The 56625-nt window shown below is 62.1% G+C and carries 52 protein-coding genes and 1 pseudogene (2 of these 53 running past the window's edge); 44 read left to right on the top strand and 9 right to left on the bottom strand.

Annotated elements, in window-relative coordinates:
* From ACQ4WP_RS17300 to tatC, 26 genes are all read left to right on the top strand, one after another.
* Nucleotides 1-2066: the 3' portion of a glutamate synthase-related protein gene (locus ACQ4WP_RS17300; RefSeq protein ID WP_436522724.1), read on the top strand. 2635 nt of this gene lie to the left of the window's left edge; only the last 2066 of its 4701 coding nucleotides appear in the window; the start codon falls outside the window, past its left edge; it ends in the stop codon at nt 2064-2066.
* A gap of 64 nt (nt 2067-2130) precedes the next feature.
* Nucleotides 2131-3594: a glutamate synthase subunit beta gene (locus ACQ4WP_RS17305; RefSeq protein WP_436522726.1), complete on the top strand. Its 1464-nt coding sequence runs from the start codon at nt 2131-2133 to the stop codon at nt 3592-3594.
* Nucleotides 3595-3852: 258 nt separating this feature from the next.
* Nucleotides 3853-4662, top strand: coding sequence for an ABC transporter ATP-binding protein (locus ACQ4WP_RS17310; RefSeq protein ID WP_353659523.1), 810 nt, complete (start codon nt 3853-3855; stop codon nt 4660-4662).
* On the top strand, nt 4659-5444 hold the full coding sequence (gene mlaE, locus ACQ4WP_RS17315) for a lipid asymmetry maintenance ABC transporter permease subunit MlaE (RefSeq protein WP_436522728.1): 786 nt from the start codon (nt 4659-4661) through the stop codon (nt 5442-5444). The genes ACQ4WP_RS17310 and mlaE overlap by 4 nt, the downstream gene beginning before the upstream one ends.
* A gap of 79 nt (nt 5445-5523) precedes the next feature.
* Nucleotides 5524-5994 (top strand): outer membrane lipid asymmetry maintenance protein MlaD, encoded by a 471-nt coding sequence (gene mlaD / locus ACQ4WP_RS17320; protein WP_070346035.1) that lies wholly within the window; start codon nt 5524-5526, stop codon nt 5992-5994.
* Nucleotides 5991-6872, top strand: coding sequence for an MlaA family lipoprotein (locus tag ACQ4WP_RS17325; RefSeq protein WP_436522731.1), 882 nt, complete (start codon nt 5991-5993; stop codon nt 6870-6872). Before mlaD ends, ACQ4WP_RS17325 begins: the two co-directional genes overlap by 4 nt.
* A gap of 72 nt (nt 6873-6944) precedes the next feature.
* Nucleotides 6945-7580, top strand: coding sequence for an MlaC/ttg2D family ABC transporter substrate-binding protein (locus ACQ4WP_RS17330; protein WP_436522733.1), 636 nt, complete (start codon nt 6945-6947; stop codon nt 7578-7580).
* A gap of 52 nt (nt 7581-7632) precedes the next feature.
* Entirely contained in the window at nt 7633-7980 is a 348-nt protein-coding gene (locus ACQ4WP_RS17335; RefSeq protein WP_436522735.1) for an STAS domain-containing protein, read from the top strand.
* 203 nt (nt 7981-8183) lie between these two features.
* Nucleotides 8184-9101, top strand: coding sequence for an ABC transporter ATP-binding protein (locus ACQ4WP_RS17340; RefSeq protein WP_436522737.1), 918 nt, complete (start codon nt 8184-8186; stop codon nt 9099-9101).
* Nucleotides 9098-9859, top strand: a complete 762-nt coding sequence (locus ACQ4WP_RS17345; RefSeq protein ID WP_070290316.1) for an ABC transporter permease — start codon at nt 9098-9100, stop codon at nt 9857-9859. Before ACQ4WP_RS17340 ends, ACQ4WP_RS17345 begins: the two co-directional genes overlap by 4 nt.
* A 73-nt stretch (nt 9860-9932) precedes the next feature.
* Entirely contained in the window at nt 9933-10169 is a 237-nt protein-coding gene (locus tag ACQ4WP_RS17350; RefSeq protein WP_010402134.1) for a BolA family protein, read from the top strand.
* A gap of 4 nt (nt 10170-10173) precedes the next feature.
* Nucleotides 10174-11424: a UDP-N-acetylglucosamine 1-carboxyvinyltransferase gene (gene murA / locus ACQ4WP_RS17355; protein ID WP_436522739.1), complete on the top strand. Its 1251-nt coding sequence runs from the start codon at nt 10174-10176 to the stop codon at nt 11422-11424.
* Nucleotides 11425-11438: 14 nt separating this feature from the next.
* A complete protein-coding gene (gene hisG, locus ACQ4WP_RS17360; RefSeq protein ID WP_436522741.1) occupies nt 11439-12113 on the top strand; it encodes an ATP phosphoribosyltransferase in 675 nt (224 codons plus the stop codon).
* 24 nt (nt 12114-12137) lie between these two features.
* Nucleotides 12138-13463 (top strand): histidinol dehydrogenase, encoded by a 1326-nt coding sequence (gene hisD / locus ACQ4WP_RS17365; RefSeq protein WP_436522742.1) that lies wholly within the window; start codon nt 12138-12140, stop codon nt 13461-13463.
* Nucleotides 13460-14380, top strand: a complete 921-nt coding sequence (locus ACQ4WP_RS17370) for a DNA-methyltransferase (RefSeq protein WP_436522744.1) — start codon at nt 13460-13462, stop codon at nt 14378-14380. The genes hisD and ACQ4WP_RS17370 overlap by 4 nt, the downstream gene beginning before the upstream one ends.
* 33 nt (nt 14381-14413) lie before the next feature.
* Nucleotides 14414-15508, top strand: a complete 1095-nt coding sequence (gene hisC, locus ACQ4WP_RS17375; RefSeq protein ID WP_436522746.1) for a histidinol-phosphate transaminase — start codon at nt 14414-14416, stop codon at nt 15506-15508.
* Between the two features lie 19 nt (nt 15509-15527).
* Complete coding sequence (gene hisB / locus ACQ4WP_RS17380; RefSeq protein ID WP_010402123.1) at nt 15528-16118, top strand: imidazoleglycerol-phosphate dehydratase HisB; 591 nt, start codon at nt 15528-15530, stop codon at nt 16116-16118.
* Nucleotides 16119-16153: 35 nt separating this feature from the next.
* Nucleotides 16154-16792, top strand: a complete 639-nt coding sequence (gene hisH / locus ACQ4WP_RS17385) for an imidazole glycerol phosphate synthase subunit HisH (protein WP_436522748.1) — start codon at nt 16154-16156, stop codon at nt 16790-16792.
* Between the two features lie 82 nt (nt 16793-16874).
* Entirely contained in the window at nt 16875-17648 is a 774-nt protein-coding gene (gene hisA / locus ACQ4WP_RS17390) for a 1-(5-phosphoribosyl)-5-[(5-phosphoribosylamino)methylideneamino]imidazole-4-carboxamide isomerase (RefSeq protein ID WP_141171104.1), read from the top strand.
* A 60-nt stretch (nt 17649-17708) separates the two neighbouring features.
* Nucleotides 17709-18470: an imidazole glycerol phosphate synthase subunit HisF gene (gene hisF / locus ACQ4WP_RS17395; protein ID WP_436522750.1), complete on the top strand. Its 762-nt coding sequence runs from the start codon at nt 17709-17711 to the stop codon at nt 18468-18470.
* 32 nt (nt 18471-18502) lie between these two features.
* Nucleotides 18503-18940 carry a phosphoribosyl-AMP cyclohydrolase gene (hisI, locus tag ACQ4WP_RS17400; RefSeq protein ID WP_436522752.1) on the top strand — a complete coding sequence of 146 codons (438 nt, stop codon included), beginning with the start codon at nt 18503-18505 and terminating at the stop codon, nt 18938-18940.
* On the top strand, nt 18937-19308 hold the full coding sequence (locus ACQ4WP_RS17405) for a phosphoribosyl-ATP diphosphatase (RefSeq protein WP_436522754.1): 372 nt from the start codon (nt 18937-18939) through the stop codon (nt 19306-19308). Before hisI ends, ACQ4WP_RS17405 begins: the two co-directional genes overlap by 4 nt.
* 16 nt (nt 19309-19324) lie before the next feature.
* Nucleotides 19325-19696: a histidine triad nucleotide-binding protein gene (locus tag ACQ4WP_RS17410; RefSeq protein ID WP_436522756.1), complete on the top strand. Its 372-nt coding sequence runs from the start codon at nt 19325-19327 to the stop codon at nt 19694-19696.
* Nucleotides 19697-19776: 80 nt separating this feature from the next.
* Nucleotides 19777-20013 (top strand): Sec-independent protein translocase subunit TatA, encoded by a 237-nt coding sequence (gene tatA / locus ACQ4WP_RS17415; RefSeq protein WP_034780931.1) that lies wholly within the window; start codon nt 19777-19779, stop codon nt 20011-20013.
* Between the two features lie 48 nt (nt 20014-20061).
* Entirely contained in the window at nt 20062-20595 is a 534-nt protein-coding gene (tatB, locus tag ACQ4WP_RS17420; RefSeq protein WP_436522758.1) for a Sec-independent protein translocase protein TatB, read from the top strand.
* On the top strand, nt 20592-21347 hold the full coding sequence (gene tatC, locus ACQ4WP_RS17425) for a twin-arginine translocase subunit TatC (protein WP_436511390.1): 756 nt from the start codon (nt 20592-20594) through the stop codon (nt 21345-21347). Before tatB ends, tatC begins: the two co-directional genes overlap by 4 nt.
* A 95-nt stretch (nt 21348-21442) precedes the next feature.
* Here the strand turns inward: tatC and ACQ4WP_RS17430 are convergent, their stop codons facing one another.
* The 5 genes from ACQ4WP_RS17430 to ACQ4WP_RS17450 all read right to left on the bottom strand — a co-directional run bounded on the left by ACQ4WP_RS17430 (nt 21443) and on the right by ACQ4WP_RS17450 (nt 30630).
* On the bottom strand, nt 21443-21757 hold the full coding sequence (locus ACQ4WP_RS17430) for a hypothetical protein (RefSeq protein WP_436522760.1): 315 nt from the start codon (nt 21755-21757) through the stop codon (nt 21443-21445).
* Between the two features lie 168 nt (nt 21758-21925).
* Nucleotides 21926-23767: a DUF885 domain-containing protein gene (locus ACQ4WP_RS17435; RefSeq protein WP_436522762.1), complete on the bottom strand. Its 1842-nt coding sequence runs from the start codon at nt 23765-23767 to the stop codon at nt 21926-21928.
* Nucleotides 23768-23953: 186 nt separating this feature from the next.
* The gene (locus ACQ4WP_RS17440; RefSeq protein ID WP_436522764.1) at nt 23954-24442 is read right to left on the bottom strand and encodes a hypothetical protein; all 489 of its coding nucleotides are present in this window, start codon (nt 24440-24442) and stop codon (nt 23954-23956) included.
* A gap of 54 nt (nt 24443-24496) precedes the next feature.
* Entirely contained in the window at nt 24497-28690 is a 4194-nt protein-coding gene (locus ACQ4WP_RS17445; RefSeq protein WP_436522766.1) for a DEAD/DEAH box helicase, read from the bottom strand.
* Nucleotides 28687-30630, bottom strand: coding sequence for a dipeptidyl-peptidase 5 (locus tag ACQ4WP_RS17450; RefSeq protein ID WP_436522768.1), 1944 nt, complete (start codon nt 30628-30630; stop codon nt 28687-28689). Before ACQ4WP_RS17450 ends, ACQ4WP_RS17445 begins: the two co-directional genes overlap by 4 nt.
* Nucleotides 30631-30828: 198 nt before the next feature.
* Between ACQ4WP_RS17450 and hemE the strand changes: the two genes are divergently transcribed.
* Nucleotides 30829-31914: a uroporphyrinogen decarboxylase gene (gene hemE, locus ACQ4WP_RS17455; RefSeq protein ID WP_436522770.1), complete on the top strand. Its 1086-nt coding sequence runs from the start codon at nt 30829-30831 to the stop codon at nt 31912-31914.
* 841 nt (nt 31915-32755) lie between these two features.
* Nucleotides 32756-34792, top strand: a complete 2037-nt coding sequence (locus tag ACQ4WP_RS17460; RefSeq protein WP_436522772.1) for a primosomal protein N' — start codon at nt 32756-32758, stop codon at nt 34790-34792.
* Here ACQ4WP_RS17460 and ACQ4WP_RS17465 read toward each other — a convergent pair whose 3' ends face one another.
* The gene (locus ACQ4WP_RS17465; protein WP_436522774.1) at nt 34793-35683 is read right to left on the bottom strand and encodes an ArgP/LysG family DNA-binding transcriptional regulator; all 891 of its coding nucleotides are present in this window, start codon (nt 35681-35683) and stop codon (nt 34793-34795) included. It lies immediately after the preceding gene.
* 129 nt (nt 35684-35812) lie between these two features.
* Here ACQ4WP_RS17465 and ACQ4WP_RS17470 point away from each other — a divergent pair, with 129 nt between their 5' ends.
* Entirely contained in the window at nt 35813-37261 is a 1449-nt protein-coding gene (locus ACQ4WP_RS17470) for a dihydrolipoyl dehydrogenase (protein WP_436522776.1), read from the top strand.
* 165 nt (nt 37262-37426) lie between these two features.
* On the top strand, nt 37427-38548 hold the full coding sequence (locus ACQ4WP_RS17475) for an HD-GYP domain-containing protein (RefSeq protein WP_436522778.1): 1122 nt from the start codon (nt 37427-37429) through the stop codon (nt 38546-38548).
* On the opposite strand, the gene ACQ4WP_RS17480 is transcribed toward ACQ4WP_RS17475, so the two are convergent.
* Nucleotides 38545-39030: an SRPBCC family protein gene (locus ACQ4WP_RS17480; RefSeq protein WP_436522780.1), complete on the bottom strand. Its 486-nt coding sequence runs from the start codon at nt 39028-39030 to the stop codon at nt 38545-38547. The two genes, ACQ4WP_RS17475 and ACQ4WP_RS17480, sit on opposite strands and share 4 nt — an antisense overlap.
* 210 nt (nt 39031-39240) lie before the next feature.
* Here ACQ4WP_RS17480 and ACQ4WP_RS17485 point away from each other — a divergent pair, with 210 nt between their 5' ends.
* Entirely contained in the window at nt 39241-41301 is a 2061-nt protein-coding gene (locus tag ACQ4WP_RS17485; RefSeq protein ID WP_436522782.1) for a UvrD-helicase domain-containing protein, read from the top strand.
* 7 nt (nt 41302-41308) lie between these two features.
* On the opposite strand, the gene ACQ4WP_RS17490 is transcribed toward ACQ4WP_RS17485, so the two are convergent.
* On the bottom strand, nt 41309-41665 hold the full coding sequence (locus ACQ4WP_RS17490; protein ID WP_436522784.1) for an addiction module antidote protein: 357 nt from the start codon (nt 41663-41665) through the stop codon (nt 41309-41311).
* Nucleotides 41662-42045 carry a type II toxin-antitoxin system RelE/ParE family toxin gene (locus tag ACQ4WP_RS17495; protein WP_436522786.1) on the bottom strand — a complete coding sequence of 128 codons (384 nt, stop codon included), beginning with the start codon at nt 42043-42045 and terminating at the stop codon, nt 41662-41664. Before ACQ4WP_RS17495 ends, ACQ4WP_RS17490 begins: the two co-directional genes overlap by 4 nt.
* A 161-nt stretch (nt 42046-42206) precedes the next feature.
* Between ACQ4WP_RS17495 and ACQ4WP_RS17500 the strand changes: the two genes are divergently transcribed.
* The 13 genes and pseudogenes from ACQ4WP_RS17500 to ACQ4WP_RS17560 all read left to right on the top strand — a co-directional run.
* On the top strand, nt 42207-42425 hold the full coding sequence (locus ACQ4WP_RS17500; RefSeq protein ID WP_034753936.1) for a SlyX family protein: 219 nt from the start codon (nt 42207-42209) through the stop codon (nt 42423-42425).
* 154 nt (nt 42426-42579) lie between these two features.
* Nucleotides 42580-44745 (top strand): M3 family metallopeptidase, encoded by a 2166-nt coding sequence (locus tag ACQ4WP_RS17505; RefSeq protein WP_436522788.1) that lies wholly within the window; start codon nt 42580-42582, stop codon nt 44743-44745.
* 225 nt (nt 44746-44970) lie between these two features.
* Entirely contained in the window at nt 44971-47115 is a 2145-nt protein-coding gene (locus tag ACQ4WP_RS17510; RefSeq protein ID WP_436522790.1) for a M3 family metallopeptidase, read from the top strand.
* Between the two features lie 109 nt (nt 47116-47224).
* On the top strand, nt 47225-47437 hold the full coding sequence (locus ACQ4WP_RS17515) for a VF530 family protein (RefSeq protein ID WP_071326083.1): 213 nt from the start codon (nt 47225-47227) through the stop codon (nt 47435-47437).
* Nucleotides 47438-47448: 11 nt separating this feature from the next.
* On the top strand, nt 47449-47727 hold the full coding sequence (locus ACQ4WP_RS17520) for a DUF4404 family protein (RefSeq protein WP_219887820.1): 279 nt from the start codon (nt 47449-47451) through the stop codon (nt 47725-47727).
* Nucleotides 47728-47953: 226 nt separating this feature from the next.
* Nucleotides 47954-50215, top strand: coding sequence for a YgiQ family radical SAM protein (locus ACQ4WP_RS17525; RefSeq protein ID WP_436522868.1), 2262 nt, complete (start codon nt 47954-47956; stop codon nt 50213-50215).
* A 277-nt stretch (nt 50216-50492) separates the two neighbouring features.
* A pseudogene (locus tag ACQ4WP_RS17530) lies at nt 50493-50636 on the top strand (double zinc ribbon domain-containing protein); the annotation flags it as partial.
* A gap of 60 nt (nt 50637-50696) precedes the next feature.
* Nucleotides 50697-51434, top strand: a complete 738-nt coding sequence (locus ACQ4WP_RS17535; protein WP_436522872.1) for a hypothetical protein — start codon at nt 50697-50699, stop codon at nt 51432-51434.
* 48 nt (nt 51435-51482) lie between these two features.
* Nucleotides 51483-52205 (top strand): hypothetical protein, encoded by a 723-nt coding sequence (locus tag ACQ4WP_RS17540; RefSeq protein WP_436522792.1) that lies wholly within the window; start codon nt 51483-51485, stop codon nt 52203-52205.
* Between the two features lie 65 nt (nt 52206-52270).
* The gene (locus tag ACQ4WP_RS17545) at nt 52271-53398 is read left to right on the top strand and encodes a hypothetical protein (protein WP_436522794.1); all 1128 of its coding nucleotides are present in this window, start codon (nt 52271-52273) and stop codon (nt 53396-53398) included.
* An 8-nt stretch (nt 53399-53406) separates the two neighbouring features.
* Nucleotides 53407-54513 (top strand): zinc-ribbon domain-containing protein, encoded by a 1107-nt coding sequence (locus ACQ4WP_RS17550; protein ID WP_436522796.1) that lies wholly within the window; start codon nt 53407-53409, stop codon nt 54511-54513.
* 162 nt (nt 54514-54675) lie between these two features.
* A complete protein-coding gene (locus tag ACQ4WP_RS17555; protein ID WP_436522798.1) occupies nt 54676-55557 on the top strand; it encodes an EamA family transporter in 882 nt (293 codons plus the stop codon).
* A 208-nt stretch (nt 55558-55765) separates the two neighbouring features.
* Nucleotides 55766-56625, top strand: partial view of a sugar ABC transporter substrate-binding protein gene (locus ACQ4WP_RS17560; protein WP_436522800.1) — the 5' portion only. It continues 100 nt past the right edge of the window; 860 of the gene's 960 nt are visible here — the first part of the coding sequence; its start codon is at nt 55766-55768; its stop codon lies beyond the right edge, outside the window.

The following is a 56625-nucleotide window of genomic DNA, read 5'->3' on the forward strand; positions in this document are numbered from 1 at the left end:
AACCGGCCAAGGAAATCGTCAAGCGTTTCGCCACGGGCGCCATGTCGCTCGGTTCGATCAGCACGGAAGCGCACGCGACCCTGGCCGTCGCCATGAACCGCATCGGCGGCAAGTCGAACACGGGTGAGGGCGGCGAAGATCCGAACCGCTACACGCAGGAATTGAAGGGCATCCCGATCCGCCAGGGCGACACCATGGCTTCCATCGTGGGCGCCGAGCAGATCGTCGTCGATATTCCGCTGCAGGAAGGCGATTCCATGCGTTCGCGCATCAAGCAGGTGGCGTCGGGACGTTTCGGCGTCACGGCTGCCTACCTGAACTCGGCCGACCAGATCCAGATCAAGATGGCGCAGGGCGCGAAACCGGGCGAAGGCGGCCAGTTGCCGGGCCATAAGGTGTCCGAATACATCGCCAGCCTGCGCTTTTCCGTGCCGGGCGTGGGCCTGATTTCGCCGCCGCCGCACCACGACATCTACTCGATCGAAGATCTGGCACAGCTGATCCATGACTTGAAGAACGCCAATCCGCGCGCCTCGATTTCCGTGAAACTGGTGTCGGAAGTGGGCATCGGCACGGTGGCCGCCGGCGTCACGAAGGCGAAAGCCGACCACGTGGTTGTCGCCGGCCACGATGGCGGCACGGGCGCCTCGCCCTTGTCGTCCGTGAAACATGCGGGCACGCCGTGGGAGCTGGGTCTGGCAGAAACCCAACAAACATTAGTCTTGAATGGCTTGCGCAGCCGTATCCGCGTGCAGGCCGACGGCCAGATGAAGACGGGCCGCGACGTGGTTATCGCCGCCTTGCTGGGTGCCGACGAGATCGGTTTCGCCACGGCGCCGCTGGTGGTCGAAGGCTGCATCATGATGCGCAAATGCCACTTGAATACGTGCCCGGTGGGCGTGGCAACGCAAGATCCGGTGCTGCGCGCCAAGTTCTCGGGCAAACCCGAGTATGTCGTCAATTACTTCTTTTTCGTTGCCGAGGAAGCCCGTCAATTGATGGCGCAGCTGGGTATCCGCACCTACGATGAACTGATCGGCCGGGTCGACTTGCTGGATAAATCGAAGGCGATTTCGCACTGGAAGGCGCAAGGCCTGGACTTCTCGGCCATCTTCTACAAGCCGGAAACGCCGGATGGCCAAGCCTGCCGCCACGTGGAGTTCCAGGACCATGCGCTGGAAAAGGCGCTGGACCACAAGCTGATCGCGCAAGCGCGCGCGGCGCTGGAAAAGGGCGAGCGCGTCTCCTTCATCTCGCCCGTGCGCAACCTGAACCGCACGGTAGGCACCATGCTGTCCGGCGAAGTGGCGAAGAAATATGGCCACGCCGGCTTGCCGGACGACACCATCCACATCCAGTTGCAAGGCACGGCGGGCCAGTCGGCCTGCGCCTTCCTGGCGCACGGCATCACGATCGACCTGGTGGGCGAGGGTAACGATTACGTGGGCAAGGGCTTGTCGGGCGGGCGCATCATCGTGCGGCCGAATACGGAATTCCGCGGCTGGGCCGTGGACAACATCATCATCGGCAACACGGTGCTGTACGGCGCCATCGCCGGCGAAGCCTTCTTCAATGGCGTGGCCGGTGAACGCTTTGCCGTGCGCAACTCGGGCGCCACCACGGTGGTCGAAGGCCTGGGCGACCATGGCTGCGAATACATGACGGGCGGCACGGTCGTGGTGTTGGGCAACACGGGACGCAACTTCGCGGCCGGCATGTCGGGCGGCATCGCCTATGTATACGACCCGGCCGGCGACTTTGCCAGCAAGTGCAACACGGCCATGGTCAGCCTGGACAAGGTCGTGTCCGCAGCGGAACAGCATCTCGACTGCGATGCCTGGCATACCCAGCACCGCGACGGCGTGCCGGAAGCCGACGAAGTCATCCTCAAGCGCCTGATCGAGCGTCACTTCAAGCACACGGGCAGCACCCGCGCCCGCGTCTTGCTCGACGACTGGGCCGCGGCGCGCGGCAAGTTCGTGAAAGTCTTCCCGAACGAATACAAGCGCGCGCTGATTGAGATGGCTGCCGATGCCGCCATGGAAGTACAAGCCGTCGCCGCCTGAGCCAGCCACTAAGATACGGGGGCGGCCCAGCCGCTCCCCGCCAGCAAATATAAAAGGAATAATCGTGGGTAAAATTACCGGCTTCATGGAATTCAAGCGCCAGGACGAACACTATCTGGAGCCTGCCGCGCGCCTGAAGAACTACAAGGAATTCGTCTTGCACCTGTCGGATGCGCAAGCCACCGTGCAGGGCGCGCGCTGCATGGATTGCGGCATTCCTTTCTGTACCACGGGTTGCCCCGTGAATAACATCATTCCCGACTGGAATGACCTGGTGTACCGCGGCGCCTACCGCGAAGCGCTCGACATCTTGCATTCGACCAACAACTTCCCGGAATTTACGGGCCGCATCTGCCCTGCACCGTGCGAATCGGCCTGCACCCTGGGTATCCACGAAGATCCGGTCGGCATCAAGTCGATCGAACATAAAATCATCGACATGGGCTGGGAGCACGGCTGGGTCACGCCGCAGCCGGCCCCTTTCAGCACGGGCAAGAAAGTGGCCATCGTCGGTTCCGGCCCTGCCGGCCTGGCGGCGGCGCAGCAGCTGGCGCGCGCCGGCCATGCCGTCACCGTGTTTGAAAAGAGCGACCGGGTCGGTGGTTTGTTGCGTTATGGCATCCCTGACTTCAAGATGGAAAAGTCGCACATCGACCTGCGCGTGAAACAGATGGAAGCCGAAGGCGTGGTCTTCCGCACCAGCGTGCTGGTCGGCAAGGATTTCCCTGCCCACGTCAACAACTGGGCCAAGGAAACCATTTTCCCGGAAGACCTGGAAAAAGAATTCGACGCCGTCATCATGGCCGGTGGCGCCGAGCAGCCGCGCGACTTGCCCGTGCCGGGCCGCGAGTTGAAAGGCGTGCACTTCGCCATGGATTTCCTGCCGCTGCAAAACAAGGTCAACGCGGGCGACAAGCTCAAGGACCAGATCAAGGCGACGGGCAAGCATGTGGTGGTGATCGGCGGCGGCGACACGGGGTCCGACTGCGTGGGCACCTCGAACCGCCATGGTGCCGCCTCGGTGGCCCAGTTCGAACTGATGGCGCAGCCGCCGGAACAGGAAAACAAGCCGCTCGTGTGGCCATACTGGCCGACCAAGCTGCGCACCTCGTCCTCGCACGAGGAAGGCTGCGAGCGCGACTGGGCAGTGGCCACCAAGCGTTTCGAAGGCAAGGGCGGCAAGGTGGAAAAGCTGATCGCCTGCCGCGTGGAATGGAAAGACGGCAAGATGAGCGAAGTGCCGAACTCGGAATTCGAAATGAAGGCCGACCTGGTCTTCCTGGCCATGGGTTTTGTTTCCCCTGTGCAACAAGTGCTGGAAGCGTTTGGCGTCGATACGGATGCACGCGGCAACGTCAAGGCCGGCACGGACGGCGCCGGCTGCTACCAGACCTCGGTGGCGAAGGTGTTTGCGGCCGGCGACATGCGCCGTGGCCAGTCGCTGGTGGTCTGGGCCATCCGCGAAGGGCGCCAATGCGCGCGCGCCGTCGATGAGTTCCTGATGGGGGCATCCCTGCTGCCACGCTAATTAACGAGCAATTGTTCGTTTTTTGCCAGGGCCACGGCGCGAATTGCGACGTGGCCTTTGTTATTTTACTTATCAAGTCAACATCTGCGAACGCCCTCGGACAGGGACGCGATGTGCCGGTCAAATTTCCACTACAATATCTGACTTTCGATTCATTAGTGTTGTATTCTTCCCCTTTACGGGGCTGTCTCTAGGGGTGTCTCAGCAGAGGTTGGCGTTTCTGCACTACAATACGCCATTAAAATAGTGAGCTTCGTCGTGCCAAATCTTGTTGAGATCCGTGATTTACACTTTGCCTATGGAGAACGTTCGATTTTATCGGGCCTTCAAATGGATTTCCCACGTGGAAAAGTTGTGGCCGTCATGGGTGGCTCCGGCAGTGGCAAGACGACCGTATTGCGCCTGATCGGCGGGCAGCTGCGTCCCAGTTCCGGCTCCGTGAATGTCGACGGCCAGATCGTGCATACGCTGGCGACCGACGAGTTATATCAAATGCGCCGCAAGATGGGCATGCTGTTCCAGCACGGTGCCCTGTTTACGGACTTGACGGCGTTCGAAAACGTGGCCTTCCCCCTGCGCGAACACACGGACCTGAATGAAGAGCTGATCCGCACCCTGGTGCTGATGAAGCTGCACGCCGTGGGACTGCGCAACGCGGCGCAATTGAAGCCGGCCGAGATTTCGGGCGGCATGGGCCGGCGCGTCGCGCTGGCGCGCGCCATCGCGCTCGACCCCGAACTGATCATGTACGACGAGCCATTCGCCGGCCTGGACCCGATTTCCATGGGCGTGACGGCGAATTTGATCCGCAATCTGAACGATGCGCTGGGTTCCACATCTATCCTGGTATCGCACGACGTGAAGGAGTGTTTCGCCATCGCTGATTATGTCTATTTTCTGTCATCGGGCAAGATTGTGGCGCACGGCACGCCGGCCGAGATGGCCGTGTCGACGCATCCGTACGTCAAGCAGTTCGTCAATGCCGAGGCCGATGGCCCCGTGCCGTTCCATTATCCGGGCAAGTCGCTGGCCGACGACCTGGGTCTGAACACGGGAGCGGGCCGATGATCGCGCGGTTCCTGGCGGCGATCGGAGCATGGTTGCGGCTGTCAGTACAAGACCTCGGCTTTGCCGTGCGTTCGTTTTTTATCATCATCGCCTCGTCGGGCGGCCTGTGGCGCCGTCCGGGCTTGGTAATCGAGCAACTGTTTTATCTCGGCAGCCGTTCGGTGGTGATCATCGCCGTCTCCGGCCTGTTTGTCGGCATGGTGCTGGGTTTGCAAGGCTATTACACACTGAGTACCTTTGGCGCGACGCAGTCGCTGGGGCAGTTGGTGGCGCTGTCCTTGATGCGTGAATTGGGTCCGGTCGTCACGGCGCTGCTGTTCGCGGGCCGCGCCGGCACCTCGCTGACGGCGGAAATCGGCCTGATGAAGGCGGGCGAGCAATTGTCGGCCATGGAAATGATGGCCGTCAACCCGATCCAGCGCGTGCTGGCGCCCCGTTTCTGGGCTGGCGTGATCGCCATGCCTATCCTGGGCGGCATCTTCACGGCCGTCGGCGTCATCGGCAGTTACCTGGTGGGCGTGGTGCTGATCGGCGTCGATGAAGGCTCGTTCTGGTCGCAGATGCAGGGCGGTGTGGATGTCTGGAAAGATATCGCCAATGGTACTTATGTCAAAAGCATGGTCTTCGGCATTGCGGTGACGTTCATCGCGCTGTTCCAGGGTTACCAGGCACAGCCGACGCCGGAAGACGTCTCCGGCGCCACCACGCGCACGGTGGTGATTTCGTCGTTGATGGTGTGGTGGCTCGATTTCATGATGACGGCGTTGATGTTTAGCAAGTAATTGCCGATCAGCGACAAACAGCGGGCCTGGGCAGGATGTTGCGCAGGCGGCAGCAAGTAAAAATTATTTAGGATTGTTTATGCAACGTAAATCTTTGGATGTCTGGGTCGGCTTGTTCGTCTTGCTGGGTGTGGCGGCATTGATGTTTTTGGCGCTCAAGGCCGGCAATATGAGCTCGCTGTCTTTCAGCAAGACGTATACCATTAGTGCAAAGTTCGACAATATTGGCGGCCTCAAGCCGCAGGCGCCCGTCAAGGGTGCTGGCGTGGTGGTGGGGCGCGTGGCGGAGATTCGCTTTGACGACAAGACTTACCAGGCGCTGGTGAAACTCGACATCGAAGATGGCTATAAATTTCCGAAAGACAGTTCGGCCAAGATTTTGACGGCCGGTTTGCTGGGTGAGCAATATATCGGCCTGGAAGCAGGCGGCGATTTGGCTAACCTGGCAGAGGGCGACAAGATCGCCCGTACTCAATCGGCCACAGTGCTGGAAGACCTGATCAATCAGTTCATCTACAGCAAGGCAGCGGAAGGAAAGGACAGCAAATGAGCGAGTCGACCAAGAAATCCCAAGGCAGTCTGGTACGTATCAGCCTGGCCCTGGCCATCGCCGCCAGCGTGAGCGCCTGCGCCACCGGCACCAATCCGCGCGACCCGCTGGAAGGGTACAACCGCGCCATGTTCAAATTCAACGACACTGTCGACCAGGTGGCGCTGAAACCCGTCGCCACGGCCTACAAGACGGTCACGCCGTCGTTCGTGCAAACGGGCGTGGGCAACTTCTTCGGCAACTTGTCCGATGTCTGGAGCGCCGTGAACAACTTGCTGCAAGGCAAGGGTGAAGCGGGCTTGCAAGACGTCGTGCGCGTCAGCATGAACTCGACTTTCGGACTCCTCGGCCTGATCGACATCGCTTCGCAGGCGGGCATTCCCAAGCATAACGAAGACTTTGGCCAGACCCTGGGCTGGTATGGCGTCCAGCCTGGTCCGTACGTGATGCTGCCGCTGCTGGGCCCGTCGACCGTGCGCGACACGGTGGCCCTGCCGCTCGATATCACGGGCGACCCATGGCGCTACAAGGACCCTGTCTCGGTGCGCAATATCGGCACGGTGACGCGCGTGGTCGACAAGCGCGCCGCGCTGCTCGACGCGACGAACCTGATGGAAGCGGCCGCGCTGGACCGCTATGAATTCATTCGCGACGGCTTCCTGCAGGCGCGCGAAAGCAAGGTTTTCGATGGCGATACGGATCGCCGCGACCGCAAAGTGCCAAAAAACCACACCAGCGATTATGAGCCGGAGTATGAGGCAAAACCGCCAGCGGACAGTGTAGCGCCTGCGGCCGCGGCCGCCGCCGTGCTGGCGCCCGCGGACCTCGTAACATCTGGTAGCAATACCGTTGCCTCCGAGGCCAGGCCCCAGGAGTAAACTCCGGTATAGAAACACCACGGCTGCGATCAACGCCAGCCGGTGCATAGCAACACCATGAAAGGTAGAACCATGAAATTGATGAAACAACTGCTGGCGATGGCGACCATCGCCTTTGCCACCGCCGCCCAGGCCGCCCCCGCTACGGAAGCGCCGGACGTATTGGTCAAGCGCATCAGCCAGGACGTGATCGACACGGCCAAGAACGACAAGGCCATCCAGGCTGGCGATATCAAGCGCGTCACCGAATTGGTGGAAAGCAAGGTCTTGCCGTACGTGGATTTCCAGCGCATGACGGCCCTGGCCGCCGGCCGCTTCTGGCGCGACGCTACGCCGGAGCAGCAAAAGCAGCTGTCCGCGGAATTTCGCACCTTGCTGATCTACACGTATTCGGGCGCCCTGTCGCAGATCAAGAACGAAACCGTGGAATTCAAGCCGATGCGCGCCGATCCTGGCGATACGGAAGTGGAAGTGCGCTCGCAGGTCAACGTGGCGCGCGGCGAACCCGTGCCCCTGAACTACCGCGTGGCGAAAACCCCATCCGGTTGGAAGATCTATGACATCAACGTGCTGGGCGCGTGGCTGGTGGAAACGTATAAAAGCAGCTTCGCCAGCGAGATCAGCAAGGGCGGCATCGATGGCCTGATCAAGACCTTGCAGGCAAAAAACAAGGCCCTGGCCAGCCGTCCCGCTGTCAAAGCTAAATAATCGGCTATCATATAGCTCCTGAACCAGCTCCAGACCAGCGCAGCCCGACGCCATGCCCGACTCTCTCGACACTTTGCAGTCCCTGACTTCCCTGACCGTGCACAATGCCACTGTGGCATTGGAGCAGGGTCTGGACGCCATCCGCTCGGGTCAGACCAAGTTCGACTTGCGCAACGTCAAGGCCGTCGATTCGGCCGCCGTTTCCGTCATGCTGACGTGGCAGCGCGCCGCGCAGGATGCCGGCGGCGTGCTGGAGCTGAAAAACCTGCCGAACAACCTGAAAAACCTCACCAAGCTGTATGGCGTCTGCTCGCTCGTCTCGAGCACTTTGAGCGCCGACGACTGCGGCAGCGCCGGCGGCCACGCCGAACGCAGCCCGCCCGACCTGCATCATCATTGATCCTGTCCCATTCCCCGCATCAGCAGTAGCTTTCAAGCCGGCAGGCCAGCAGCGCCGCCGGATTGATCTCCAAGTGTTCCACGAATTTTCCAACTATAATTGACTGTTGCGCCATCCTCGTCTGACGGGGGCGCCCTGCACCGGCCTGGATGTCCCCGGCAACTGGCGCATCACACCAGACGCATTACACTTGAAACAAGCACATGACCGCAATTCAAATCACGAATGTAGAAAAGAGCTATAAATCGCTCAAGGCGCTGGGCGGCGTCTCGCTGGCCATCGAGGAAGGCGAGTTTTTCGGCCTGCTCGGCCCCAATGGCGCCGGCAAGACCACCCTCATTTCCATCATCGCCGGCCTGATACGCCCCGACGCGGGCACCGTCAAGATCCACGGCCACGATGTGGTCAAGGACTTCCGCAACGCGCGCCGCAACCTGGGCGTGGTGCCGCAGGAGCTGGTGTTCGACCCGTTTTTCACCGTGCGCGAAACCCTGCGCCTGCAGTCCGGCTATTTCGGCCTGCCGAACAACGACAAGTGGATCGACGAGGTCATGGAAAACCTCGACCTGACCGGCAAGGCCGACACGAATATGCGCGCCCTGTCCGGCGGCATGAAGCGCCGCGTGCTCGTCGCCCAGGCGCTGGTGCACAAGCCGCCCGTCATCGTGCTCGATGAGCCGACCGCCGGCGTCGACGTGGAACTGCGCCAGACCCTGTGGAAGTTCATCTCGCGCCTGAACCGCGAAGGCGGCCACACGGTCGTGCTGACCACCCACTACCTGGAAGAGGCGCAAGCCATGTGCCAGCGCGTGGCCATGCTGAAAACCGGCAAGGTGGTGGCGCTCGATACCATGTCGGCCCTGATCCGCCGCATCGCCGGCTCGCAGCTGCAGGTGCACCTCAAACACGGCAGCCTGCCGGCCGACCTGCAGCACCTGGTGCTGCACCCGGAAGAACAGCAGGCGCCGAACAAGTTCAGCCTGCGCGTCAACGAATACAGCGAAGTCGAGAAAATCCTCGCCCGCCTGCGTGTAGCGGGCGTCGAGATCGACGAAATGCAATTGCAACAAGCCGACCTGGAAGACATCTTCTTGCAGATCATGGATAAAGGTACCGTATGATTTCGACAGGATTTCGCACCCTCGTCTACAAAGAGACGCTGCGCTTCTGGAAAGTGGCGACGCAAACCGTGGCCGCGCCCGTGCTCACGTCGATGCTGTACCTGCTGGTGTTCGGCCATGTGCTCGACGGCCGCGTGGAGCCGAGCCCCGGCGTCAGCTACACGGCCTTTTTGATTCCCGGCCTGGTGATGATGAGCGTGCTGCAAAACGCCTTTGCCAATTCCTCGTCCTCGCTGATCCAGTCCAAGATCACGGGCAACCTGGTGTTCGTGCTGCTGACGCCTTTGTCGCACTGGGAAATCTTCTCGGCGTATGTACTCGCTTCCGTCGCGCGCGGCCTGGCCGTGGGCTTTGGCGTGTTTGCCATCACTTGCTGGTTCGCCGACCTGTCGTTCGTCGCGCCCCTGTGGATCGTCATCTTTGCCTTCCTGGGCGCCGCCATGCTGGGCACCATGGGTCTGATCGCCGGCATCTGGGCCGAAAAATTCGACCAGCTGGCCGCCTTCCAGAACTTCCTGATCATGCCGGCCACCTTTTTGTCGGGCGTGTTCTATTCGATCCATTCGCTGCCGCCGTTCTGGCAGACGGTGTCGCACCTGAACCCCTTCTTCTACATGATCGACGGCTTCCGCTACGGCTTCTTCGGCGTGTCCGACGTCAGCCCCTGGCTCAGTCTTTCCATCGTCGCCGGCTTCCTCGTGATCCTGGCGCTGGCATCGATCCGCCTGCTGAAAAGCGGCTATCGTTTGCGTCACTAGTTGCGACACTAATTGCGGCGCCATTGATTGCGGCACATCACATCACTACATTATTCAATATCAAGGACTTATCGTGACCACCACTCCAGAACTGATCCACGGCTACCTGTCGGCCGGCCTCGAATGCACGCACCTCGAAGTGGAGGGCGACGGCCAGCACTTCCAGGCCGTGATCGTTTCGCCCGCGTTTGCCGGCAAACGTTTGATCGCCCGCCACCAGATCGTCTATGCGGCGCTGGGCGACCGCATGCGCGAGGAAATCCACGCGCTGTCGATGAAAACCCTGACACCTGAAGAATTCCAAGGATAAGCACATGGACAAGCTCCTCATCAACGGCGGCAACCGCCTGAACGGCGACATCGCCATCTCCGGCGCGAAAAACGCCGCCCTGCCCATCCTGTGCGCCGGCCTGCTGACCGCGGGCGACCTGGACCTGACGAACGTGCCGCACCTGCACGACGTCGCCACCATGTTGAAACTGCTGGGCCAGACTGGCCTGAAAGTGCAGCAGGACGGCGACCGCGTGGTCTTGAATGGCAGCGCCATCGACACCCTGGAAGCGCCGTATGAACTGGTGAAAACCATGCGCGCCTCGATCCTGGTGCTGGGCCCCATGCTGGCGCGCTTCGGCGAAGCCAAGGTCTCGCTGCCGGGCGGCTGCGCCATCGGTTCGCGCCCCGTCGACCAGCACATCAAGGGCCTGGAAGCGCTGGGTGCCGAGATCCGCATCGAAGCGGGCTACATCTACGCCAAGTGCGCCAAGCTGAAAGGCGCGCGCATCGTCACCGACATGATCACCGTCACCGGCACCGAAAACTTGCTGATGGCCGCGACCCTGGCCGAAGGCGAAACCATCCTGGAAAACGCCGCCTGCGAACCGGAAGTAACCGACCTGGCCCACCTGCTGGTGGCCATGGGCGCGAAGATCGACGGCATCGGCACCAGCCGCCTGGTGATCCAGGGCGTTGACGCCTTGCATGGCGCCTCCCACGCGGTGATACCCGACCGTATCGAAACGGGCACCTTCCTGTGCGCCGTGGCGGCCACCGGCGGCGATATCACCCTGCGCAACGTGCGCACCGACATTCTCGACGCGGCCCTCGACAAGCTGCGCGCCATGGGCCTGACGATGACCTTCGGTGCCGACTGGATCCGCGCCGAGATGTCGGCCCGTCCGAACCCCGTCAGCTTCCGCACCACGGAATATCCGGGCTTCCCGACCGACATGCAGGCGCAATTCATGGCCGTCAACACGATCGCCAATGGCGCCAGCCGCGTCACCGAGACGATTTTTGAAAACCGCTACATGCACGTGCAGGAAATGAATCGCCTGGGCGCCGATATCACCATCGAGGGCAACACGGCCATCATCGCCGGCGTCAAGCAGCTGCGCGGCGCGCCAGTGATGGCGACCGACCTGCGCGCCTCGGCGTCGCTGGTGATCGCCGCCCTGGCGGCCGACGGCGAAACGCTGATCGACCGCATCTATCACCTCGACCGCGGTTACGACCGCATGGAAGTGAAATTGTCGGCAGTCGGCGCGAACATCGTGCGCATCAAGTAAAAACAAGAAAAGGAATGAGCATGAACGGATCGAACAACGGTGACAGCTCCCAGCTGATCCTGGCGCTCTCGAAAGGCCGCATTTTTGAGGACACCATGCCGCTGCTGGAAGCGGCCGGCATCAAGGTACTGGAAAACCCGGAGACCTCGCGCAAGCTGATTTTGGCCACCAACGATCCGAACGTGCGCGTCATCATCGTGCGCGCCAGCGACGTGCCGACCTACGTGCAGTACGGCGCGGCCGATTTCGGCGTGGCGGGCAAGGATGTCTTGCTCGAACACGGCGGCGAAGGCCTGTATCAGCCAATCGACCTGAATATCGCCGCCTGCCGCATGTCGGTGGCGGTGCAGGCCGGCTTTGACTACGAAAAGGCCGTGCAGCAGGGCGCGCGCCTGCGCGTGGCCACCAAGTTCGTGCACACGGCGCGCGAGCATTTCGCCGCCAAGGGCGTGCACGTCGACCTGATCAAGCTGTATGGCTCGATGGAGCTGGCGCCCCTGGTCGGCCTGTCCGACGCCATCGTCGACCTGGTCAGCACGGGCAGCACTTTGCGCGCGAACAACCTCGTCGAAGTCGAGCACATCATGGAAATCTCGTCGCGCCTGGTGGTCAACCAGGCTGCGCTCAAGCTCAAGCGCGAGCGCTTGCAGCCGATTATCGAGGCGTTTGAACGCGCTTCGCAAGCCTAGACACTCAGTAGCAGAAAGCCGATTATGCCGATACAGATACGCAAGCTCGATTCAAGCCAGGATGGTTTCCAACAATCGCTCGACACGCTGCTGGCGTTCGAGGCGGGCACCGATGCAGCGATTGAAACGTCGGTTGCGAAAATCCTGGCCGATGTGAAAACGCGCGGCGACGCCGCGGTACTGGAATACACCAACCGTTTCGATCGCATCCCGCATGGCGGCGCGGCGGAAATGGCGGCCTTTGATATTTCGCAAGCCGAACTGCAGGCGGCCCTGAACGGCTTGCCGTCGGCGCAGCGCGAAGCGCTGCAGATCGCCGCGCAGCGCATCCGCGTCTTCCACGAACGCCAGCGCGAGGAATTGCGCGGTTTTACTTACACCGAGCCCGATGGCACGGTGCTGGGCCAGAAGATCACGCCGCTGGACCGGGTCGGCATCTATGTCCCGGGCGGCAAGGCAGCTTATCCGTCGTCCGTGCTGATGAACGCCATTCCCGCGCATGTGGCGGGCGTGGGCGAAATCATCATGGTGGTGCCGACGCCCGATGGCGTGAAAAACCAGATGGTGTTGGCCGCCGCGGCGATCGCCGGCGTGACGCGCGTGATCACCATCGGCGGCGCGCAAGCGGTCGGCGCGCTGGCCTACGGCACGCAGACGATTGCCGCCGTCGATAAAATCGTCGGCCCCGGCAACGCCTATGTAGCCGCCGCCAAGCGCCGCGTGTTCGGCATCGTCGGCATCGACATGATCGCGGGACCGTCCGAAATCCTGGTGTTGTGTGACGGCACGACGGACCCGGACTGGGTTGCGATGGACCTGTTTTCGCAGGCCGAGCACGACGAGCTGGCGCAAGCGATTCTGCTGTGCCCCGACGCCGGCTACATCGCGCAAGTCGAAGCGAGCATCGCCAAGCTGTTGCCGACGATGCCGCGCCAGGCCACCATCAGCACCTCGCTGCAGGACAGGGGCGCGCTGATCAAGGTGCGCAGCATGCAAGAAGCGTGTGAAATCGCCAATTCCATCGCCGCGGAACACCTGGAAATCTCGGCGGAAAACCCGCAGCAGTGGGTCGAGCAGATCCGCCACGCGGGCGCCATGTTCCTGGGCCGCTACTCGTCCGAATCGCTGGGCGACTATTGCTGCGGTCCCAATCACGTGCTGCCAACCTCGCGCACGGCGCGCTTTTCGTCGCCGCTGGGCGTGTACGACTTCCAGAAGCGCTCGTCCATCATTCACGTCAGTGAAGCGGGCGCGCAAACCCTGGGCCGTGTCGCCGCCACCCTGGCGTACGGCGAAGGCTTGCAAGCCCACGCGCGCAGCGCCGAACTGCGTTTGAAGCCGCAGCCATGACGAATATGGCGGAGCGGCCGGACTGGGTCAACCGGGTTTATTGCGAGGACGCGCTGGCGGGGCTGGCGCGCATTCCCGATGGCTCGGTGGACCTGATCCTGACGGATCCGCCGTACAACCTGGGCAAGGATTACGGCAATGCCTCGGACCAGCAGTCCGTGGCCGACTACCTGCGCTGGACGGAAGCGTGGATCGATGCGGCGCTGCCCAAGCTGAAAGCCAACGGCAGCCTGTATATCTTTCTCACCTGGCGCTATTCGCCGGAGATCTTCGTCATGCTGAAACAGCGCATGGCGATGATGAATGAAATCATCTGGGACCGCCGCGTGCCGTCCATGGGCGGCAGTGTGCGCAGCTTTTCATCGGTGCACGACACCATCGGCTTCTTCGTCAAGCGCAAGGATTACTACTTCGACCTTGACGCGGTGCGCATCGCCTACGACGCGGCCACCAAGAAAGCCCGTTCGCGCTCGATCTTCATCGGCGCCAAATGGCTGGAAGTGGGCTACAACCCGAAAGACTTGTGGAGCGTGTCGCGCCTGCACAAGGAACACCCGGAACGGGCCGACCACCCGACGCAAAAGCCGCTCGAAATCATCGAGCGCATGCTCAAGGCCTCTTGCCCGCCCGGCGGCGTGGTGCTCGACCTGTTCATGGGCAGCGGCACCACGGCGCTGGCGGCGAAGCGTTGCGGCCGCGATTTCGTCGGTTTCGAACTGAATCCCGACTACTGCGCCATCATCGAACAGCGCCTGGCGGCACTGGCGCAGGAACTGGCCGAACCGGCCGCTCCCGCATCGAAGGCCGCCAAGGCGGCCGTGAAGAAGCCGGCAACGGCGAAAAAGCCGCCCGCCGTGAAAAAAACGCCGGCCCGCAAGGCGCGCAGCGCCGCCGTGCCGGAAGACGTCGTCATTTAGTCTCCATTTAATTCCATCAGGAGTGTTTGCAGCATGTCTTTCCTCGATCAGTTAATCAGCAACACCGTGCGCTCCGATGTGCGGGCCGTCAAAAGCTACCAGGTAGCCGATGCCAGCGGTTACATCAAACTCGATGCGATGGAGAACCCGTATCCGCTGCCGCAGCAGCTGCGCGAGGAACTGGGCGCGCGCCTGGCCGGCGTGGCGCTGAACCGCTATCCGCCGTCCTACGCCAGCTTGCAGGCTGCCATCTGCGCCAAGCTCGGCGTGCCAGACGGTTACGACGTCATGCTGGGCAACGGCTCCGATGAACTCATTTCCATCCTGGCCATGGCTTGCGCCCACCAGGAGCCGGGCAAGCGCGCCGTGCTGCTGGCGCCCGTGCCCGCCTTCGTCATGTATGCGCGCTCGGCGCAGTTTGCCGGCATGGATTTCGTCGGCGTGCCGTTGAAGCCGGACTTCAGCCTGGATATGCCGGCCATGCTGGCGGCCATTGAACAGCACCGCCCGGCGCTGGTGTTCCTCGCGTATCCGAACAACCCGACGGGCAACCTGTTTGCCAGCGCCGACATCGAGCGCATCCTGGCCGCCTTGGGCGACACCGGCATCGCCGTCGTCGACGAAGCGTACGAGCCGTTCGCGAAGCACAGCTTCATGGGCCGCCTGCCTGAATTCGAAAACCTGGTGGTCATGCGCACCGTGTCGAAACTGGGCCTGGCCGGCATACGCCTCGGCTATATGTCGGCCGCGCCGGCCCTGCTGGCGCAATTTGAAAAAGTGCGTCCGCCGTACAATGTGAATGTGCTGACGCAGGCGGCGGCCGAATTCGCGCTCGAGCACCTCGACGTGTTGAATGCCCAGGCGGACCTGCTCAACAGCGCGCGCGACGACCTGGCGCTGCGCCTGGCGGCGCTGCCCGGCGTGACGGTGTTTCCCTCGAAGGCAAATTTTCTTCTGATTCGTGTGGCTGATGCCGACGATGTTTGCGCAAAACTGCTTGCCCGCAGGGTTTTAATTAAAAATATGAGTAAAATGCATGCTGCGCTGGTCAATTGCCTGCGCATCAGCGTCAGCACCCCGGAAGAGAATTCCCTTTTTTACGATGCCTTCAAGGCATCCCTCGTTTAGCCTATCGCCAGAGCCTCCCATGAACCGCACCGCAGAAATCACGCGCAACACCAATGAGACGCAAGTTCGCGTCGCCCTCAACCTGGACGGCACCGGCCAGCAAAAGCTGAACACCGGCGTGCCCTTCCTCGACCATATGCTGGACCAGATCGCCCGCCATGGCTTGATCGACCTGGATATCGAAGCGACGGGCGACGTGCATATCGACAACCACCATACGGTGGAAGACGTGGGCATCACCCTGGGCATGGCCGTGGCCAAGGCCATCGGCGACAAGAAGGGCATCCGCCGCTACGGCCATGCGTATGTGCCGCTGGACGAGGCGCTGTCGCGCGTGGTGCTCGATTTCTCGGGCCGCCCGGGCATCGAATACCACATCCCGTTTACGCGCGCCATGATCGCCGGCTTCGACGTCGATCTGACGCTGGAATTTTTCCGCGGCTTCGTCAACCATGCGGGCGTGACATTGCATATCGACAACTTGCGCGGCACGAACGCCCACCATCAGTGCGAAACCGTGTTCAAGGCCTTTGGCCGCGCGCTGCGCATGGCTGCCGAGCTCGACGAGCGCGCGGCCGGCATCATTCCATCGACCAAGGGCAGCCTGTAAGCGCCCGCGAACCACTGTAGATTCCGAGATCAAACATGAATAAAATTGTGGTGGTGGATTACGGCATGGGCAACCTGCGCTCGGTGGCGCAGGCCCTGCGTGCCGTGGCGCCGGACGCCGATGTGCGCATTTCCGGCGTAGCTGCCGACATCGACAGCGCCGACCGCATCGTCTTGCCGGGCCAGGGCGCCATGCCCGACTGCATGCGCAGCCTGCGCGAATCGGGCGTGCTCGAAGCGCTGCTGCGCGCCGCCGACAGCAAGCCCGTGCTGGGCGTGTGCATCGGCGAGCAAATGCTGTTCGACGGCAGCGAAGAGGGCGATGCGGCTGGTCTGGGCTTGCTGCCAGGCAAGGTCGTGCGCTTCAAGCTCGACGGCCAGGTGCAGGAAGACGGTTCGCGCTTCAAGGTGCCGCAAATGGGCTGGAACCAAGTGCGCCAAACGGCGTCCCATGCGATGTGGGATGGCATAGACGACAATGCGTATTTTTACTTTGTGCACAGCTATTTTGCTCAACCTCAAGAGGCGGCGCACACGGTGGGCGAGACTGTGTATGGCGCGCCGTTCGCGTGCGCCGTCGCGCGTGATAATATTTTCGCGACACAGTTTCACCCTGAAAAAAGTGCTGCCGCTGGCTTGCAGCTGTACAAGAACTTCGTTCACTGGCAACCCTGACATATCGTATTAATGTACCTTTTGACGTACCTTCGTGGCCTTTCCGGCTTCGCTTCTCACTCACTCTGATACCACACTGACCATGCTGCTTATTCCCGCCATCGACCTGAAAGACGGTCACTGCGTACGCCTGAAACAAGGCGATATGGAACTTGCCACCGTATTTTCCGAAGACCCGGCCGAAATGGCCCGCCATTGGCTGATGCAAGGCGCGCGCCGGCTGCACCTGGTCGACCTGAACGGGGCCTTTGCCGGCAAGCCGAAGAACGAAGGCGCCGTGAAAGCCATCCTGAAGGCCGTGCAGGATTTCGCCTTGGAAAACGACATTGAGGAAATCCCCGTGCAGTTGGGCGGCGGCATCCGCGACCTCGATACCATCGAGCGCTACCTCGACGCCGGTATCACCTACGTCATCATCGGCACGGCGGCCGTGAAAAGCCCCGGCTTCCTGCACGACGCCTGCGGCGCCTTCCCGGGCCACATCATCGTCGGCCTCGATGCCAAGGATGGCAAGGTGGCAACGGATGGCTGGAGCAAGATGTCGGGCCACGAAGTGATCGACCTGGCGAAGAAATTCGAAGCCTACGGCGTTGAATCCATCATTTATACGGACATCGGCCGCGACGGCATGATGGGCGGCATCAATATCGAAGCCACCGTCAAGCTGGCGCAAGCGGTCAAGATTCCCGTCATTGCCTCGGGCGGCCTGCACAATATCGGCGACGTGGAAGCGCTGTGCGCGGTCCAGGCCGAAGGCATCGAAGGCGTGATCTGCGGCCGTTCCATCTATGAAGGCACGATCGACCTGGCGCAGGCGCAAGAACGCGCCGACGAACTGACCGACGCCGCCGTTTAAGCCAGCCCGGCCTTGGGCGTGCGCGTGCATGCCCGGCCTGGCGACAATCTGGATACCATCATGCTTGCAAAACGTATCATCCCCTGCCTCGACGTGACCAATGGCCGCGTCGTCAAAGGCGTCAACTTCACGCAATTGCGCGACGCCGGCGACCCGGTGGAAATCGCGCGCCGTTATGACGAGCAGGGCGCCGATGAAATCACTTTCCTCGACATTACCGCGTCCAGCGACAACCGCGGCCTGATCTTCGACATCATCGAAGCGGTGGCGTCGCAAGTGTTCATTCCGCTGACCGTGGGCGGCGGCGTGCGCGTGGTGGAAGACGTGCGCCGGTTGCTCAACGCGGGCGCCGACAAGGTCAGCATCAACACCTCGGCCGTGACGAACCCGCAACTGGTGTTTGAGGCATCGCAAAAGCACGGCTCGCAATGCATCGTCGTCGCCATCGACGCCAAGCAGGTGTCGCCCGGCAAGTGGGAAGTGTTTACCCACGGCGGGCGCATTGCCACGGGCCTGGACGCGTTCGCATGGGCGCGTAAAATGGAAAGCCTGGGCGCCGGAGAAATCTTGCTGACCAGCATGGACCGCGATGGCACCAAAGTGGGCTTCGACCTGGGCCTGACGCGCGGCGTATCCGATGCCGTCAGCATTCCCGTCATCGCCTCGGGCGGCGTGGGCGGCTTGCAGGATTTGGTCGACGGCATCAAGGTGGGCCGTGCGGACGCCGTGCTGGCCGCCAGCATCTTCCATTATGGCCAGCACACGGTACAGGAAGCCAAGCGTTTCATGGCGCAGCAGGGCATTCCCATGCGCCTGGCGTAAAGATAAGCAGTAAATTAAGCAGGATACAGAACATGCAAAACGGAACCATCGTAGCAAGCAATGCCAAGTGGCTGAAAAAGGTCAAATGGGACGAGCACGGCCTGGTGCCCGTGATCGCGCAGGAAGCGGGCAGCAATGACGTGCTGATGTTTGCCTGGATGAACCGCGACGCGCTGGCGCGCACGGTGGAGCTGGGTGAAGCTGTGTACTGGAGCCGTTCGCGCAAGAAACTCTGGCACAAGGGCGAAGAGTCCGGCCACACGCAAAAGGTGCTGGAAATCCGCCTCGATTGCGACGAGGACGTGGTCTTGCTGAAAATCGAGCAAGCCGGCGGCATCGCCTGCCATACTGGCCGCCATTCGTGTTTCTTCCAGAAATTCGAAGGCGATGAAAAAACGGGTGAATGGCAGATCACCGACCCCGTCCTGAAAGACCCTGACACGATTTACGCGGAAAGCAAGACCAAATGAGTGAAACCTTGAAGCGCCTGGCCGCCGTGATCGAATCGCGCAAGCCGGCCAACGGCGGCGACCCCGCGACCTCCTATGTTGCGCGCCTGTTTGCCAAGGGCGATGACGCCATTTTGAAAAAAATCGGCGAAGAGGCCACGGAAACGGTGATGGCCGCCAAGGATGCGCGGCGCGACAACGACCCGTCGAAGGTCCTGTACGAATGCGCCGACCTGTGGTTTCACTCGCTGGTGCTGCTGGCGCAGTTCGACCTGACGCCGCAGCAGGTGCTCGACGAGCTGGCGCGCCGTGAAGGCTTGTCCGGCCTCGAAGAAAAGGCGGCGCGCAAGGATGAACTGCGCGACGCCGGCGAAACGGACAATCACTGACTTTATTGGAGCGTGCGTGGATAACTGTATTTTTTGCAAGATTTCTGCAAAACAAATTCCCTCGACCATCGTGTATGAAGACGACGACTTGCTGGCCTTCAAGGACATCAACCCGGCCGCCCCCGTGCATCTGCTGTTGATCCCGAAGCGCCACGTGGCCAGCCTGTCCGACTGCGATGACAGCCATACGGAACTACTGGGCAAGCTGCTGCGCCTGGCGCCGAAGCTCGCTGCCGAGTTCGGCTGCGCCGTCACGTATGAGGCCGATGGCACGCCTGTCGGCGGCTTCAAGACCATGATCAACAGCGGCCCGAACGGCGGTCAAGAGGTGTATCACCTGCACATGCATGTGTACGGCGGTCCCCGCCCCTGGCGCGGTCAGCACTGATTTCGCCGTACGCCGGGTTCGCGTGTATACTACCGGCATTGGTTGACGCTATTCGGGCACCGTCCCGCAAGGAGAATGTGATGGGTTCATTGAGTATTTGGCACTGGGTGATCGTTCTGGTGATTGTGATGCTGGTCTTCGGCACCAAGAAACTGGGCAATATCGGCGGTGATATCGGCAAAGCCGTCAAAGGCTTCAAGGATGGCGTCAAGGGCGAAGATGACGCTCCGGCAGCCAATACCCCTCCTGCTGCGCCATCGCAAGTGGCCGACAAAAGCACCATCGACGTCGAGACGAAAGAGAAAAGCAAGTTCTGATAGCGTGGCGGGGCGCTTGCCTCGTCCGGTAACAGCCCTTGTCCGCTTATGATCGATCTCGGTCTCTCTAAAATCGCCATCATCGGCGTGGTTGCGTTGATAGTCATCGGCCCTGAAAAGTTGCCGAGAGTAGCACGCATGGCCGGCACCCTGTATGGCCGCGCGCAACGCTACCTGAACCAGGTGAAATCCGAAGTCTCGCGCGAAATTGAACTGGAAGAGCTGAAAAACCTGCAGAAAGACGTGCAGGATGCGGCTCATTCGGTCAAGCAAAGCGTGGAGAAGTCCATGCATGGCGTGGAAAACTCGATCTCCGGCAACCTGGCCGAGGTGGAAAACGCCTGGCGCGGCGATTCCAGCTCGTATGATGGGCACCACGATGCCCATGAAGCCATGCTGCGCGCCACCAACGAAGACCTGGCCCGCAAGGCGCGCGAATTTCGCCGCAAGAAGCTGGTGCGCAATTCCGCCATCCCTGGCTGGTACAAGCAGCGCCATGGCGGCAAGCAGCACGTGCAGTCGGCAGCCGCCCGCGTGGCGCGCTTCCGTCCGCGCGCCAGTTCCTCCTCCTTTTACTCATGAGTAGCAAATCCCCGGTGGAAGAAACCTTTATCTCGCATCTGGTCGAGCTGCGCAACCGCCTGGTCAAGGCCTCGATCGGCATTGCCGTCGTCTGCGCCGTGCTGTTTTATTGGCCCGGCCCTTCGCATATCTACGATTTTATTGCCGCACCGATGATCGCCTCGCTGCCGGCCGGCTCGAAAATGATCGCCACCGGCGTGATTTCGCCGTTCCTGGTGCCGATGAAAGTGACCCTGGTGATCGCCTTCATCGTCGCCTTGCCCTGGGTGCTGTACCAGATGTGGGCCTTTATCGCGCCCGGCTTGTACACGCATGAAAAGCGTCTGATTGCGCCGCTGGTCATCTCCTCGTCCCTGCTGTTCATCGCCGGCGTGGCCTTCTGCTACTTCTTTGTGTTTGGCCGCGTGTTTCACTTCATCAGTGATTTCTCGCCATCCTCGATTGCCGTTACGCCCGATATCGAAAACTACCTCGATTTCGTCATGTCGATGTGCCTGGCCTTTGGCGCCACGTTCGAGGTGCCCGTGGTGGTGGTGATCCTCGTGCGCATGGGCTTGGTTACTATCGCGAAACTCAAGGAAGTGCGTCCCTACATCATCGTCGGCGCTTTCGTGATTGCCGCCATCGTCACGCCGCCGGACGTCGTCAGCCAGTTCTCGCTGGCCATTCCCATGTGCCTGCTGTTCGAACTGGGCCTGCTGGTGGCGCCCATCTTCGTCAAGGCCACCCAGGCGCCGGAAGAAGCGTCCTAGACGGCAAACGGACATGCAGGCAAAAGCCGCTGACTTCCTTCGGGAGCAGCGGCTTTTTCATTGCCGGATTAGTTGGTGGACCGTCGTTGCGTGTTTTACTGCAGCATCAGTTTGCTGAGGATGCCCAGGTTGAGCAGGATCAGGGTGCTCATCATCCAGTAGACATGCTTCATGTCCGCGCCATGGCGCAAGTCCATGCGTTCCAGGCGGGCATCGATTTTTTGCTCAACGAGCTTGATTTCCCCGAGCACGTTATGCTCTAGCACCGCCAGCTCGCCATGGACGACTACGGCCCTGCCCAGCACATCACCAAGGGCCGAGGCATGCGCTTCGGCTTGCGTGGTGGGAACGCCCGCTGACGCGAGACGTTTGGCGTAGTCAAGGGTATCGAACTGGATGGGCATATGCATGGACGCTCCTGATTACCAGCCTAGCAGAAAAATCGGCAATTGCCAGTGAGGAGAGCTGCGCCTGCCTTCACGCCAGCGTAGAACGTATCAGGCAGGGTAGTTTGCGGCGGCGCAAACGGATGCAAAAAGGGCGCCGCGGCGCCCTTTGCAAGGTGAGATGCGTACCGCTTAATTCATCAGTTCCTTGATGACTTTCACGGGCGCGCTGCCGTAGCTGAGGAATTGCTCATGGAAATCCTTCAGCACGAATTTGCTGCCCAGCGCTTGCTTGCGTTGTTCGCGCAAGTCCATGATCTCGCTGTAGCCGCTGAAATAGCTGGTCAGTTGCACCGAGCTCAGCTGCACGCGGCGCCATTTTTCCGTCGCTTCACGCTTGGTCTGAAAGGCCTGGCGCGTCAGCAGGTCGAGCGCCTGCTCTTGCGTCATGCCCAGCACGTGCACGCTGTAGTCGAGGATGGTGTTGGTGACGCTGCGCAAGTTCCACTTCGAGTACATCAGCCACATTTCCGGCGCGTTATTGCCATAGCCCGATTCAAGCATCATGCGCTCGCCATACACGGCCCAGCCTTCGATCATGGCGCCGTTGCCAAAGATGGACTTGACCAGCGACGGCGACTTGTTGGCGTACACCAGCTGCGTGTAATGGCCGGGAATGGCTTCGTGGATGTTCAGGATCTGCAAGATCCAGTGGTTGTATTCGCGCAAGCTGCTTTCCGCCTGTTCCGGCGTTTCGCCATCGAGCGGCGTCACGTTGTAATAGGTACGGTCCTGCGGACGGTAGGGGCCGGGCGCTTCGATGCTGGCGCCGGCCACGCCGCGCTGGTAGGCCGGGGTTTCACGCACGACCAGCGGTTTCTTCGGGTCCATCGTCAGCAGGTTGTGGCTGGTCACCCATTCCTGCAATTCCGGAATCTGGCGGCGAATTTCCGGCACGAAATCGGCGGCGGCCACATGCTTGCTGGACAGCTTGTCGATTACCATGCCGATCTTCGCCGTGCGATCCGCCGGCTTGGCCGTGGCGCCCATGGTTTTCACCCACAGCTCGTCGGACAGGCTATCCATGTGTTCGAGCAACTTTTCGCGCGCGGCCAGGGCTTTCTGGTACATCTGCTCGGCGCTCACGCTGGCCTGGATATCGTAGGCAAATTTCTGTTCGTACAAGTCCTTGCCGATGCGGAAGGAGCGTGCATTGCCGTTCTGCGCCAGCGCCACATCCTGCTCCGTCAGCCAGGCGGCATAGCCTTGCACGGCCGTGCGGGCCGCGGCGATGCGCGCGTTGTACAGCTGTTTTTCGAGCGGCGTCAGGATGGACGCCTGTGCCGTCTTGTTCAGGTCGTCAAGCACGCTGAGCACGCCAGCGCTCTGGGCGATGGCCAGCTGCGTGTGTTCGCGTGTGGGGTGATTGATACTGGCGCGCGCGGCCGCATAGTATTGCGGCACGGTGGCGATGCGCTTGAGCAAGGTGCGCAAGCGCTGCGGCTGCGCCGCGTACTCCGTGTTCAGGATGAAGTCGATGGAACCGGCTACGTTGTACTGGGCAGGGTTCCATTCGAATTCGCGGAAAGTGGTCAGATACCAGCGGTCCGATTGCAGTTTATTCGTCAGCAAGGCCAGGTCGGTACGTTGCTTGTCCGACATCTTGCCGGCATTCAGCTTGCCGAACTTGCCCAGCCATTCTTCGATGAAGGCCAGTTGCTTCTGGCGGCTGGCCGCGTCGGGGATGCTCAGGTTGGCGGCGCCATCGTACTTGCCGACGGAAATCGCGCTTTCCGGGTCCAGGCGCCACAGGGCCGTGAGGAATTGGCCGCTCAGGTTATTCATGGAACGGTCGCTGCTGTTCTCGCTGGCGACGGCGGCGAGCGTGGCTGCCGTGGCGGCGCTGACGACGGCCGCCTTCTTGGCGACGGTTTTTTTCTTGCTGCTGCTGGTACTGGCCTTGCCGTTCTTCTGCGGCTTCTTGGCGGCGCTGGCCGGTGTCAGGGTAAAGGCCATCATCAATGCGGCGAGCATAACTTTATTTCTTATCAGCATAGTTTATCTCTTGAATATTTTGCTGTTTGTTCTAATCAGAAAATAATAAACTGATAATATAAGTAACAAACAACTATTGAAAGGTTGGCTTTGCTTGCCAGGGCGGCCAAAGATTAGCATTAATTGCCGCGCTTGCGCAGTTTTTTGCGCCGGGCGCGCGCGGTGCTAGACGACGATGGCGCTGCCTTGCAGCATCTCTTGATGGCGTGCATTCAGGGCCGCCACGGCATCCTTGCCGCGCGCCATGCCAGTGGCGTGGATTTCGATGTCTTGCGTGTAGCGCTGGCTGACGCGCACCGTGTAGGACTGGAACAGCCAGCTCCAGAAATTGGTTTCATAGACGGCTTCATCCATGTCGCGCCATTTGACACCCGTGAGTTTCTTTTTCCACGGCAAGATGCCGGATGCCAGCCAGACGCCTGCCTCGTCGTAGTACAGCTGATAGCTGCGGATGGTCAGCAGGCGGTAGCCGACGATCAGGGCCGAGCCGATCAGCACCACGAAGGCGGCGCGCGCGTTGTACTTGAAGGCCAGCGGCAGGGCGGCAAAAAACAGCAGCACGGCAATGACGAAAGTGCTGACGTAGGCGGTCCAGGATTTGCCGCACAAAAAGGTGGCGCGCTGGCCGGCGGTGGTGGCGATAAAGTCGGTCATGGGGCAAGAAAGAAGAACGGAAAAACGATCATCGCATGGAACGCGGCTTGCCGTTTATTTTTTCAATCCCTCCTGCAGCATGCCCAGCATGTCGTTGGCCGACATGCGCGCAGCCGCGTCGCTGCCTTCCAGCAAGCTGTCGGCCAGGTCGCGCTTGTGCTGGTGCAATTCGACGATGCCTTCTTCGATCGTGTGTTTCGCCACCAGCCGGTAAATGGTGACGGGACGCAATTGTCCCATGCGGTGGGCGCGGTCCGAGGCCTGGTCTTCCACGGCCGGGTTCCACCACGGGTCCATGTGGATCACGTAATCGGCCGCCGTCAGGTTGATGCCCATGCCGCCCGCTTTCAGGCTGATCAGGAAGACATCGCCGTCGCCCGCCTGGAAGGCGTCCACCCGGCGCTTGCGCTCCTGCATGGGCGTGCTGCCGTCGAGATACTGATAGCTGACGCCATGCTGCTCCAGGTGCTGGCGGATCAGGGTCAAATGGTCGACGAACTGGCTGAAGACGAGCACTTTGTGGCGGTTTTCCAGCAAGCCCGACAGCAGCTGCGCGAAGGCCGCCAGCTTGCTGCTGGCCAGGCCCAGCTCGGGCGCCACCAGCTGTGGATGGCAGCAGGCGCGGCGCAGCTTCATGATTTCGGCCAGGATCTGGATGGCTTTCTTGGACGCCGGCCCTTCCACCATGGCCAGCTTTTCCAGCGCTTCGCGGCGCAAGGATTCGTACAGCGCCGTTTCCTGCGGTGACAGTTCCACTTCCAGCACGATTTCCGTGCGCGACGGCAATTCCGACAGCACTTGCGTCTTGGTGCGGCGCAGGATGAAGGGCGCGATCAAGCGGCGCAGTCGCAGGCGCGCGCCGGCCGCCGCGCGCTTGTCCTGATCTTTCTCAATCGGCCCCGCGAAGCGCAGGTTGAACTGGTCGAGGGTGCCCAGCAAACCGGGATTGATGAAGCGGAACAGATTCCACAATTCGCCCAGGTGGTTTTCCAGTGGCGTGCCGCTGGCCACCATGCGGAAATCCCCTTGCAGGGCCATCACGGCTTGCGAGCGCTTGGTGGCGCCATTCTTGATCGCTTGCGCTTCGTCGAGCACGATCGTATGCCAGCGCACGCCGGCAAACATGGTGGCTTCCTGCTGCAGCAAGCCATAGCTGGCCACCACCACGTCAAACGGCTGCAATGTTTCCAGCATCTCGGCGCGGTCGCCGCTGCCGAACAGTTTGATGTTCAAGGTGGGCGCGAAGCGCTGCGCTTCGCTGATCCAGTTCATGCAGACGGACGTGGGGGCCACGACCAGGGTGGGGCCGTTGGGCGCGCGCGCCAGGATCAGGGCCAGCGCTTGTAAGGTCTTGCCGAGTCCCATGTCGTCGGCCAGGCAGGCGCCCACGCCCCAGTGCGCCAAGCGCGCCAGCCATTCAAAGCCAGCCAGCTGGTAGTCGCGCAGGTTCGCTTGCAGGGTGCTGGGCAGCTGCGGCGTAAAATCGTCGAGGGCGCGCAGGCGCAGCAAGTGTTCGCGCCATAGTTTATCCGCCTTGACGCCGCCCGCATCGTTGGCCAGCTCTTCCAGCGCGAAGGCGGCCAGCGGGTGGATGTGCACGCCATCGGCATGCGCCTCGCCATACGCGGCCAGTTCCGACAGGCGCCGGTGCAATTCGTCGCTGAGGGCCAGGAACTGGTTGTCGCCCAGGGCCACGAAGCGGCTTTTATTGTTCTGCATCAAGTCGAGCAAGGCGCGCAAATCCATCACCTTGTCTTCATCGATCTGCACGTCGCCGCTGGCGGCAAACCAGTCTTTTTCACTCTTGATATTCAGGCGCACCTGGCCGCTGTCGATGCGTTTCGACACGCGCATCGCTTCGCCCTCGGGCCAGGCCAGCACAATACCGGAGCCGATAGCGGCCGGGTCCAGCGCCTGCAATTCCACCAGCAGTTGCAGGCCCAGCGCAGGCTGGCCCAGCAGCCACTCGCCGTGCTCTTCTTGCGCCTCTTCCAGCACCAGGCATTTGCCAATCAGCTGGCGCTGCGCTTCGCGTTCCGCGTTCAGGTCGCGCCGCGCTTGCACGGCCCGGCCAGCCACGTCGGCAAACACGCTTTCGGCGCCGCTGCCGGGTGCGTAATAGGCGCCGTTGTCGAGCAGCGGGCGTACCAAAATCTGCATTTTCAAGCCCTGTTGATAGGGTAGCAGGTGCACGTGCAGGCGGTGGTCGGCCGTGATCGCTTCCGCGTCGCCGGCGCCGCCGCCGATGTCCGATTGCACGGTGACCATGGACGAGATGGCGCCTATCGCCTGCATGACCTGTTTTTCCGCATGCAGGGGCACGGACAGGCCCAGGCCCACAATGGCGCCGATGCGCCGGTGCTCGTCGAGGATGTGCACCACGCGCAAACGCGTCGGCGTTTCGCGCTGCAGCACCACATTGCTGCCGCTGTCGGGCAGGGGCGGCTGCATGCCCAGCCACAGTTGCCCCTCGTGCGACTTGATGAGGAGCTCGGGCGCGCCGGCGATCAGTTCCACGCGCATGTCAGGATGGTCGAGCCAGAAGACGAGCGGGTGGCCCACCAGCAAGATGGCGGCCTTGTCGAGCTCGATTTCATAGCGCGGTGCTGACGAATAATATTGTTTGAAGGGCGCGATGCTGCCGGCCGCACGGGCGTCTTGCGGCGTGAGGAAATCGATGTCGCCGGCCTCTTCGGCCAGGCGTTTCAAGCCCATGGCGCGGCCCTTGCTCCAGCCGCCGCGCGCGTCGCGTTTCTGCTCGCGCACTTCCACGGCCGTCAGGCCAAAGCGCGGGTCGAACGCCACCAGCCACACCAGGCGCGAGACGCTGCCCAACGCTTCGGCGGGCGCGTTCTGCTGCAGGTTGATCAGCGCGCTCAGCTGGCGTTGCCACGCTTCCTGGCGCTCGAACCACGGCGCCATGTCCGTCAAGCCGTGTTGCGCCCGCTTGGATGTCGCATAGCGCTCCTGCTGAGGCTCGCCCATCAAGCCCAGCAAGCCGGCCGCCTGCGCCGCAATCAAATCATAGCCGGCGGCGTCGGCTTGCTGTACCAGCGATCGCAGCTGATCCTTGCGTTCGCTCAATTGCGGTAGCGCAAGCCAGTAGTACAGCAAGGCCTGGAACAGCTGCGCCTGCAGTCCCGTTTCCCAGCTGCGCGTGGGGATGCTTTCCGCCAGTTGCACGCCGGCGCGCACCAGGCGCAAGGTATTGAGTTGCTGGTAGACGATGCTGTCGTGGTTCGGCTGCGCGTGCAGCGCGATATCGAGATAGGTCTCCGCGCTTTTCAGCAGCTTGGCGTCATTGCCGCGCAGCAGGGCCAGCACGTACAGGTGGCCGCCGATGCCCGTAAAGCACAGTTTGCGCTTGCCCGCCTCCTTGCGCAACCCTTTCAGGGCCGTTTCAAAGCCCGCCACGGCGTGCGCATGTTCGCCGCGCAACAGGGCGATGCTGCTGTCGACAAACATCGCCTGCGGCCCCTGCTGGCCTGCCAGGTAGCGCGCGGCCGCGTCGAGTTCGCCGCACAGCAGGGCGTCTTCGGCCAGGGCCAGCGGCAGGGCGGCGCCGATATGATCGCCAGCGGCCGCCTGGCGCGCGTGGTGGGCGCGCGCGTACGTGCGGATGGCGTGCGCCGTGGCCGGCTCGCGCGGGGCATTGCCCAGCAGCACGGCCAGGATGTCATCCTGCAGTTGCGGCATGACGAAAGACAACATTTCCGGCTCGAACGGGCGGCCGAAAATCTCGATCAGCGGATGCAGCTGCTGCGCTTCATAGCACGCCATGCAAGCGGCCAGGATGGCGGCCACGTGGCGCACCTCGTCATTGCGCAAGAGGGCGATGCGCAGGCGCGCCACGCCCTGCCGGTAGCTGCGCAATTCCACATAACCATCCCAGTTGCGGCGCACGGGGTTGATCAGCTCGATGGCCTGGCACAGGTCGCGGAACACCAGGTGTTCGATGGCGGCGCGCATGGCGGGCCAGCGCAGCCTGGCTTCGCAGGCAAAGCCGCGTCCCACCACTTCGCACGCCAGCGCGTGCCGCGTCAAATGTTGCAGCATGCCCGTGACGGTGAGCAGGGCAAACGGCGTGCCGTCCGGCTCGACGACATTGGCGCGCTGCAAGTGTTCATACACGGCATGCTTGCCCACCGCTTCGCCCGTGATCGCCAGCAGGGCCAGGATCATCTGTTCGTGCTGCTCCAGGGCGGCGAACTCGTCCAGCAGATGTTGGTCACCATTCTGTTCGCTCATGCGGGCAAATTGGCGATATGCACGGGAGGCTCGCCGGCCGCCACGGGCAGGCCGAACACGCGCTGGTAGAAATACAGTTCCGCGTCCAGCGTGCGCACGATGTTTTCCGCCTTGCGGAAGCCATGTCCCTCGCCTTCGAGCGGCACATAGGCGACGGGCACGCCGCGCGCCTGCAGGGCGTCGACCATCAGCTGCGACTGCTGCGGCGGCACGACCTTGTCATCGAGGCCCTGGAAGAAGATCATCGGGCGCGAGAGTTTATCCGTGTGGTGGATGGGTGAGCGCTCGCGGTATAGCGCCTCGGCTTGCGGCTGCGAAGCGATCAGGTAATCGGTGTAGCGCGATTCGAACTTGTGCGAATCGTTGTCCAGGCCCTTCAGGTCGGACACGCCGTAATAGCTGGCGCCGGCCTTGAAGACGTCGTGGAAGGTCAGGGCGCACAGGGTCGTCAGGCCGCCCGCGCTGCCGCCGCGGATGATCAGGCGCTCCGGGTCGGCCAGGCCGTTGGTTGCCAGGTAGCGCGCGCCGGCGATGCAGTCTTCCACGTCGACGATGCCCCATTGCCCGCGCAGCGCGTCGCGGTATTCACGGCCGAAACCGCTGCTGCCGCCGTAGTTGACGTCGAGCACGCCGATGCCGCGGCTGGTCCAGTACTGCGTCGCCAGTTTCAAGGTATTGCTGGCCATGCTGGTGGGGCCGCCGTGGCTGATGACGATGACGGGCGGCAAGGTGCCTGCCGGCGCCTGCACATCGCCATTGGTGGGCGCATAAAAGAAGGCATACGCCGTGCGGCCATTGCTGCTAGGAAAACTCAAGCTGCGCGGCACGGACAGGCAGTCGAGCGCGGGCAAGTGTGCGATCGACTGCGCCAGCACTTCCAGCTCATGGTTCGACAGGTCGATGCGCGCCAGTTCCAGCGCGATGGTGGGGCTGCCGCCCAAGAGCGCGACGAAGCCGGGCCCCACGCGCAGTTCGCGGATTTCCTGGTACGGGTGGGGGATCGGCTCCAGCTTGGCCGCCGTCACGTTCAATTGCGCCAGGTAGCTGATGCCGGCCTGGATATACGTGCAGACGATCTCGTCGTCGGACAGAAAACCGTACATGCTGCCGCCGAAGGTCCAGTGCGGCGTGGCAAATTCCGCTTCCATCGGGCACAGCGCCTCGATGTCGGCGCCATGCAGGCGGTACAGATTCCACCAGCCGCTGCTGTCGGAGACGAAGTGCAGCAAGCCGTTCGGCGACCACTCCGGCTGGCAGATTGATTCGCGCGCGCCGCCGGCGATCAGGCGCGGCGACCCCAGGCTGCCATCCGCGTGTACGTCGGCCAGCCACAGTTCCGTGCCTTGCCACGGCAGGCGCGGGTGGTCCCAGCTGATCCAGGCCAGCTGGCTGCCGTCCGGCGACAAACGCGGCGCCGCATAAAAATCGTGGCCCCGCGCCAGCACCGTGTCGCGCCCGTCGAAGCCGACGGCCGCCAGGCAGTTTTCCGGCTGCGCGTGGCCTTCTGCCGGATGCAGCTCGCGCACGGCGATCAGGCGGGAACGGGCCGCATCGATGACGAAGTCTGCGTGGCGCGTGCTGCCGCCCGTGGTGAAGGCTTCGGGCGCGCCGTCGCCAGCCACGCGGTACAGGCAATTGTCGGCGAAATGCGAAAAATACACGGTATCGCCGTCGACGGCATACGCGCCGCCGCCGTATTCATGCACGCGGGTGCGCACATTGAAGGGCGCCGGCGTCAATTCATCGATGCGCGCGCCCCGCTGGCGCAGCAGGGTATTGCGGCCCGCCTCGCTGGCGCGCCCGGCCAGCCAGAGCACGTCGGTGCCATCCGCCCCCCCCAGGGCCAGCTGCGTCAGCGGCGAGGCGCCGGCGGCGACGATGGCCGCGCTGATCGGCGATGGCCAGATGCCATAAGGGGTGCTGGATGCGGTCGAGGTCATGCGGGCTCCGTATAGTGAGGGGATCAAGGGCCGCCAGGCAGGGTCAGGGCGCGCGGCGGCGTGCATCATCATAATGGAAGGGCTGGCACAACGAAAGTCATCGCTGTGCGTGGCAAATGCGGCAAAGCAGCACTGGAATCAATGAAATGGCGGTGATTGGATGCGATAATACCGCTTCTCCAAGCTCGATTGCCTTCCATGCCACAATTTGCTCCGCTCCAGAATGATACTTTCCTGCGCGCCTTGTTGCGCCAGCCGACCGAGCACACCCCAGTCTGGCTGATGCGTCAGGCGGGCCGCTACCTGCCCGAATACCGCGCCACGCGCGAGCGGGCAGGCTCCTTCCTGGGCCTGGCAAAGAATCCCGATTACGCCACGGAAGTGACCTTGCAGCCCCTGGAGCGCTTCCCGCTCGACGCGGCCATCCTGTTTTCCGACATCCTGACGGTGCCTGACGCCATGGGCCTGGGCCTGTATTTCGCCGATGGCGAAGGACCGAAGTTCGAGCGTCCGCTGCGCACGGAGCAGGACGTGCAGGCTTTGCGCGTGCCGGATCTGGAGTCGCTCGACTACGTTTTCAAGGCCGTCACGCAAATCCGCACGGAACTCAATGGCCGCGTGCCGCTGATCGGTTTTTCCGGCAGCCCGTGGACTTTGGCGTGCTATATGGTGGAAGGCGGCGGCTCGAAAGAGTTCCATACCATCAAGAAAATGCTGTACAACCGCCCGGACCTGATGCACCACATCCTGGCCATCAACGCCACCTCCGTGGCGCAGTACCTGAATGCGCAAATCGATGCCGGCGCGCAAGCCGTGATGATTTTCGATTCCTGGGGCGGTGTGCTGGCCGACGGCGCCTACCAGGAATTTTCGCTGGCCTACATGCAGCAAGTGGTGGCGCAGCTGAAACGCGACAAGGATGGCGTCAAGATTCCCGCCATCGTGTTTACCAAGGGCGGCGGCCAGTGGATCGAGCAGATCGCCGACATCGGCGCCGATGCCGTGGGCCTGGACTGGACCGTCAACCTGACGCGCGCGCGCCAGCTGGTGGGACATAAAGTGGGCTTGCAGGGCAATCTCGACCCCGCCATCCTGTTCGCCAGCCCCGAGCAGATCCGCGCCGAAGTGGCCAAGGTCTTGAATGCCTTCGGCGCGCCGTCGGCAGGCACGGGCCACGTATTCAACCTGGGCCATGGCATTTCCCAGTTCACGCCGCCGGAGTCGGTGGCTGCCATGGTGGAAGCCGTGCACAGCATGAGCCGCGCCATGCGCAGCGGCCAGTAATTCCCCGTTTCCCCTCGCGCAGGGATAGAAAAGGCAGGCTTTCCAGCGGAAGCCTGCCTTTTTCTTTGCTGCACACTAGCAAGAAAATACCGACTTATGCACAATTTTTTTTACTGCGGAAATAAGAGGCAGTCGAAAAGTCATGCCCGGGAAGACTCTGCAAGTACTTGATTATTAAGAAATAAAAAATGCGTTGTCCGATGGACTTTATTGCAATTGATAAGGTTATTCTTCTGTTTGCCAGCCTTATTCCTTCATTGTCCACAAAGTTATCAACAGATTCTGTGGATAAAATTGAAAAGTAATTTGTTAACCGATACTTAGCGCAGATGTTCAGGTTTCACCTGAAGTGTATGTTGCAGCGCATGATCATTGCACAATGTTTCGCCGCCCGGCTGGCGAAAACGGACGCTTGCCCGGCAATTGTCAACTTTACCTCATGCGGCAGACATTTTCCCGAATTGAGTGCATCAAAACGGTGCTTATTTCTGTACAAAAAAATGAGAAATGGCTCAGTTATGCACAGCGGCGGAAATGCCCCACGGATTTATCGCCTCCCAGGGATCAATTTTTAAGTCATTGATTTTAAATAGTTAATTTTTCTTGCGTGCCCCTCTTGACGGCGATCGAAATCTTCTATCCACATTTTTCTGAAAGTTAATTTTGCTTTGTCCACAAAGTTATCCACAGAATTTTCTTCAGGCAGCATGACACGCTGTCGCGTCCGCCGTTAGGTGTTTGACGGACGAAACAAGTATCATGGCCCGCTGGCTTGATGCCTGACATCCCGCCGCGCCATCCACCCCAGGCGCGCTTTTTTATTGAGATAGGCCAACTTCCCATGTCGCAGTGCATTTTGACGTCGTGCATCCTGAAAATCGCGCTCGACACGCCCTTGAACGCCCTGTTCGATTACCGCTGGAACGGCGCTGACGCGCCGCTGCCGCAAGTGGGACAGCTGGCGCTGGTGCCGTTCGGCCGGCGCGAAGTGATGGGGCTGATCGTCGGCGTGTGCGACAGCACCGACGTGCCCGCCGCGAAGTTGAAGGACGTGCTGGCCGTGCGCAGCCAGTTGGCGTCCCTGTCGCCGGAATGGCTGGCACTGGCCGCCTTTGCCGCCGATTATTACCAGCGTCCGCTGGGCGAGGTCGCCTTGCCGGGCTTGCCGAAAAATTTGCGCGTGCTCACCACCGTGGCGCTGGACCGCGCCATCAAGAAGCTGGCCAAGCTGGCCGACGCGCACGATGGCACGCCGCTGAACATGCCGGCCCTGAATGCCGCCCAGCAGGAAGCGGCGGACGCCATCGGCGGCGCCCGGGGTTTCAAGCCGACCCTGCTGTATGGCGTGACGGGCAGCGGCAAGACGGAAGTGTATCTGCAAGCCTGCGCCCAGGTGCTGGCGCGCGACGAGGCGGCGCAAATCCTGATCCTGGTGCCGGAAATCAATTTGACGCCTCAGCTGGAAGGCAATATCCGCGCGCGCTTTCCCGGCGTCATGCTGGCCACCTTGCACAGCAGCCTGTCCGAAGGCGAGCGCATGCTGCACTGGCTGGCCGCCCACCAGGGCCAGGCGCGCATCGTGCTCGGCACGCGGCTGGCCATCCTGGCCTCGCTGCCCAAGCTCAAGCTGATCGTCATCGACGAGGAACACGATCCTTCCTACAAGCAGCAGGAAGGCTTGCGCTATTCGGCGCGCGACCTGGCCGTGTGGCGTGCCTGGCAATTGCAGATTCCCATCGTGCTGGGCTCGGCCACGCCCTCGCTGGAAAGCTGGCACCATGCGCAGACGGGGCGTTACCGCAAGCTGGAGTTGCGCGAACGGGCCGTCAAGAATGCAGTGTTGCCGCGTGTCAAGATCCTCGACATGGAGCGTGACAAGCCGAAAGATGGCCTGACTTCGCATCTGGTAGCCGCCTTGAAGCTGCGCATGGAGCGGGGAGAGCAGTCGCTGCTGTTCTTGAACCGGCGCGGCTATTCGCCCGTGATCTGCTGTGAATCGTGCGGCTGGATCAGCAATTGCACGCGCTGCACCTCGTTCATGGTGCTGCACAAGCCCGAACACCGCTTGCGCTGCCACCATTGCAGCCTGGAATTGCGCATTCCCCGCCATTGCCCCACCTGCGGCAACGTCGATTTGCAGCCGCTGGGACGCGGTACGCAGCGGGTGGAAGAGGGTTTGCAGCAATTGTTTCCAGAGGCGCGCATCTTGCGCATCGATGCCGATTCCACGCGCAAGAAGGGTAGCGCGCAGGAAGCGTTCGACACCGTGCACCGGGGCGAAGTGGACATTTTGATCGGCACGCAGATGGTGGCCAAGGGCCATGATTTCAAAAAGCTGACCCTGGTGGGCATTTTGAATCCAGACACGGCCCTGTTTTCCCAGGATTACCGGGCCAGCGAACGGCTGTTTGCCCAGTTGATGCAGGTGGCGGGACGGGCCGGGCGGGCCGCGCAGACGGAGGGCGGCAGCGTCAGTGAGGTGCTGATCCAGACGCGCTATGCGCGCCATCCGCTGTACGACGCCGTCGTCAACCACGATTACGACCACTTCGCCACGACCTTGCTGGAAGAGCGGGCCCAGGCGGCGCTGCCACCGTATCTGTTCCAGGCCCTGCTGCGCGCCGAAGCGCCCGAGCTGGCCACGGCCATCGAGTTCCTGCAGGCGGCGAAAGAGTGCATGGCGCACCCGCAGGTGACCATCAATGACCCGATTCCCATGAGCATGACGCGCGTCTACAACGTGGACCGCGCCCAGCTGCTGCTCGAATCCCCCTCGCGGCCCGCGCTGCAGGCGTTTTTAAAAGAATGGCTGACTGAGTTGCGCGCCATGAAGACGCGCGTGAAATGGTCGCTGGAAGTGGACCCGCTGGATATCTGATTAGTTCAGGTAATCGCGCGCCGACTTGACGATCTGCTCGGACAGCAGCTTGGTAAACGGCGTGTCCAGGGTCCAGGCATGCCAGCTCAGGGGCACGTCCAGGGTGCTGCCCGGCATCAGATCCACGAGACGGTCTGTCGCCAGCGCTGGCGCAGCCAGGCGCTGTGGCATCAGGCCGTAGGCCAGGCCATCCTGGACGCAGGCGCGGCGTGCCGTTTCCACCGGTAGGGTGTGGTGTGGAAACGGTTCACGCATGTTCAATTGTTCAGCGAGGAAACGCGCCAGCAAGCCGTGCTGGCCCACCACGGCAGGCGCCAGTTGCACCGCCTCGGCAATAAAACCATCGCCGAACCAATGCCCGGCAAACACGGGCGTGGCCACGCAGACATAGCGCAGGGTGCCCAGCGGCGTGACGCTGGTGGCCGCCGCCGCGTCAATCGCTGTGCCGGATTCGGCCGCCACGCAGCCAAACACCGTGCCGTCGCGCACCATCTGCAAGGCGCTGTCGCTGTCGGCCAGGCGCACGTCGAGCTGGCAGCGCGGCGGCGCCAGCAGGGCAGGCAAGGTGTCGGGGAACCATGTGGCCAGGCTGTCGGCATCGATGGCGATGGCGATTTCCGGCATGCTGACGCTGTTGCCCAGGTCGATGTCGAGCGAGGCTTCCATCAGCTTGACGTTGCGGTGATGCACGATCAGGCGCTGGCCCAGGCCCGTCGGCACGGCTGGCTGGCCACGGATGATCAGCAAGCGCCCGCTGGCGTCTTCCAGCGCCTTGATGCGCTGCGAGACGGCCGACTGGGTGATGCCCAGCGCCAGGGCGGCCTTGTCGAAACTGCCATGGCTGGCGACGGCGTCCAGCACGGCCAGCGCGCGATAATCGAGTGATCCCATTAGCTCAGCTTATAAATTTTGAAAATGATTAGTTATACTAATGCATATATTGCTGCAAAGTAAAACCTTATTTTCACCAAACGGGTAGTATCGAACGCTGTGAGCAACCTCAGTGGGATGGACGGCACCATGAAGACGATACAAGTGGATGTGGCCGTGATCGGCAGCGGCACGGCCGGCATGACGGCGCACAGGGCGGCGCGCATGCGGGGCAAGCGCGTGCTGATGATCGAAAGCGGGCCGTACGGCACGACGTGTGCGCGCGTGGGCTGCATGCCCAGCAAACTCTTGATCGCGGCGGCCGAGGCGGCCCATGCCGTGGCTGCCGCGCCGGCGTTTGGCGTGCATCCTGGCCCCGTGCGCATCGACGGCCGGCAAGTGATGACCAGGGTGCGCAGCGAGCGCGACCGCTTTGTCGGCTTCGTGCTCGACGGCGTCAATGCCATCCCCGACGAGGAAAAATTGCGCGGCCATGCGCGCTTCATCGGCCCCGGCAAGCTGCAGGTGGACGAACATACGATCGTCGAGGCCACCAGCGTGGTGATCGCTACCGGTTCCACGCCCATCGTGCCGCCCGAGTGGCAGGCGGGCGGCGACAGGGTCATCACCAGCGACGCCGTGTTCGAATGGACGGACTTGCCAAGCTCGGTGGCCGTGGTCGGCAGCGGCGTGATCGGTCTGGAGCTGGGCCAGGCACTGGCCCGCCTGGGCGTGCGCGTGACCCTGTTTGCGCGCGGCAATAAAGTCGCGCAGCTGACGGACCCCCTGGTGCTGCGGGAGGCGCGCGCCGTGCTGGCGCGCGAACTCGACATCCGCTTCCAGACCAGCGTGGCGCACGTGGCAAAAACGCCAGACGGCAGCGGCATTGCGCTGACCAGCCGCGATGGCGATGGCGTGGAAAAAACCGAGCAGTTCGCGTATCTGCTGGCCGCCATCGGCCGCGCACCGAACGTGGATCAAATCGGCTTGGAAACGGCACAAATCGAGCTCGACCGCCACGGCATTCCCCTGCATGACCCGCACACCATGCAATGCGGCAAGAGCGCCATCTTCATTGCGGGCGACGCCGACAATGCCTTGCCGCTGCTGCCCGAGGCGGCCGACGAGGGCCGCATCGCGGGCGACAACGCGGCGCGCTTTCCTGACATCAAACCGGGCTTGCGCCGCACGCCGTTGACCATCGCCTTCACGGAGCCGCAGATCGCCACCCTGGGCGCCACCTACCAGCAATTGTGCGTGAGCCACGGGGGCCGCTTCGCCGTCGGCGCCGTGTCGTTCGGCAACCAGGGCCGCAGCCGCGTGATGCTGCAAAACCAGGGCTTGCTGCGCGTGTATGCGGAATTTGGCAGCAAGCGTTTTCTCGGTGCCGAGCTGATCGGCCCAAGGGCGGAACACCTGGGCCACTTGCTGGCCTGGGCTTGCCAGGCGCAATTGACGGTGCCGGCCATGCTTGACATGCCGTTTTATCACCCCGTCATCGAGGAAGGCGTGCGCACGGCCTTGCGCGAGCTGGCGCTGCACCTGGAAAAAGATCCGGAACACGCGCCCGGCTGCGCCGATTGCTCGCCTGGCGTCTGATGCAACTTTATGCTTTACATAATTTTGTAGACAAGCTCGCATGATTGCGCGATCATCGCTGCCACATTGAAATATTGATTAAAAGAAAAAAACATTTCAATTGGTTCATGCCCATGACCACCCGATGGTAAAAAGGGTAGCGGCTAGCGATGACACGGAGACGATGTGAAAATTCGGCGCATTTACGCGGGAGAACTCGGCCTGGGCGTAGCCCTGCCCTGGGACGTGCACGGCGAGACGGGCAGCTTGCTGGCCAGGCTGGGCCATGTCATCAGCAGCGAGAACCAGATCGAATTGCTGCTGGCGCACGGCGTCATCGCCGATACCAGTGCCGACGTGCCGCGCACGGCCACGGAAGCGCCGTCAGCCCTGCGCATGCTGAATCTCGTCACGGCAGGCCTGGCCCTCGTCTTGCCGGCGATTGCCGCCAGGCAGGCGGGCAGTCACGTGTCCCTGGCGCCGCTGGCGCAACTGGTGGAAGAGGCAGTTGCACTGGACGCCGACGTGGCGCTGGCCTGCATCCTGCACAACCAGGGTGCGGGCGACTTTGCCGTGCGCCACAGCGTCGACACGGCCGTCATCACGGCCCTGCTGGCGCGTGCCCTGAGACTCGATGATGGTGTAATCCGCAGCGTGGTGCTGGCCGCCCTGAGCATGAATGTGGGCATGCTGGAACGCCATGCGGATTTCCAGCACAAGGCGGGGCCGCTGGATGCGCAGGAACGGGCCTATTTGCGCGCCCACCCGCAAGCGGGTGTCGACTTGTTGCGCGCGACGGGCGTCACGGACGCCGTCTGGCTGCAGGCCGTGCTGCAGCACCATGAAAATATCGATGGCAGCGGTTATCCGCTGGGCACGCAAGGCGAGGCGATCGGCATCGGCGCGCGCCTGATCATGCTGGCCGACCGCTATTGCGCGCGCGTGTCGAAGCGCAGCTATCGCCAGCCCTTGCTGCCGAACGTGGCCCTGCGCGAAATGCTGATGGCCGACAAGGCCACGCTGGATGCGCCGCTGGCCTCCCTGCTGGTGCGCGAGCTGGGCATTTATCCGGTCGGTACCTTCGTCAAGCTGTTGAATGGAGAGATCGGCGTCGTCACGCGCAAGGGCTTGAACGCCACCACGCCCCACGTGCAGTCGCTGATCGGCCCGCGTGGCGCGCGCCTGGACGTGCCCCTGCGGCGCGATACGCGCGTGGACTTGCACGCCATCCGCGAAGTGCTCAGCGCGGAGCAGGCAGGCTTGCAGTTTCGCCCCGACCAGTTGTGGGGCCGCAGCGCCAGAGCTTAATTCAGCAAGCCCGCATCCAGCCGTCCCTCGAGCGCCAGCTCGCGCATGATGCGCACCGTGTCGATGTCGGATTCCTTGTAGGCGGAGCGGCGGAAGTCGTCGTACAGGGCGTTGGCCGCATCGGTGGCTGCGTCGTGGCCGTCGTCGTACTGGAAGCGCACCCACAGGCTGGCCTCGTCGGGCATCTCGATGGTCATCACCAGCGAGGAGGCGCTGATATCCTGTTGCGCCGGCACTTCGTAGCGCACCTGCAGTTGCGGCACCAGCACCACCCTGTCGTTGATGACCAGCTCGCCATAGCGCAGGCTGCGCGCAAAACCGGCATCGCTGCGCTGGCTGATCTGGTACTCGTCCAGGTGCGGCACGAACAGCTTGGGCGATTCGGCGCGCAAGACCAGGCCGCGCCAGACTTGTTCCAGGCTCAGGGTGTCGATCAGCGGGTTCAAAGGATCGTTGATTTCAATCAGGTGTTCAAATTTCATGGGACTGCCATTCGGTAAGTGGGCGCGCACGGGCGATATAGGCGGAATGGTACTCCAGCGCTGACATCTCCGCACGCATTGCATGGGCCAAGATGGCGGCACAGGGCGAGATATCCATGCCATTGCCTGTTTTTCAGGCACGGCCCGCCGTGCAATTGGCCCACGCGACGCTGTTACAATGGGCTGCTGTTCCCTGCGGAAATACCCCTGATGTCCAAAGCACCACAGTTCGGTCTGAATGCGCCCCAAAGCGAAGCGGTTACCTACCTCGACGGCCCCTGCCTGGTGCTGGCGGGCGCCGGCTCGGGCAAGACGCGCGTGATCACGCAAAAGATCGCCCATCTGATCGAAGACCGGGGCTATGACCCGCGCACCATCGCCGCGCTGACCTTCACCAACAAGGCAGCGCTGGAAATGCAGGAACGCATCGCCAAACTCTTGAAGCAACCACGCCAGGCCAAGCAGTTGACGGTGTCGACCTTCCACTCGCTGGGCGTGAAAATCCTGCGCCAGGAAGCCAATGGCGTGGGCTTGAAAGACCGCTTTTCCATCATGGATAGCGACGATTGTTTTTCACTGGTGCAAGACCTTGCCATTACCACCGATAAACAGGTGATACGCGGCATCCAGAGCGCCATGTCGCTGTGGAAAAACGGCTTGATCGATCCGGACATGGCGCTGGCGCAAGCCAAGGACGAGGATGAGGCGAACGCGGCGCGCATATACCGCAGCTATGTGGCAACCCTGTCCGCCTACCAGGCCGTCGATTTCGACGATCTGATCCGTTTGCCCGTGGAACTGTTCCGCAACAACGGCCCCGTGCGCGACAAGTGGCAGCGCCGCCTGCGCTATCTGCTGGTCGACGAATACCAGGATACGAACACTTGCCAGTACGAACTGGTGAAACTGATGGTGACAGGCATCGGCAAGAAGCCGATGTTTACGGCCGTGGGCGACGACGACCAGGCGATTTATGCCTGGCGCGGCGCTACCGTGGAAAACCTGAAGACGCTGGAAACGGATTTCCCGGACTTGCGCGTGATCAAACTGGAGCAGAATTACCGCTCCACCATGCGCGTGCTGAACGCGGCCAATGCCGTCATCGGCAACAACCCGAAGCTGTTTGAAAAGTCGCTGTGGTCCGAGCACGGCCTGGGCGAGCCGATCAAGGTGCTGGGCATGCAGACGGACGAGCAGGAGGCGGAGCAGGTCGCCATCATGATCTCGGCCGACCATTTCGAGCGAAAAAATAAATTTTCCGATTACGCGATTTTGTACCGGGGCAACCACCAGGCGCGCATCATCGAGCAGTGCTTGCGCAAGGAACGCATTCCGTACACGATTTCGGGCGGCCAGAGTTTCTTCGACAAGGCCGAAATCAAGGACATCATCAGTTATCTGCGTTTGCTGGCCAACGAAGACGACGACCCGGCCTTCATCCGCGCCGTGACGACGCCGCGCCGCGGCGTGGGGCAGTCGACTTTGGAAGTGCTGGGCGCGTTCTCGGGCCAGTGGCAGTGCTCGCTGTTCCAGGCCGTGTTCAAGGGCGGCATCGAGGCCAAGCTGACGGACCGCCAGCTGGGGCCATTGCGCGATTTCTGCAACTTCATCAACGACCTTGAATCGCGTGCCAGCCGTCCGGGCGCGGCCGGCAGCGGCGACAACGCGGCCGAGGTGCTGGACGACATGATGAAGGAAATCCACTACGAATCGTATCTGTACGATGCCTTCGAGGAACGGCAAGCGCAAAGCAAGTGGCAGAACGTGCTCGAATTCGTCAACTGGCTGAAGGAACGGGGCCGGGGCGGCAAGGACCGCGACGGCGAAGAAAAGAACGTGCTGGAACTGACGCAGATGGTGGCCCTGATGACCATGCTGGAAGGCAAGGACGAAGAGCAGGACGCCGTGCGCATGTCCACCCTGCACGCGTCGAAAGGGCTGGAATTCCCGCATGTGTTTCTGGTGGGCGTGGAAGAGGGCATCTTGCCGCACAAGGGCGACCCCGACGCGCCGGCCGAAACCATCGCCGCGCGCATCCAGGAAGAGCGCCGGCTGATGTATGTGGGCATCACGCGGGCCCAGCGCACCTTGCACGTTACCTGGTGCAAGAAGCGCAAGCGGGCCGGCGAGCAAGTCCATTGCGACCCGTCGCGTTTCATCAAGGAAATGGAACTCGACGTGGGCGACGCCGTGCCGACGGAAGCGGAAATCATTTCGCCGAAAGAACGTCTGGCGCGCATGAAGGTCTTGCTGGCCACGCCGAAGGCTTAAGCGGCGTTCAGGCTTCCACGGCGCCGTCTGGCGTGGTTTTTGGCACGATGGCCAACTGCATGCCCAGCGCATCGAGCATCTTTAAAATGGTTTCAAAGCGTGGCTTGCTGCCTTCGCGCAAGGCTTTATACGCGCCTTCGCGCGTGATGTCGGCCCGGGCCGCGACCTTGCCCATGCCATAGGCGCGCACCACGTCATTCATGGCCGACTGGAACAGTTCCGCGTTGCCGGTGGCGACGATTTCGCTCATATAGGCGGCCACGGCGGCTTTGCTGGTCAGGTGTTGCGTCGGATCAAATTTGCTCAGGCCTAATGCTTCCAGGTCGTCGAGGTCGAAGGTGTCATGGCCGATATGTTGGTTCATTTTTTTCGTGCTCCTGTGGATGCCGCTGCCACTTTCTTCAGGGCCGCCTGCCGGGCTTTCAAGTCCTTGAGTATCGCTTGCGCCTGCCTGATGTCGCTTTGCTGGCTCGATTTATTGCCACCCAGCAGCAGCAAGAGCAGGGTGCCTCGATTAGTTTCGTGAAAGTACACGCACCAGCCAGGTCCCGTCTGTAAAAAACGCAGTTCGCACACGCCTTCGCCCACTGGCCGCCAGTCGCCCTTTTTTCCGTGCTGCAAATGCTTGATGCGCGCATCGATGGCGGCGGCCGCCATGTCATGCAGGGAGTCTTCCCAGCGCCGGTATTCAGCCGTCTTGCGCGTGTCGATCAGCATTGGTTCGCGTGGTGCTGGTGCATCCATTGTAATCGTTTGTTCTCATTCGTCAAGCGGTTTGATTCAGCCATAAGGGAAGAATAGGCAGAAATGGCCGCCTGACCGATGGGGAATGGCCGAGGTTTGTGCTGGCTCACGCCGCTGCGGCGGTAGAATGCCGCTTTCAGTCAGGAATCACCGAGAGCACCATGGACAATGCAGAACAGATGGAAGTACGTTTCGTCGATATCGAAATCAAGCTGGCGCAGCAGGAAGATCTGGTCGAGTCGCTGAACCAGATGGTCTACCAGCAGGGTAAGCGCATCGACCAGCTGGAAGCGATGCTGCACAAGCTGGGCGAGCACGTGCGCGACGGGGCGCAGCAGGCAAATGGCGGACTGGTCAACGAACGCCCGCCACATTACTAAATCGGCACCATGGCGCGGAGCGCATGAAAACCATTCATTACTCACCGACCCGCTACGGTCAGTAGTTGCTGGTGACGCAAGTGTTTCAGGCTGTTATTATTTCAGGCTGGCCCGCGACACAATCGCGGCTCTCTTGCGTTTCTTGAAAGAAGACATGACCCGTCCAACAATGCTCGTCATCGCCGCCAGCCTGATGCTGGCGCCAGCCACCGCCGCTTTTGCCGCTACCGCCACCGCCGCGCCCACCACTGCCGCTACCGCGGCGGCCGCCTTGCCCGTTTCGAACCCGTTTGCGCAAGCCAGCAGCCTGCCATTCAACTATCCGCCGTTCGATAAGGTGCAGGACGCCGACTACGCGCCCGCCTTTACGGCAGGCATGGCCGCCAACCTGGCGGAAATCAACGCGATTGCCAATAACCCGAAAGCGGCTACGTTCGACAACACCATCGTGGCAATGGAACGCTCGGGCCAGTTGCTGAGCCGCGTGCGCACCGTGTTTTCCGTGATGTCCGGCTCCAACACGAATGACACGATCCAGGGCCTGGAACGCGAGCTGGCGCCGAAAATGGCGGCACACAGCGATGCGGTCATGCTCAACGACAAGCTGTTCAAGCGCATCGATACCCTGTACGCCAAGCGCGACAAGCTGGGCCTCGATGCGGAATCGAAACGCTTGCTGGAACGCTACCACACGGACTTCGTGCGCGCCGGCGCCAAGTTGTCGGCGGCCGACAAGCAAAAGCTGCGCGCCTACAACGGCCAGCTGGCTGCCCTGTCGACCAAGTTCGCGCAGAACGTGCTGAAAGAATTGAACGCCTCGGCTGTCGTCGTCGATACGCGCGAGGAACTGGACGGCCTGTCGCCAGCCGCTATCGAAGTGGCCGCGGGCCTGGCCAAGAAGCGCGGCCTGGATGGAAAATATGTAATCGCCCTCGTCAACACGACGGGCCAGGCGCCGCTGTCGCTGCTGACCAACCGCGCCGTGCGCGAACGCATCATGGCCGCATCGCAAGCGCGCGGCAGCCGTGGCGGCGAGTTCGACAACACCCAGGAAGTGCTGGAACTGGCGAAACTGCGCGCCGAACGTGCCGCGCTGATGGGCTACCCGAACTACGCTGCCTACTCGCTGGAAGACCAGACGGCGCACGACACCACCGCCGTGAACGCTTTGCTGGGTGAATTGGCGAAGCCGGCCGTCGTCAATGCGCGCCGTGAAGCGGACGATATCCAGAAAGTCATCGATGCAGGAAAAGGCGGCTTCAAGGTGGGCGCCGCCGACTGGGCATTCTATAGCGACAAGGTACGCGCCGAACGCTACAACTTCGATGAGAATCAACTCAAACCGTACTTTGAAATGCACAGCGTGCTGACCAAGGGCGTGTTCTTTGCCGCAGGCAAACTGTACGGTTTGAGCTTCAAGCAGCGCACCGACTTGCCCGTCTACACGTCCGACATGCTGGTGTACGACGTCTTCAACGAAGACGGCACGCAGCTGGCCATCTTTACCCTGGACCCTTACGCGCGCAGCAACAAGCGCGGTGGCGCCTGGGCGAACGCCTATGTGGGCCAGTCGAGCTTGCTGAACCGCAAGCCGGTGATTGCGAATAACCTCAACATTCCGAAGCCGGAAGCGGGCCAGCCGACCCTGATGACGTTTGACGAAGTCAACACCATGTTCCACGAATTCGGCCATGCGCTGCACGGCATGTTTTCGAACGTGAAATACCCGCGCTTCGCCGGCACCAGCGTGCCGCGCGACTTCGTCGAATACCCGTCGCAAGTCAATGAAATGTGGGCGCTGTGGCCGGAAGTGCTGCAAAACTATGCCAAGCACTATCAAACGGGCGCGGCCATCCCGGCCGAGCTGCTGGCGAAAGTAACGGCGGCCGACAATTTCAACCAGGGCTATAAAACCACGGAATACCTGGCATCGGCCCTGCTGGACCAGCGCTGGCACCAGTTGACCCCGGCGCAGATTCCCACCGATGTGCTGGCGTTTGAGAAAGCTGCCTTGACGGGTGCGGGCGTCGATTTCGCCCCGGCGCCGCCGCGCTACCGCACCACGTACTTCTCGCACGCGTTCGCGGGCGGCTATTCGGCCGGCTACTACGCGTATCTGTGGTCGGAAAAGCTCGACGCGGACACGGTCGAGTGGTTCAAGGAAAACGGCGGCCTGACGCGCAAGAACGGCGACTGGTTCCGTAATAAACTGCTGTCGCGCGGCGGCAGCGCCGATGCGCTCGACATCTACCGCAACTTCCGCGGTCGCGATGCGAAGATCGAGCCGCTGCTGGAACGCCGTGGCTTGAACGGCAAGTAAGTCGTGTGATTCCGGTGTCAAAGCCGGGTCAATGAGGTGGCTGCCAAGCGATTGGCGGCCATTTTTATTTGGAGATTTCGATCACAAACCGTGGTAAACCGCGCATTTTGCGTGATGCACCACAGGATCGCCCAGGTTGGATGACGCCTGTGTGACAGGCTGCTATGATCTGCCACTGGCCCGCGACGCGATCGCGGTTCTTCCCCGCGCTTCCTGAAAGATGTCATGATCCGTCCACAACTGCTCGTCATCGCCGCCAGCGTCATGCTGGCCCACGCCGCTCCTTCCGCCCTGGCCGCCGCCGCTACACCCGCCGCCGCCATCAGCGCCCAGAATCCCCTGTTGAAAGTCAGCCCGCTGCCGTTCCAGATGCCGCAGTTCGGCTTGATCAAGGATGCTCACTACGCGCCGGCGTTTGCCGAAGGCATGAAACGCCAGCTGGCCGAAGTCAATGCGATTGCCAGCAACCGCCAGGCGCCCACGTTCGAGAACACCATCGTGGCCCTCGAGCGCACGGGGCAGCTGCTGCACCGCGTGCAGAGCATCTTCAGCAACATGACCTCGACCAACACGAATAGCGTGCTCGAAGCGGTGGAAGTGGATGTGTCGCCCAAGCTGGCCGCGCATGGCGACGCGATCACCCTGAACCCGAAACTGTTCGCCCGCATCGACACCCTGTACGCCAAGCGCGACAAGCTGGGCCTCGATGCCGAATCCTTGCGCTTGCTGGAACGCTATCACACGGATTTCGTGCGCGCCGGCGCCAAGCTGTCCGATGCGGACAAGGAAAAATTGAAAGCCTACAACGCCGAGCAGGCGGGTCTGGAAACGGCCTTCGCGCAAAACGTGCTGAAGGAAACCAATGCCAAGAGCATCGTCGTCGACACGCGCGCCGAACTGGCCGGCATGACGGACAGCGATATCGACACGGCCGCCACGGCAGCCAAGGAACGCGGCCTGACGGGCAAGTTCGTCATCGCCCTGGTCAACACCAGTGGCCAGCCACCGCTGGCCGTATTGACGGATCGCAAGACACGCCAGCGTTTGATGGATGCGTCGCTGAACCGGGGCAGCCAGGGCGGAGAGTTCGACAACCGCGCCATCGTGCTGAAGCTGGCAAAACTGCGCGCCGAACGGGCCACCCTGCTCGGTTACGCCAATTACGCCGCGTACTCGCTGGAAGACCAGACGGCGAAGACCACCACGGCCGTCAACACCTTGCTGTCGGAACTGGCGAAACCGGCCGTCGCCAATGCGCGCCGCGAAGCGGCCGACCTGCAGCAAGTGGTCGATGCGGAAAAAGGTGGTTTCCAGGTAGCGGCGGCCGACTGGGCCATCTACACGGACAAGCTGCGCAAGCAACGTTTCAACTTTGATGAAAACGAGCTGAAACCGTATCTGGAACTCAACAGCGTGCTGAACAACGGCGTCTTCTTTGCCGCGAATAAACTGTATGGCATCAGCTTCAAGCAGCGTACTGATCTACCGGTGTACAACCCGGACGTGCGCGTGTATGACGTGCTGGACGCCAACGGCAAGCCGCTGGCCCTGTTCATCGCCGACTTCTATGCGCGCGGCAACAAGCATGGCGGCGCGTGGATGAATGAATACGTGTCGCAATCGTCGCTGATGGGTACGCATCCCGTCGTCGCCAACCAATTGAATATTCCGAAGCCGCCGGCCGGCCAGCCGACGCTCTTGACCTTTGATGAAGTGACGACCATGTTCCACGAATTCGGCCATGCGCTGCACGGCATGTTTTCGAACGTAAAATACCCGCGCTTTGCCGGCACCAGCGTGCCGAGCGACTTCGTCGAGTACCCGTCGCAAGTCAATGAAATGTGGGCCGTCTGGCCGGAAGTGCTGCAAAACTATGCCAAGCACTACCAGAGCGGCGCGGCCATGCCGCAGGAATTGCTCGATAAAGTCACGGCGGCGAAGAAATTCAACCAGGGCTTCATGACGACGGAATACCTGTCGGCGGCCCTGCTTGACCAGCGCTGGCACCAGCTGGCGCCGAGCCAGATACCGACCGACGTGCTGGCCTTTGAAGCGGCGTCCCTGAAGGATGCGGGCGTCGACTACGCACCCGTGCCGCCGCGCTACCGCACCAGCTACTTCTCGCACAGCTTCTCGGGTGGCTATTCGGCGGCATATTATGCCTACCTGTGGTCGGAAAAGCTGGACGCGGAATCGGTCAACTGGTTCAAGGAAAACGGCGGCCTGACGCGCAAGAATGGCGACTGGTTCAGAGCCAAGTTGCTGTCGCGCGGCGGCAGCGTCGATGCGCTGCAACTGTTCCGTGACTTCCGCGGCCGCGATGCCACCGTGGAACCATTGCTGGAACGCCGCGGCTTGAACGCCAAGTAAACCGTCCTCAACAGAAGCTTGCGCTGCGTTGATATGGCGCACGCAAGCTTTCTGTGCCGGCGGCGTAGAATTGAGTAAGATGTAAATAAGAAGGCAGTTGAAAGAGTATATGAGTCAGCAAGATTTGAATGGCATTACCCTGGAAGGTATCGTGACGCGCCTGCACGCCCACTACGGTTGGGACGGCTTGGCCAAGCACATCGATATCAATTGCTTCATCAGCGATCCCAGCATCAAGTCGAGCCTGAAGTTTTTGCGCAAGACCCCGTGGGCCAGGAGCAAGGTGGAACAGCTATACCTGGACACGCAATTTACTGACTGACAGGAAAAAACATGGATAGCAAACTCAAGGAATCGCTGCAACAACTGCATTCGACACTAGCGACCAGCGGCCCCGTCGATGAAGAACTGCATGGTTTGCTGCAAAAACTCGATGTCGACATCAAGCTGCTGATGGAAAAGCGCGCCGCGCAGGAACAGGACGAAGAGTCGACCACCTATGGACTGGCCGAGCGCAGCCAGGAATTGTCGGCCAAGTTTGCCGTCAAGCATCCGAAACTGGAGCCGGCGTTGCGGGAATTGGGTGAAATTTTAGCCAATATGGGTATTTAAGCAAGTTGCGGGAAATGCCGGGCCTTGTCCTGCCGGGACGGGCCTTCTTTCCCCAAGTGATTGAAAAATAAACGTTTTTTGCACTGAAATCCAACAGTAAAAAGCAGGCCGTCAGGTTGGAAATGGCCAATTCCGGTACAATCCGTACCCTATGAGCTCCCCTACCAATTTATTTGCGACCGTTCCCAAGCGGTCTGCCCGCGCTGCCGTGGCGCCTTTCCTGCCGATGTCGCGTGCCGAAATGGACGCGCTGGGTTGGGACCAGTGCGACGTCATCCTCGTCACGGGCGACGCCTACATCGACCATCCGAGTTTCGGCATGGCCTTGGTGGGCCGCCTGCTCGAAGCGCAAGGTTACCGCGTCGGCATCATCAGCCAGCCGGACTGGCTGTCGGCCGAAGCGTTCCGCATCCTCGGCAAGCCGCGCCTGTACTACGGCATTACTGCCGGCAACATGGATTCCATGGTCAACCAGTACACGGCCGACCGCAAGATCCGCTCCGACGACGCCTATACTGCCAACGCGGAACCGAACAAGCGCCCGGACCGCGCCGTCACCGTCTACGCCCAGCGCGCGCGCGAAGCGTATCCCGACGTGCCGGTGGTGATCGGCAGCATCGAGGCATCCCTGCGCCGCATCGCCCATTACGATTACTGGTCGGACAAGGTCCGCCGTTCCGTCTTGCCCGATTCCAAGGCCGATTTGTTGATCTTCGGTAATGCCGAACGGGCGCTGGTCGACCTGACCCACCGCCTGGCCGCCGGCGAAGCGATCAAGGATATCCGCGACTTGCGCGGCACGGCCTTCATGGTGCCGTCCGGTTGGCTGCCTGGCGACGACTGGGGCGTGCACAATTCCACCCGCGTCGACGTGCCCGGCAAGGTCGACCCGCACTACAGCCCGTACGAGATGGTGCAGGAAGACAAGACCGCCTGCGCCACGGAAAATGCCTCGAAATCGGCCGAAGTCATCAAGCCGATCCGCATCATGAGCCGCGAAGAGCGCCTGGCCATGGCCAAGGAAAAGCACGACAAGACCGTCGTGCGCCTGCCCGCCTACGATGTCGTCAAGGATGACCCCGTCATGTATGCGCACGCCTCGCGCGTGTTCCATCTGGAATCGAATCCCGGCAATGCGCGCGCCATGGTGCAGGCGCACGGTGAACGCGACGTGTGGCTCAATCCGCCGCCGCTGCCGCTGGCCATGGACGAGATGGATGGCGTGTACGACATGAATTACGCGCGCGCGCCGCACCCGAGCTATGGCAAGGCGCACATTCCCGCCTGGGAAATGATCCGTTTCTCCGTCAACATCATGCGCGGCTGTTTCGGCGGCTGCACTTTCTGCTCGATCACGGAGCATGAAGGGCGCATCATCCAGAGCCGTTCGGAGCCGTCGATCTTGCGCGAAATCGAGCATATCCGCGATAAAACCAAAGGCTTTACGGGCACCATTTCCGATATGGGTGGCCCCACGGCGAATATGTACCGCCTCGCTTGCAAGGAAAAAGAGATCGAAGTCTCGTGCCGCCGCCTGTCCTGCGTGTACCCGTCCATCTGCGTCAACCTGGGCACGGACCACAGCAAGCTGATCTCGCTGTACCGCAAGGCGCGCGCCATTCCCGGCATCAAGAAAGTGCTGATCAGCTCGGGCTTGCGCTACGACCTGGCCGTGCGTTCGCCCGAATACGTGAAGGAACTGGTGACGCACCACGTCGGTGGCTTGCTGAAGATCGCGCCCGAGCACACGGAAGAGGGCACCTTGTCGAAGATGATGAAGCCCGGCATTGGCGCGTATGACGAGTTCAAGGAAATGTTCGACCGTTTCTCGCTGGAAGCGGGCAAGAAGCAGTATTTGATCCCGTATTTCATCGCCGCCCATCCGGGCACGACGGACACGGACATGTTGAATCTGGCCCTGTGGCTGAAGAAAAACAATTTCAAGCTGGACCAGGTGCAAACCTTCATGCCCACGCCGATGGCCATGGCCACGACCATGTATCACACGCGCAAGAATCCCTTGCGCAAGGTGACGGCAGATTCGGAAGTGGTGGAAACGGCCCGCAGCGGCAAGATCCGCCGCACGCACAAGGCTTTCCTGCGCTACCAGGACCCGGCCAACTGGCCTATCCTGCGCGAAGCGCTGGTCAACATGGGCCGTGGCGACTTGATCGGCAATGGCGACAAGCATTTGATACCGGCCTGGACCTCGTCGGAATCGGGCGGCCTGGCCGCAGGCGAACGCAGCCGCCAGACGCATGGCGCCGGCACGCCGGACAAGTTCAAGGTCACGCCCGGCAAGAACCGCATCGCCCTGGGCGGCACGGCAGCGGCGCCCAAAGCGTCGGCTGCGGAGTCGAAGGTGCGTCCATCGATCTTGTCGACCATCAAGACCAAGACCAAGCCGGCCGCCGTGCCGATGGGGCGGGGCAGCAAGCCGCCTGCCAAGGGCGGCCATGCCGCGCCAGCACGGGGCGGGCGCAAGTAAACTGTCCTCGGCGCCTCGGGCATCGACTTAAAACCCGGCAACGCGTACTGCGTTGCCGGGTTTTTTTGTTCTCTGCGCCCCAACATGGGGGCCGCCATGATGGCAGGTTTTTTACCAATATTTAAAAATTGAATAGAGCAAAAGGCAATTTTCCCTTGTGGCAACTTGGTGTTTGAAAATATACTCCGTGAATATTTAGCCGTACGGCAACATAGCTGCCATTCTGGCAAGCGATACAAGCGTACGGTGTCAGCGTTTATATGAAAAGAGATGCCAATTGAAATGCCTTTCCTGCCAGGCCGAGAATAAGCCGGGCGCAAAATTCTGTTCTTCCTGCGGCATGACGTTTGCCGCTGCCGCTCCGGTGCCAGGCAAATCCTGTGGTCAGTGCGGCCATGACTGCAAGCTGGACGCCAAGTTCTGTCCCAAGTGCGCGTTCAGCTTTGCCGTGGCGCCTATGGTGTCGCCGGAGCCGGTTTCGGTGCCGGTTCTTGAGCCAGCGATTGCCCTCGCTCCTGAGCCGGTGCCGCTGCCGGTTGCCGCACCGGCACCACCGCCCGTGCTGGAAAAGCGCCGTGCCGAAGCCGTGCCCGCACCAGCGCCAGCACCGGAAACGAAACCTGCTCCCGCGCCCGCCAGCGTGCCCGAAGCGCCAACCGACAGCGCAGCCGGTGGCAGCCGCGTCAAGCTGATCGCCGCAGCCGTCGCAGCGGTAGTGCTGCTGGGCGGTGCTGGTGGCTATTATTTCCTCTCAAGCAAGCCGCCAGCACCGGCGCCGGAAGCCGTGCCAACGCTGCCGACGGACCCTGCGCTTGCCGCCGAGAAGCCGCTGGACATCAGCGACCCTGTGCTCGATGGCGCCACGGCGGCCGAGCCTGTCGCGACGCCAGTGGCGGCCGAACCGGCACCTGTCGCTGCGCCAGACCCCGAGCCAGCACCGGCTGTGGAAAAGCCGGTCCTTGTCGCGGAAAAGCCGATCAAGCCCGTCAAGGCCGCGCTGCCACCGGCGCCTGTCAAACAGACTGCCGGCCTGGAAAGCGTGATCACGGAAAGCCTGTCGGAAGCGAGCCACTGCATGAACCAGCGCAAGTACGACTGTGCCATCGCCAACGCGAATGCCGTGTTGCGCATGGACACGGGCAACCGCTACGCGCTCGACATCAAGCGCAAGGCGAAAGAAGCGCAAGACAAGGCGCTGTCGCAAATCCAGATCGAGTAAGCCGCGCTGCTTGCCTTCCCCCCAATTTTGATCCTCCTGGAGAATGACGTGAAAAACTTGAAACAAATTGCCAAACCCATGGTGGCGCTGCTGGTCGTGTCCTCGATGCTGGCCGGCTGCGCCGCGCCGGGCGGCCCTGGCGCCACCGGTATTACCACCGCCGGCACCGAAGCGGCCAGCGGCGAATGCAATACGGCCATGCTGGCCGGCATCGGCGCCGTCGTCGGCGGCTTGCTGGGCGGCGGCAACAATACCGTGCGCGGCGCGGCACTGGGCGCCAGCCTGGGGGCGCTCGCCTGCGTGGCCTTGAATTATCAAAGCCAGCAAGTCAAGACGGCACAGCAGGTGCAGACCGATTACAAGGTGGCCAACAAGGGCAAGCTGCCCGAGCAGTCGACCCTGGTGAAGTACGAGACGGGCTTTACGCCGTCCTCCGTGCGTCCGGGCCAGAAGGCGCAGACCAATTCGTATATTGAAGTGGCGGCCGGCACGCGCGATCCGAATCCGCTGGTGGAAGAAGAATTGAGCCTGTACAAGCCCAACGGCGAGCTGATCAAGACCGTGCGCAAGGTGGTCAGCAGCAACAACGGCAGCGGCGCCTACAAGGGCGGCTTCTCGATTCCCATGCCCGAAGGCGTGCCGCAAGGCATTTACCCGGTGCGCACCGCCCTGTACCTGAATAGCAAGCGTGTCGGTGGCCAGGACGTCAAGCTGCAGATCGTCCAGCGCCAGGCGCCTGCGAGCGAGCTGCAACTGGCGCTGGCCTACTGACACATTCATACCACGGGGTGGCCAGGCAGGCCGTCCCATCCCGATTGACCCCTTCCAGGCTAGACATGACCATTTCCACAGAAGCACATAAACCGTTCCCCTTTTCCTCCGCCGTGGGGTCGCTGATCGAAGCGACCGACGCCATCAAGAATTTCCGCGCGATTGCCCTGCTGGCCCTGACCTTCATCGGTGCCGTGCTCGTCGGTGGCGTGCTGACGATGCTCGCCGGAAGCATGAGCAGTGTCGTGCTGGCCTTCCTGGGCGGCCTGACGGCTTTCCTGGTGATGTTTTACGGCTCCAACGCCGTGGGCATCCTGCTGATGCGCGATGTGCAGGGCCAGCCTGGCATGAGCCTGGTTGATGCCGTGCTCGTCTCGCTGTACACCAGCCATCGCCTGATCGCGGTCGTCTTCCTGGAATTTTTGATCGTGCTGGCGGCCATGATCGCCATCGCCATCATCTTGTTCGTCTGCAAGATCCCCGTGCTTGGCCCTGTGCTGTACGCGGTGGTCTTCCCTTTGTCGGCCATCGTGCTGGGCGTGCTGGTGTTTGCGCTGTTCTACGTGATGCTGCCGCTGGCCGGCCCTGCCGCCTGGTCGGGCGCCAGCGTGTTCCAGATCATTGCCCGCCTGAACCTGATCGTGCGCACCAAGCTGGTCTCGGTGATCCTGCTGGAAGTGCTGCTGTTCCTGATCACCTCGTTTGTGGCGCTGCTGATCTTTGGCGTGCTGGGCACGGGCGTGTCGCTGACCAGCGGCATGTCCGCCGGCATCCTGGGCCTGGGCGGCCAGATGAATATGTACGCGCTGGCCTCGGGCCTGGGTGGCGGCAGCGGTTCCGGCTATATCATCGCTGCCGGCCTGGGCGGCGGCTTGCTGCTGGCGGCCGCGGCCGTCGTGCCGGGCCTGATCTTTACCAAGGGCGTGTGCATCATTTACCTGAACGCCACGCGTAATGTTGATTTCAGCGCCTCCGAAGCAAGCCTGAACGACGGCCTGGCCGTGGTCAAGAAAAAAGCCGAGGAAGCGCGTGAACGCGCGCGTGCCCTGGCCGAGCAGGCCGCTGCACCCGCCGCGCCAGCCGCTCCCGCGCCGGCTGCCGCACCCGTTGATAGTTTGCACTGCCCGAGCTGCAAGGCGCCGGTCGCATCCGACGATGCGTTCTGCGGCGAATGCGCGCATAAACTCAAGTAAGGCAGACCATGGCGCAATTCTGTAAACAGTGCGGCACCGCCCACGCGCCCGACGCGCGCTTTTGCGATGAGTGCGGCAAGGCCGTGAACGCCGCACCGTCGCCCGGACCTGTGCCGGCTCCCGCTGCGCCCGCCAAACCGGTAGGCGCTGGCGTGCAGCGGCGCCACCTCATCCTGGCCGGCGGCGTACTTGCGGTGCTCATCGTGGCTGGTGGCGCCCTGGCGTGGCTGCTGGCGCCAGAGGCGGCCTCGGCCAGCAGTTTCGGCCGCGCCATCAATGCCCACCTGGCGGCCGACGAGGCGGCGCGCGACAAGCTGCTGTGCCTCGCCAACTTGCCGTACCAGAAGGAAGAAATCCGCGTGGCCTCGTACGACACCTCGACCCGGCAGTGGCTCGATATCCTCGTGCGTGGCGGGTTGTACAGCGCTCCCGTCGAGCAAAGCAGTGGTGGCTGGCTTGCGCAATCACAATTTGTCTACGCGCTGGCCGCACCGGGCAAGGCCGCCTTGCGCGGCGACAAGCTGTGCGTGGCCAAGGGCGTGAAGGTGGCCAAGGTCAGCGGCTACGAACAGGTACGCGAGATGGGCGGGCAGCAGGTGGCGATGGCCATGGCCAAGCTGGCCCTGACTGATGAGGCGGTATGGTTCAGCGCCTCGCCGGATCGCGCACTGATCCTGCAACGCTTGCCGCATAGCGACCTGGAAGTGGAATGGCCGCTGGCCCTGGTCGACAAGCAATGGCAAGTCACCGACCGCGCGCAATGGCAGCAGGCCGCCATGAGCATGGCCATGGCAGGGGCCTTGGGCAATGCGTCGGCCACCCAGGGACCGGGCATGCTGGACAAGCTGAAAAGCCTGTTCAGCTTCGGCGGCCACCCGCTGGTGGGCAAATGGAAGAGCTCGACGGGCGAAGTCCTGGAATTTACGCAGGACAGCATGATCGAGAACGGCAAGACGACCAAGGCCACCTTTGCGACGGAAGGCAATCTCGTGATGATCGTCTCGGAAGAGGGGGGCGGCATGGCCGCGCAAATTAGCCTGAGCAACAGCAACAATACGGCCTTGCTCACCGTCGGCGGCATGCCGATCGCGGCGATGCAGCGCGTGCGCGATTAAGCATCAGGCCGGCGGCGCAACGTGCCGCCTGGCGCAGTCCCCGAAGCCCGGCCATGCCGGGCTTTTTTACGCCCGCCCGCCAGCGGCGCAGTGGTGGATTTATCTTGACATCAAGATAGTTCGCGCTCACACTGGGTTTTTATCTTAACGTCGAGATAGTGTATGCCTGCCTCCGCTGCCCGCCCCGCCTGGGGCGATATCGTGCTCACGGCGCTGGCGCCCCTGATCTGGGGTTCCACATATATCGTCACCTCCGAACTGCTGCCGCCGGACCGTCCTTTCACGGCGGCCCTGATCCGCGTGCTGCCGGCCGGCCTGCTGTTGCTGCTCCTGATGCGGCGCCTGCCCGCGCGGCGCGACTGGGGCCACGTGCTGATTCTTTCCGCAATGAATATCGGCGTGTTCCAGGCGCTGCTGTTCGTGGCCGCCTACCGCTTGCCGGGTGGCTTGGCGGCCGTGGTGGGGGCCATCCAGCCGCTCTTGGTGATGGGCATGGCCTGGGGCGTGGAAGGGCGCCGTCCAGCCCGTCTGGCCCTGCTGGCCAGCGTGCTGGGCGTGGCTGGCATGGGCCTCTTATTGTTGTCGCCGCGCACGGTGTGGGAACCCATCGGCATCGCCGCCGCACTGGGCGGCACGGCCTGCATGGCGGCCGGCACCTATCTGACGCGGCGCTGGAAACCGGACTTGCCCGTGCTGGCGCTGACGGGCTGGCAATTGCTGCTCGGCGGCCTGATGCTGGCTCCCGTCGCCTGGCTGGCCGATGCGCCCTTGCCGGCGCTATCCCTGCAGCAAGTGCTGGCCTACGCCTACCTGTGCCTGGCCGGCGCCCTGCTGGCGTATGCACTATGGTTCCGCGGCATCGCCCGTCTGTCTCCCGTGGCCGTCTCCTCGCTGGGCTTGCTCAGTCCCCTGATGGCCGTCGTGCTGGGCTGGGCCTTGCTGGGCCAGGCCATGACGGGCTGGTCGATGCTGGGCTTGCTGCTGGTGCTGGCCAGCGTGCTGGCCGTGCAGTGGGCCAGTGCCCGGCCCGCAACAAACCCCTGACTCCTGCGCATTTCTCCCAGGCTGGCTGATCGCATCGGCCTGCCCGGTCCCCTCTGGGTATCCCTTTTTTGCTGCACTGCACATACAGTTTTGCTTGCACTGATATGTGGCATTGAGGCACTATTCGCTTCGCGCAAACGTTTGCGCGCAATGAAATTCCTAAAAAGCATGGTGTAGACGTGCTTGACCAACAACTCTGGAGACGCTCATGACATCCCGTATTCGCCTGAAAATGATTGCCGCCGCTGTCCTGGTGTGTGCCTTGCCCGCCGTGCCGGCGATGGCGCAGACTCAGCCTAAGCCGAAGGTGGCGCTGGTGATGAAGTCGCTTGCCAATGAATTTTTCCTGACCATGGAAAATGGCGCCAAGGCGCATCAGAAGGCGAATGCCGCCAAGTACGACCTGCTGTCGAACGGCATCAAGGATGAGACGGATACGTCGAGCCAGATCAAGCTGGTCGAGCAAATGATCGTTTCGCGCGTCAACGCGCTGGTGATCGCCCCGGCAGATTCGAAAGCGCTGGTGCCCGTGCTGAAAAAAGCCATCGACGCCGGCATCATCGTCGTCAATATCGACAACAAGCTCGACGAGGGCGCCCTGAAAGAGAAGGGCATCACCGTGCCGTTCGTCGGTCCGGACAACCGCAAGGGCGCCAAGGTGGTCGGCGATTACCTGGCCAAGCAGGTCAAGAAGGGCGACCCCGTCGGCATCATCGAAGGCGTGTCCACCACCTACAACGCGCAGCAGCGCACCCTGGGTTTCCAGGACGCCATGAACGCGGCCGGTGCCAAGGTCGTCAGCGTGCAGTCGGGCCAGTGGGAAATCGCCCCCGCCAACACGGTAGCGGCCGCCATGCTGAACGCCAACCCGAATATCAAGGCCTTGCTGTGTGGTAACGACAACATGGCCATCGGCGCCATTTCCGCCATCAAGGCGGCCGGCAAGACAGGCAAAGTGCTGGTCGTCGGCTACGACAACATCAACGCCATCAAGCCGATGCTGGCCGATGGCCGCGTGCTGGCTACCGCCGACCAGTTCGGTTCGCAGCAAGCCGTGTTCGGCATCGA

The sequence above is a fragment of the Janthinobacterium lyxosi genome, assembly GCF_051380665.1.
Lineage (GTDB): Bacteria > Pseudomonadota > Gammaproteobacteria > Burkholderiales > Burkholderiaceae_D > Janthinobacterium.

What these genes read in the sequence shown, in the direction of transcription:
- mlaE (WP_436522728.1), top strand. Translation starts at nt 4,659, where the DNA reads ATGATCGCGCGGTTCCTGGCGGCGATCGGAGCATGGTTGCGGCTGTCA.
- mlaD (WP_070346035.1), top strand. Translation starts at nt 5,524, where the DNA reads ATGCAACGTAAATCTTTGGATGTCTGGGTCGGCTTGTTCGTCTTGCTG.
- ACQ4WP_RS17325 (WP_436522731.1), top strand. Translation starts at nt 5,991, where the DNA reads ATGAGCGAGTCGACCAAGAAATCCCAAGGCAGTCTGGTACGTATCAGC.
- ACQ4WP_RS17330 (WP_436522733.1), top strand. Translation starts at nt 6,945, where the DNA reads ATGAAATTGATGAAACAACTGCTGGCGATGGCGACCATCGCCTTTGCC.
- ACQ4WP_RS17335 (WP_436522735.1), top strand. Translation starts at nt 7,633, where the DNA reads ATGCCCGACTCTCTCGACACTTTGCAGTCCCTGACTTCCCTGACCGTG.
- ACQ4WP_RS17340 (WP_436522737.1), top strand. Translation starts at nt 8,184, where the DNA reads ATGACCGCAATTCAAATCACGAATGTAGAAAAGAGCTATAAATCGCTC.
- ACQ4WP_RS17345 (WP_070290316.1), top strand. Translation starts at nt 9,098, where the DNA reads ATGATTTCGACAGGATTTCGCACCCTCGTCTACAAAGAGACGCTGCGC.
- murA (WP_436522739.1), top strand. Translation starts at nt 10,174, where the DNA reads ATGGACAAGCTCCTCATCAACGGCGGCAACCGCCTGAACGGCGACATC.
- hisG (WP_436522741.1), top strand. Translation starts at nt 11,439, where the DNA reads ATGAGCATGAACGGATCGAACAACGGTGACAGCTCCCAGCTGATCCTG.
- hisD (WP_436522742.1), top strand. Translation starts at nt 12,138, where the DNA reads ATGCCGATACAGATACGCAAGCTCGATTCAAGCCAGGATGGTTTCCAA.
- ACQ4WP_RS17370 (WP_436522744.1), top strand. Translation starts at nt 13,460, where the DNA reads ATGACGAATATGGCGGAGCGGCCGGACTGGGTCAACCGGGTTTATTGC.
- hisC (WP_436522746.1), top strand. Translation starts at nt 14,414, where the DNA reads ATGTCTTTCCTCGATCAGTTAATCAGCAACACCGTGCGCTCCGATGTG.
- hisB (WP_010402123.1), top strand. Translation starts at nt 15,528, where the DNA reads ATGAACCGCACCGCAGAAATCACGCGCAACACCAATGAGACGCAAGTT.
- hisH (WP_436522748.1), top strand. Translation starts at nt 16,154, where the DNA reads ATGAATAAAATTGTGGTGGTGGATTACGGCATGGGCAACCTGCGCTCG.
- hisA (WP_141171104.1), top strand. Translation starts at nt 16,875, where the DNA reads ATGCTGCTTATTCCCGCCATCGACCTGAAAGACGGTCACTGCGTACGC.
- hisF (WP_436522750.1), top strand. Translation starts at nt 17,709, where the DNA reads ATGCTTGCAAAACGTATCATCCCCTGCCTCGACGTGACCAATGGCCGC.
- hisI (WP_436522752.1), top strand. Translation starts at nt 18,503, where the DNA reads ATGCAAAACGGAACCATCGTAGCAAGCAATGCCAAGTGGCTGAAAAAG.
- ACQ4WP_RS17405 (WP_436522754.1), top strand. Translation starts at nt 18,937, where the DNA reads ATGAGTGAAACCTTGAAGCGCCTGGCCGCCGTGATCGAATCGCGCAAG.
- tatA (WP_034780931.1), top strand. Translation starts at nt 19,777, where the DNA reads ATGGGTTCATTGAGTATTTGGCACTGGGTGATCGTTCTGGTGATTGTG.
- tatB (WP_436522758.1), top strand. Translation starts at nt 20,062, where the DNA reads ATGATCGATCTCGGTCTCTCTAAAATCGCCATCATCGGCGTGGTTGCG.
- tatC (WP_436511390.1), top strand. Translation starts at nt 20,592, where the DNA reads ATGAGTAGCAAATCCCCGGTGGAAGAAACCTTTATCTCGCATCTGGTC.
- ACQ4WP_RS17430 (WP_436522760.1), bottom strand. Translation starts at nt 21,757, where the DNA reads ATGCATATGCCCATCCAGTTCGATACCCTTGACTACGCCAAACGTCTC.
- ACQ4WP_RS17435 (WP_436522762.1), bottom strand. Translation starts at nt 23,767, where the DNA reads ATGCTCGCCGCATTGATGATGGCCTTTACCCTGACACCGGCCAGCGCC.
- ACQ4WP_RS17440 (WP_436522764.1), bottom strand. Translation starts at nt 24,442, where the DNA reads ATGACCGACTTTATCGCCACCACCGCCGGCCAGCGCGCCACCTTTTTG.
- ACQ4WP_RS17445 (WP_436522766.1), bottom strand. Translation starts at nt 28,690, where the DNA reads ATGAGCGAACAGAATGGTGACCAACATCTGCTGGACGAGTTCGCCGCC.
- ACQ4WP_RS17450 (WP_436522768.1), bottom strand. Translation starts at nt 30,630, where the DNA reads ATGACCTCGACCGCATCCAGCACCCCTTATGGCATCTGGCCATCGCCG.
- hemE (WP_436522770.1), top strand. Translation starts at nt 30,829, where the DNA reads ATGCCACAATTTGCTCCGCTCCAGAATGATACTTTCCTGCGCGCCTTG.
- ACQ4WP_RS17460 (WP_436522772.1), top strand. Translation starts at nt 32,756, where the DNA reads ATGTCGCAGTGCATTTTGACGTCGTGCATCCTGAAAATCGCGCTCGAC.
- ACQ4WP_RS17465 (WP_436522774.1), bottom strand. Translation starts at nt 35,683, where the DNA reads ATGGGATCACTCGATTATCGCGCGCTGGCCGTGCTGGACGCCGTCGCC.
- ACQ4WP_RS17470 (WP_436522776.1), top strand. Translation starts at nt 35,813, where the DNA reads ATGAAGACGATACAAGTGGATGTGGCCGTGATCGGCAGCGGCACGGCC.
- ACQ4WP_RS17480 (WP_436522780.1), bottom strand. Translation starts at nt 39,030, where the DNA reads ATGAAATTTGAACACCTGATTGAAATCAACGATCCTTTGAACCCGCTG.
- ACQ4WP_RS17485 (WP_436522782.1), top strand. Translation starts at nt 39,241, where the DNA reads ATGTCCAAAGCACCACAGTTCGGTCTGAATGCGCCCCAAAGCGAAGCG.
- ACQ4WP_RS17490 (WP_436522784.1), bottom strand. Translation starts at nt 41,665, where the DNA reads ATGAACCAACATATCGGCCATGACACCTTCGACCTCGACGACCTGGAA.
- ACQ4WP_RS17495 (WP_436522786.1), bottom strand. Translation starts at nt 42,045, where the DNA reads ATGGATGCACCAGCACCACGCGAACCAATGCTGATCGACACGCGCAAG.
- ACQ4WP_RS17500 (WP_034753936.1), top strand. Translation starts at nt 42,207, where the DNA reads ATGGACAATGCAGAACAGATGGAAGTACGTTTCGTCGATATCGAAATC.
- ACQ4WP_RS17505 (WP_436522788.1), top strand. Translation starts at nt 42,580, where the DNA reads ATGACCCGTCCAACAATGCTCGTCATCGCCGCCAGCCTGATGCTGGCG.
- ACQ4WP_RS17510 (WP_436522790.1), top strand. Translation starts at nt 44,971, where the DNA reads ATGATCCGTCCACAACTGCTCGTCATCGCCGCCAGCGTCATGCTGGCC.
- ACQ4WP_RS17515 (WP_071326083.1), top strand. Translation starts at nt 47,225, where the DNA reads ATGAGTCAGCAAGATTTGAATGGCATTACCCTGGAAGGTATCGTGACG.
- ACQ4WP_RS17520 (WP_219887820.1), top strand. Translation starts at nt 47,449, where the DNA reads ATGGATAGCAAACTCAAGGAATCGCTGCAACAACTGCATTCGACACTA.
- ACQ4WP_RS17525 (WP_436522868.1), top strand. Translation starts at nt 47,954, where the DNA reads ATGTCGCGTGCCGAAATGGACGCGCTGGGTTGGGACCAGTGCGACGTC.
- ACQ4WP_RS17545 (WP_436522794.1), top strand. Translation starts at nt 52,271, where the DNA reads ATGACCATTTCCACAGAAGCACATAAACCGTTCCCCTTTTCCTCCGCC.
- ACQ4WP_RS17550 (WP_436522796.1), top strand. Translation starts at nt 53,407, where the DNA reads ATGGCGCAATTCTGTAAACAGTGCGGCACCGCCCACGCGCCCGACGCG.
- ACQ4WP_RS17555 (WP_436522798.1), top strand. Translation starts at nt 54,676, where the DNA reads ATGCCTGCCTCCGCTGCCCGCCCCGCCTGGGGCGATATCGTGCTCACG.